Source organism: Arcticibacter sp. (assembly GCF_045629565.1).
Classification (GTDB): domain Bacteria; phylum Bacteroidota; class Bacteroidia; order Sphingobacteriales; family Sphingobacteriaceae; genus Arcticibacter.
The window spans coordinates 1-47,923 of the sequence record NZ_JAZQRL010000039.1; the positions used below are offsets into that span (position 1 = coordinate 1).

General features: G+C 44.6%; 32 protein-coding genes. 14 read left to right on the plus strand and 18 right to left on the minus strand.

Annotated elements, in window-relative coordinates:
* The first annotated feature begins 323 nt into the window (after positions 1 to 323).
* The 8 genes from ACKI5J_RS05150 (at position 324) to ACKI5J_RS05185 (ending at position 19,049) form a co-directional block, all read left to right on the plus strand.
* Positions 324 to 4,439, plus strand: a complete 4,116-nt coding sequence (locus tag ACKI5J_RS05150) for a two-component regulator propeller domain-containing protein (protein WP_407427189.1) — start codon at positions 324 to 326, stop codon at positions 4,437 to 4,439.
* 132 nt (positions 4,440 to 4,571) lie between these two features.
* On the plus strand, positions 4,572 to 7,418 hold the full coding sequence (locus ACKI5J_RS05155; RefSeq protein WP_407427191.1) for a TIM-barrel domain-containing protein: 2,847 nt from the start codon (positions 4,572 to 4,574) through the stop codon (positions 7,416 to 7,418).
* 30 nt (positions 7,419 to 7,448) lie between these two features.
* Positions 7,449 to 10,598 carry a SusC/RagA family TonB-linked outer membrane protein gene (locus tag ACKI5J_RS05160; RefSeq protein ID WP_407427193.1) on the plus strand — a complete coding sequence of 1,050 codons (3,150 nt, stop codon included), beginning with the start codon at positions 7,449 to 7,451 and terminating at the stop codon, positions 10,596 to 10,598.
* A 17-nt stretch (positions 10,599 to 10,615) separates the two neighbouring features.
* Entirely contained in the window at positions 10,616 to 12,202 is a 1,587-nt protein-coding gene (locus ACKI5J_RS05165) for a RagB/SusD family nutrient uptake outer membrane protein (protein WP_407427195.1), read from the plus strand.
* A gap of 33 nt (positions 12,203 to 12,235) precedes the next feature.
* Complete coding sequence (locus ACKI5J_RS05170) at positions 12,236 to 13,603, plus strand: hypothetical protein (RefSeq protein ID WP_407427197.1); 1,368 nt, start codon at positions 12,236 to 12,238, stop codon at positions 13,601 to 13,603.
* A gap of 66 nt (positions 13,604 to 13,669) precedes the next feature.
* On the plus strand, positions 13,670 to 16,099 hold the full coding sequence (gene galB, locus ACKI5J_RS05175) for a beta-galactosidase GalB (RefSeq protein WP_407427199.1): 2,430 nt from the start codon (positions 13,670 to 13,672) through the stop codon (positions 16,097 to 16,099).
* A 96-nt stretch (positions 16,100 to 16,195) separates the two neighbouring features.
* On the plus strand, positions 16,196 to 17,116 hold the full coding sequence (locus ACKI5J_RS05180; RefSeq protein ID WP_407427201.1) for a glycoside hydrolase family 43 protein: 921 nt from the start codon (positions 16,196 to 16,198) through the stop codon (positions 17,114 to 17,116).
* Between the two features lie 253 nt (positions 17,117 to 17,369).
* Positions 17,370 to 19,049: a sodium/sugar symporter gene (locus tag ACKI5J_RS05185; RefSeq protein ID WP_407427203.1), complete on the plus strand. Its 1,680-nt coding sequence runs from the start codon at positions 17,370 to 17,372 to the stop codon at positions 19,047 to 19,049.
* Between the two features lie 237 nt (positions 19,050 to 19,286).
* On the opposite strand, the gene ACKI5J_RS05190 is transcribed toward ACKI5J_RS05185, so the two are convergent.
* From ACKI5J_RS05190 to dcd, 7 genes are all read right to left on the minus strand, one after another.
* Positions 19,287 to 20,300, minus strand: coding sequence for a zinc-binding alcohol dehydrogenase family protein (locus ACKI5J_RS05190; RefSeq protein WP_407427205.1), 1,014 nt, complete (start codon positions 20,298 to 20,300; stop codon positions 19,287 to 19,289).
* A 32-nt stretch (positions 20,301 to 20,332) separates the two neighbouring features.
* Positions 20,333 to 21,166 (minus strand): amidohydrolase family protein, encoded by an 834-nt coding sequence (locus tag ACKI5J_RS05195; protein WP_407427207.1) that lies wholly within the window; start codon positions 21,164 to 21,166, stop codon positions 20,333 to 20,335.
* 2 nt (positions 21,167 to 21,168) lie between these two features.
* On the minus strand, positions 21,169 to 22,431 hold the full coding sequence (gene fucP, locus ACKI5J_RS05200) for an L-fucose:H+ symporter permease (protein WP_407427209.1): 1,263 nt from the start codon (positions 22,429 to 22,431) through the stop codon (positions 21,169 to 21,171).
* A gap of 58 nt (positions 22,432 to 22,489) precedes the next feature.
* Positions 22,490 to 24,955, minus strand: a complete 2,466-nt coding sequence (locus tag ACKI5J_RS05205) for a TonB-dependent receptor domain-containing protein (RefSeq protein ID WP_407427211.1) — start codon at positions 24,953 to 24,955, stop codon at positions 22,490 to 22,492.
* Positions 24,956 to 25,031: 76 nt separating this feature from the next.
* Positions 25,032 to 25,328, minus strand: coding sequence for an ATP-dependent Clp protease adaptor ClpS (locus tag ACKI5J_RS05210; RefSeq protein ID WP_407427213.1), 297 nt, complete (start codon positions 25,326 to 25,328; stop codon positions 25,032 to 25,034).
* A gap of 74 nt (positions 25,329 to 25,402) precedes the next feature.
* Positions 25,403 to 28,099: a TonB-dependent receptor plug domain-containing protein gene (locus tag ACKI5J_RS05215; protein ID WP_407427215.1), complete on the minus strand. Its 2,697-nt coding sequence runs from the start codon at positions 28,097 to 28,099 to the stop codon at positions 25,403 to 25,405.
* Positions 28,100 to 28,164: 65 nt separating this feature from the next.
* Positions 28,165 to 28,701 carry a dCTP deaminase gene (gene dcd, locus ACKI5J_RS05220; protein ID WP_407427217.1) on the minus strand — a complete coding sequence of 179 codons (537 nt, stop codon included), beginning with the start codon at positions 28,699 to 28,701 and terminating at the stop codon, positions 28,165 to 28,167.
* Positions 28,702 to 28,907: 206 nt separating this feature from the next.
* Here dcd and ACKI5J_RS05225 point away from each other — a divergent pair, with 206 nt between their 5' ends.
* Both ACKI5J_RS05225 and lipB read left to right on the plus strand, forming a co-directional pair.
* Positions 28,908 to 29,612, plus strand: coding sequence for a 4'-phosphopantetheinyl transferase family protein (locus tag ACKI5J_RS05225; protein WP_407427219.1), 705 nt, complete (start codon positions 28,908 to 28,910; stop codon positions 29,610 to 29,612).
* Positions 29,602 to 30,321 carry a lipoyl(octanoyl) transferase LipB gene (lipB, locus tag ACKI5J_RS05230; RefSeq protein WP_407427221.1) on the plus strand — a complete coding sequence of 240 codons (720 nt, stop codon included), beginning with the start codon at positions 29,602 to 29,604 and terminating at the stop codon, positions 30,319 to 30,321. The genes ACKI5J_RS05225 and lipB overlap by 11 nt, the downstream gene beginning before the upstream one ends.
* Here lipB and ACKI5J_RS05235 read toward each other — a convergent pair.
* Entirely contained in the window at positions 30,318 to 31,463 is a 1,146-nt protein-coding gene (locus tag ACKI5J_RS05235) for a methionine aminotransferase (protein WP_407427223.1), read from the minus strand. The two genes, lipB and ACKI5J_RS05235, sit on opposite strands and share 4 nt — an antisense overlap.
* Positions 31,464 to 31,630: 167 nt before the next feature.
* Here ACKI5J_RS05235 and ACKI5J_RS05240 point away from each other — a divergent pair, with 167 nt between their 5' ends.
* Positions 31,631 to 32,803 carry an aldose epimerase family protein gene (locus tag ACKI5J_RS05240; protein WP_407427225.1) on the plus strand — a complete coding sequence of 391 codons (1,173 nt, stop codon included), beginning with the start codon at positions 31,631 to 31,633 and terminating at the stop codon, positions 32,801 to 32,803.
* Positions 32,804 to 32,896: 93 nt separating this feature from the next.
* Here ACKI5J_RS05240 and groL read toward each other — a convergent pair whose 3' ends face one another.
* The 7 genes from groL to miaB form a co-directional block, all read right to left on the minus strand.
* Positions 32,897 to 34,534 carry a chaperonin GroEL gene (gene groL, locus ACKI5J_RS05245; protein WP_407427227.1) on the minus strand — a complete coding sequence of 546 codons (1,638 nt, stop codon included), beginning with the start codon at positions 34,532 to 34,534 and terminating at the stop codon, positions 32,897 to 32,899.
* A gap of 35 nt (positions 34,535 to 34,569) precedes the next feature.
* Positions 34,570 to 34,845 carry a co-chaperone GroES gene (groES, locus tag ACKI5J_RS05250; RefSeq protein WP_407427229.1) on the minus strand — a complete coding sequence of 92 codons (276 nt, stop codon included), beginning with the start codon at positions 34,843 to 34,845 and terminating at the stop codon, positions 34,570 to 34,572.
* A gap of 164 nt (positions 34,846 to 35,009) precedes the next feature.
* Positions 35,010 to 35,351 (minus strand): preprotein translocase subunit SecG, encoded by a 342-nt coding sequence (secG, locus tag ACKI5J_RS05255; RefSeq protein WP_407427231.1) that lies wholly within the window; start codon positions 35,349 to 35,351, stop codon positions 35,010 to 35,012.
* Positions 35,352 to 35,360: 9 nt separating this feature from the next.
* Positions 35,361 to 36,740 (minus strand): hypothetical protein, encoded by a 1,380-nt coding sequence (locus ACKI5J_RS05260; protein WP_407427233.1) that lies wholly within the window; start codon positions 36,738 to 36,740, stop codon positions 35,361 to 35,363.
* Between the two features lie 29 nt (positions 36,741 to 36,769).
* Entirely contained in the window at positions 36,770 to 37,279 is a 510-nt protein-coding gene (locus ACKI5J_RS05265) for an LptE family protein (protein ID WP_407427235.1), read from the minus strand.
* 8 nt (positions 37,280 to 37,287) lie between these two features.
* Positions 37,288 to 38,523, minus strand: coding sequence for a sigma-54 interaction domain-containing protein (locus ACKI5J_RS05270; RefSeq protein WP_407427237.1), 1,236 nt, complete (start codon positions 38,521 to 38,523; stop codon positions 37,288 to 37,290).
* Positions 38,524 to 38,536: 13 nt separating this feature from the next.
* Positions 38,537 to 39,958, minus strand: a complete 1,422-nt coding sequence (gene miaB / locus ACKI5J_RS05275; protein ID WP_407427239.1) for a tRNA (N6-isopentenyl adenosine(37)-C2)-methylthiotransferase MiaB — start codon at positions 39,956 to 39,958, stop codon at positions 38,537 to 38,539.
* 139 nt (positions 39,959 to 40,097) lie between these two features.
* Between miaB and ACKI5J_RS05280 the strand changes: the two genes are divergently transcribed.
* The gene (locus ACKI5J_RS05280) at positions 40,098 to 42,008 is read left to right on the plus strand and encodes a hypothetical protein (RefSeq protein ID WP_407427241.1); all 1,911 of its coding nucleotides are present in this window, start codon (positions 40,098 to 40,100) and stop codon (positions 42,006 to 42,008) included.
* 239 nt (positions 42,009 to 42,247) lie between these two features.
* Here ACKI5J_RS05280 and ACKI5J_RS05285 read toward each other — a convergent pair whose 3' ends face one another.
* From ACKI5J_RS05285 to ACKI5J_RS05295, 3 genes are all read right to left on the minus strand, one after another.
* The gene (locus ACKI5J_RS05285; RefSeq protein ID WP_407427243.1) at positions 42,248 to 43,315 is read right to left on the minus strand and encodes a branched-chain amino acid aminotransferase; all 1,068 of its coding nucleotides are present in this window, start codon (positions 43,313 to 43,315) and stop codon (positions 42,248 to 42,250) included.
* Between the two features lie 98 nt (positions 43,316 to 43,413).
* Positions 43,414 to 44,706 (minus strand): HAD-IB family phosphatase, encoded by a 1,293-nt coding sequence (locus tag ACKI5J_RS05290; protein WP_407427245.1) that lies wholly within the window; start codon positions 44,704 to 44,706, stop codon positions 43,414 to 43,416.
* 47 nt (positions 44,707 to 44,753) lie between these two features.
* Positions 44,754 to 45,755: an NAD-dependent epimerase/dehydratase family protein gene (locus ACKI5J_RS05295; RefSeq protein ID WP_407427247.1), complete on the minus strand. Its 1,002-nt coding sequence runs from the start codon at positions 45,753 to 45,755 to the stop codon at positions 44,754 to 44,756.
* Positions 45,756 to 45,815: 60 nt separating this feature from the next.
* On the opposite strand from ACKI5J_RS05295, the gene ACKI5J_RS05300 reads away from it, so the two are divergent.
* Positions 45,816 to 47,000, plus strand: a complete 1,185-nt coding sequence (locus tag ACKI5J_RS05300; protein WP_407427249.1) for a formimidoylglutamase — start codon at positions 45,816 to 45,818, stop codon at positions 46,998 to 47,000.
* Positions 47,001 to 47,558: 558 nt separating this feature from the next.
* On the plus strand, positions 47,559 to 47,923 hold a 365-nt coding region (locus ACKI5J_RS05305; protein ID WP_407427251.1), incomplete at its 3' end, for an RrF2 family transcriptional regulator.

The following is a 47,923-nucleotide window of genomic DNA, read 5'->3' on the forward strand; positions in this document are numbered from 1 at the left end:
GCCTCTTGTTGTATCTAATGCTCGCTATATATAATCATGTGCTTGTCCGACGAGCGTAGTACAGATGGATTAAAAGAGTATTCTAAGCCTCTTCTCACCAAAAAATATTGATAGCCGACGTTGTGTCGGCTGCTGCTCGGTCGTTCTTCTCCACCCGCATTTGTTGGTCTATATTTTCTGACTATACTATTGACACGAAGAATATTGAGTCCTTATCTTTCCTACGCCCAATCACATCATAATTGTCTCTAACCACATGTAAATGGCACAATTAATACTTATCTTCGAATGAAAGAAGGACTCTTTTAACTAACCAAATTTGCATGTTCGCGAGAACCGTTACACTTATTTCCATCCTGCTTTTCTGGGGAACGGTTTGGGCACAACCTAATAAGTACCAGTTTTCGCAATTGCATATCTCCTCAGGTCTTTCACATAATCAGATCAACAGTATCGCCCAAGATAGTCAAGGTTTCATGTGGTTTGGCACATTGTCTGGCCTGAACAGATACGACGGGTACAAGTTTAAGGTATTCAAACATATAGCAAACGACTCAACTACCATCAACGATGATAATATTCTGAACATACAATCAGGACCTCACGATAAACTGTGGGTAAATACACGAGAGGGTTATGTTATATACGATCCTCAAATGGAAACGTTTGAAAGAAAGCCGCAAAAGTATCTGGATTCCAAAGGTATAAAAGGCTCGTTGACGGACATTCGAGGTAATGGGAAGGGCCTTTTTTATGTTATCACTTCAACTGGTTTGTACAAGTTTGACGAGAGTAACACTAAATCAGCGCTAATAGCCAAAACCGGTTTATCTCCGATTACCTCTGTTGCCATAGCCAGCAGCGGCTGCGTCTGGACAGTAGATGCTTCGGGGAAAGTCGAACGTTATATCTCCGGAACGCATTCCAAAGTTTACAGCAAGCGTATCACCGAACCAGCTAACTATAAAATTTTCATAGATCGGGATGATGATGTATGGATCTATTCAGCAGATAAGCCGAAAGGTGTTTATCTGATAAACTACAAAGATGAATCTATAAAGCACTATTCAACTGTTAGTTATCCCAGTCTAAACACCAACAATATTTACAGTGTCAGTCAAGATGAGAAAGGCATAATATGGCTAGGAACAGACCATGGCGGTATTAATCTTCTAGATAAGAAGAGAAATTCTTTGAGTTTCCTTGTCAATCGAGAAGCTGATGAAAAAAGTGTGGCTCAAAACAGTACGCCTGTGATCTACAGGGATGATACCGGTATTATGTGGGTGGGCACGTTTAAGAAGGGACTGAGTTATTACCATGAAAGCATAATCAAGTTTGCTCATTACCGGCATAGGCCGGAAGAAGTTAACAGCCTCCCTTATGATGATGTGAACCGTTTTGTCGAAGACAAGCACGGCAACTTGTGGATAGGAACCAACGGTGGCGGACTAATATATTTTGACAGAAGGAAAAATACGTTTAAAAGATACAAACATCGTCCGGGTGATAATAATACTCTCAGTAATAACGTGGTGGTTAGTTTATGGATTGATCATGATGAAAAGCTCTGGATAGGTACCTACTTTGGCGGACTTGACTGCTTTGACGGCAAGAAATTCAGTAATTACAGGCACAGCGAGACCGACGCTTCCAGCCTTTCAGATGACCGTGTTTGGGAAATAATGGAAGACTCGCAGCGTAATCTCTGGGTGGGTACTTTACATGGAGGCCTCGATTTGTTTGACCGGAAAACTAAAACATTTAAACACTTTCGTTCTGGTAAACAGAATTCAGTAAGGTCTGATTATATCAATGCGTTGCTGGAAGATAGGGCAGGCAACATCTGGGTTGGAACTGATGCAGGAGTAGATATCCTGCAGAAAAAGGCAGGTCGTTTTAAGCATTATTCTGTATCCCAACAACGGAGCGCCGGGCTGAGCAATACTAATGTACTCTCTCTGATCGAAGATAGCAGAGGCCTAATATGGATAGGAACGCAAGAAGGCGTAAACCTGTATGATCCGTCAAATGGCAGGTTTCACGTTTTAAAGGTCGACAATGGGTTGCCCGACAATACAATACTTACCCTTCTTGAGGATAGAAGCGGACATATTTGGCTGGGCACGACTAAAGGTATTTCTGAACTTACATTAATAAAAAGAGATGGCGACTTCGATATTCGTTTTAAAAATTACGATGATCTTGATGGCTTGCAAGGCATGGAATTTAACGAGAATGCTGCACTTAGAACGAGCCGTGGAGAGCTCATCTTTGGTGGGGCAAACGGTTTCAATCTATTTAATCCGCAGATTATCAAAGAAAATACAAAATATCCCGTAGTGGTTTTTACTGATTTTCAGCTGTTTAATGCTAGTGTAAGGCCCGGCCAGCTGATTGAACGTAATACTATATTAGACAGATCAATAACACTAACTCATGATATTCGGCTAAATTATGACCAGAGCTTCTTCTCCATAGAATTTGCGGCGCTTAATTTTGCGAACGCAGCGAAGAACAAATATGCTTACATGCTTGAAGGTTTCAACGACAGGTGGTTTACCACCGATAGTAAGGATCGCAAAGCTACTTTTACCAACCTCGATCCGGGAGAGTACACATTTAAGGTTAGAGCTGCTAATGAAAATGGATTATGGAGTCGTGAAGGAGCTTACCTGAAAATAAAGATTCTACCGCCCTTTTGGAAAACTACCCCTGCATATATCCTATACGTTTTGGCCACTGCAGGATTTTTGTACTACCTCAGACAGCGGGGTATACGGAAGTTAAAAGCGCAATTCGCACTGGAGCAGGAGCGCAAGTCGGCCCAACAGATGCACGAACTGGACATGGTGAAAATCAAGTTTTTCACCAATGTAAGCCATGAATTTCGTACGCCATTGGCATTGATCCTGGCACCTTTAGATAAGCTTCTTAAGGAGAATCGGGAGGAGAATGCTAAGATACATCTAACACATATCCAGCGAAATGCCCGCCGTCTCCTCCATCTCGTAAATCAGCTGATGGACTTTAGAAAGATGGAAGTTAAAGAGTTGAAGTTACAGCCTCTGGAAGACGATATCATCAGGTTTGCGTATGAAAGCTTTCAGTCGTTTACAGATCTGGCAGAGAAGAAGAATATTAGGTATATTTTCCGGTCAAACCTGAGTTCATTTGTAACAAACTTCGATCACGACAAGCTGGAGCGTATTTTTTTCAACCTTTTGTCTAATGCTTTCAAGTTCACTTCTGAAGGCGGGCAAATAAGCATGGCCGTGAACTGCGAGCCGGTGGAAGATCAGAATTCAAATGTTGAAGTCAAGATTGAGGATACCGGAATTGGAATTGCGGCTGATAAGCAGGAAAAGATCTTCGAGCGGTTCTTTCAAAACGATGTTCCGGGGTCAATGGTCAATCAGGGAAGCGGTATCGGCCTTTCTATAACAAAAGAGTTCGTTCATCTACATAATGGAAACATATATGTAGAGAGTGAACCTGGCAAGGGCAGCTGTTTCATTGTGAAACTCCCGCTGGTGGCTACTTCCGTCAACAGCAATGAACATTTCTATATTGAACCGGTCATAGTGCCAAAGTTGGTATCGCATCTGGAAAATCACCAGGAGGAACTGAAGTTGAATCGGAAAAAGCCCACAATTTTATTGATTGAAGATAACGATGACTTCCGTTTTTACCTGAAAGACAACCTTAAGCAGTTTTATAACGTTTTAGAGTCGTCAAACGGCAGGACTGGTTGGAATAAGGCTTTGGCAATGCATCCGGACTTGATCGTGTCGGATGTCAGCATGCCGGAGTTGAATGGACTCGACCTATGTGCTAAACTGAGGGGTGATAACCGCACCAGCCATATTCCGATTATTCTGTTGACAGCTCTAATGGGAGAAGAGCAGGTTCTACGGGGAATTGAAACAGGTGCTAATGACTACATGACTAAACCGTTCAATTTTGAAATTCTATTGTCGAAGATTAAGAACCTGCTCATCCGGCAGGAGTCTATGCGGAAAACCTATCAGAAGCAAGTCGAAGTAAAGCCAAGTGAAATAGACGTACAGTCCGCTGACGAACGTTTTATTCAGCAAGCCTTGCGAATCATTGAAAAGAACATTTCCAATTCTGATTTTTCTGTTGAGGAATTTGCCAAAGACATGTTCATGAGCAGGGTTGCGCTGTACAAAAAGCTTTTACAACTCACAAGGCAAACTCCCATTGAGTTTATCCGGAGTATGCGTCTTAAAAGAGCGGCCAGGCTGCTTGAGAAGTCACAGCTTAGCGTGGCTGAAATTGCCTATGAAGCAGGCTTTAATAATCCGAAGACTTTCGCCAAGTACTTCAGGGCAGAGTTCGGCGTACTTCCCTCATCTTATCTCAAAGCTCACGGCGTTTCGAGCAGTTCGACGGAAGTCGAGGAGGCAGGCAAATAGCCGTTTTTTCGCAATGCCACGGCCCGTTAACATTATTGTACCCAAATATTAACATTTCCATACCCTGTTCGAGAAGAGCATCGTATAGCTTTACCTCTCAATGTTAACCAGTTTAAACCCTAACCAATTGCTATGCACAGGAATATCTTCGTCGCTATCTTATTCTGTCTGTCATCTTCTGTATTTGTATCAGGTCAAAATGTTGATGTAAATAAATTACGCGACGGCATCGCCATCACACTGAATGGTAAAACGGCTGTTGTCGGTCAAACCATCACACTCAAAGTTATCTCAGACAATATCATCCGGATAACTTCAGCTCCCTTAGGAGCTCCGGTTGCGAGCAAGAGTCTGATGGTGCCTGATGTGCTGCCTAAAGAAAGTGCAACCTGGGATTTTATCCAGAGTCCGAGTCATATAACTCTTAAAACACGTTTTATGCAGGCCGTTGTCGAGCTACAAAGCGGCAAGGTGAGTTTTGCAGATGCTGCCGGTAAGCCAATCGTAGCCGAGCTGGAAAGGGATGCTTCGACATTTGTTGCAGATTCTCATTCAGGCGATAAGTTTTACAAAATCAGGCAGGGTTTTGAGGTAGGAGACACTGAAGGTTTCTACGGATTGGGTCAGCATCAAAACGGGGTGATGAACTACCGCGGGCATCAAGTTGACTTATTGCAGTATAATACCGACGTGGCCATTCCTTTTGTTGTTTCAACTAACAATTATGGAATACTGTGGGATAATTATTCCATCACCAAAGTAGGCGACATCCGTAGGTTTCGACCGTTGACAGGCTTGAAATTGTATTCAAAATCCGGAGAGGTTGGTTGGTTAACAGCTACGTATTCGGATCTGAAAAATAGCCGTGAGGCGATAGTTCGCGCTGAGTCGGATATTGACTATTCGTATTTACAAGACCTGAAAAATTTCCCCGACAGCTTTAAGCTCATCAACGGGAAGGTGCGCTGGGAGGGTGCTATCGAATCTCCCTATTCAGGTGTGCATAGCTTTTTATTCAAATATGCCGGTTATATCAAAATATGGATAGACGGGAAACTGCAAGCCGACAGATGGCGTCAGCCTTGGAACGCCGGGGCGATCGAGTTGCAGATTTCTCTGCAGGAGAAGCGTAAATATCCAATGGTAATTGAATGGATACCTGACGGCGGAGAATCATACCTGTCGCTCAAATGGCAAAGTCCCATCTCTGAGAAAGAGAAGAATCACTTCTCTTTCTCATCAGAGGCTGGAGATCACATTGACTACTACGTTGTGGCAGGAAAAGATCTGGATGAAGTAATCGCAGGCTACCGCTTACTTACAGGTAGGGCATCTATTGTACCCAAGTGGGCTATGGGGTTCTGGCAAAGCCGTGAGCGATATAAGACGCAAGAGGAGATTCTGAATACTGTTAAGACGTTTCGCGATAAGAAGATTCCTTTAGATAATATTGTGCTGGACTGGTCTTACTGGAAGGAGGATCAATGGGGAAGTCAGGAGTTTGATGAGCGGCGTTTTCCTTCGGCTGAGAAGATGATCTCTGATCTGCACAACAAGTACAATGCCAGGCTCATGATCTCTGTATGGCCGAAATTTTACCAAGGTACCGATGCGTATAACGATTTCGCAAAGAAAGGATGGCTATATACACGTAACGTTGAAGACGGAAGGAGGGACTGGATAGGAAAGGGTTATAAATCAACTTTCTATGATCCTTTCAATCCGGAAGCGAGGGTGGGCTTTTGGAACCTTCTTAACGATAAGTTATACAAGAAAGGTATTGACGCCTGGTGGCTTGACGCTACCGAACCGGATATTCATTCTAACCTGTCTGTAGAAACGCGGAAGACCATCTTTACGCCCTCTCTTGGTTCAGGCGCACGATACTTCAATGCTTTCCCGTTGCTAAATGCGAAAGGCATCTATGAGGGTCAGCGTAAGGAAAATCCTGAAGACAGAGTTTTCATCCTCACTCGTTCCGCCTATGGTGGCACGCAGCGTTACGCTACCGTTACCTGGAGCGGCGATATCTCATCCCGCTGGCACGATATGCGAGACCAGATCTCAGCAGGTGTCAACTTCTCTATGTCGGGACTGCCATACTGGACTATGGATATTGGCGGCTTTTCCGTTGAGCGCCGTTTTGAGAATGCAAAAGGAGAAGATTTGAACGAGTGGCGTGAGATGAATGCGCGCTGGTATCAGTTTGGTGCCTTTACCCCGATTTTCCGGGTGCATGGGCAGTTCCCGTTCAGAGAGATCTATAACATTGCGCCTGAGGGGCATCCTGCCTATAACAGTATGTTATATTATAATAGGTTGCGTTACCGGCTTATGCCTTACATCTATTCTCTGGCAGGCCATGCATACCATCAGCATTATACCATGATGCGTGGTTTAGTGATGGATTTCTCTCAGGACGATGCGGTTAAAAATATCGACAATCAGTATATGTTTGGTCCTTCATTACTGATCAACCCGGTATCTGAATATAAGGCGAAGAGCAGAGAAGTATACTTGCCGAAAGGGAATGGATGGTACGATCTATACTCAGGAAATTATCTGAAGGGCGGGCAAAGGATCGTGGCAGACGCCCCTTATGAGAGAATGCCTCTTTTTGTAAAAGAAGGTTCTATTCTGCCTTTTGGTCCGGAGCTTCAATATGCCTCTGAAAAACCTGCTGATCCTATCAGGCTGTATGTATATACTGGAAGAGATGCTTCTTTCACTCTTTATGAGGATGAAGGAACAAATTACAATTACGAGAAGAATGCTTTTTCCAATATTCCTATTACCTATAATGAAAAAGACAAAACGCTTACCATTGGACAACGCGAGGGTAGCTTCAAAGGAATGCTTCAGCACCGGACGTTTGAAGTTTTCGTGGTGACTCCCCGTGCTAAACGCAGTTTGTCTTTTGATTCAGCACCAAAACAAAAGCTAAGCTATAACGGACAAAAAGTGAGCGTAAGGATTTGAACGAATTAACTACTAACCTATAGAATCGCGATGGAACCAACAATTACAAAAAAAGAAAGGAAAGTTCTCTTATGGGCTTTCATATCCTTAATGCTGTGCAGCATCCAGGGATATGCGCAGCTCCGTCCCATTACCGGCAAAGTGACCGGCGTATCAGACGGGCAAGCTGTGCCGTCAGCAGCGGTAAAAGTGAAGGGTAAACAAGGAGGTACAAGCACTAATTTACAAGGTACATTTAGTATTAGTGCCAGCACTGGCGATGTGCTGGAAATCACCTCAGTTGGTTACCAGCGTAAAGAAGTGCGGGTAGGTATAGGCAATGTCATCAATGTGCAATTGGACGATGATGTTAAGGCCCTCGAAGAAGTGGTTGTTGTGGGTTACGGTGTTCAGAAAAAGAAGCTGGTGACAGGAGCAACAGCTCAGGTAAGAGGAGAGGATCTTCAGAAGCAGAGCACCACGAATGCCTTACAGGCTTTGCAGGGGCAGGCTCCCGGGATTCAGATTGCGTCTACGTCTGGACAGCCTGGCGAGAGCATGAGGGTCATCATCAGGGGGGTTGGCACAATCGGCAACTCCGGTCCGCTGTACATAGTCGACGGAGTGCAGACACCAAATATCAATTACCTGAACCCCTCAGACATTGAGTCGATCGACGTATTGAAGGATGCTGCCTCAGCTGCTATTTACGGATCGCAGGCGGCTAACGGCGTTGTGTTGGTGACAACCAGAAGTGGTAAAAGGGGGCAATCAGCGTCTGTCACTATTGATTCTTATACCGGCTTGCAGGACGTTGCACGTAAGGCTAAAATGTTAAACTCACAACAATATGCTTCGATTATGAACGAAGCAGCTGTCAATGCAGGAAAGGTCCCTCGTTTCAGCCCTCAACAGATCGCTGAAATGGGCACAGGTACTAATTGGATAGATGAAATGTTTGTGAATGATGCGATAACCCAGAACTATGTTGTTGGCGCTCAGGGTGGTGGCGAGTCGTCGACTTTCTCAACGTCTTTATCTTACACCGGCCAGGAGGGCATTGTAGGAGGTAAGGACCTATCTAATTATGACCGCTACAATTTTCGGATAAATTCAGAGCATAATCTCTATAATGATATACTGAAAGTGGGTCAGCATCTGACATTTAATTACATTACCAGCAACGGTATTGGCGTTGGCAACCAATATAGCAACTCACTAAGAGGGGCGTTCAATACCAGCCCGTTTGTGCCGATGTATGATGAAGCTGGTAACTTTTTTAACAACAAAAATTCGACTTGGTATAATGGGGAGTCTAACCCTTATGCTGCGATGGTGTACGGGAATCAGAACGACAGAAATAATCAGCGGTTGATCGGCGATCTGTATCTTGAAGTAGAGCCGGTCAAAAATCTGAAGTTCCGTACGAGCCTCGGTATCGACTATTTTGCAGAAGAGAGCCGGTCTTTTACTCCTGTTTACGAGCTATCTATCTATTCTTTCAGTGATTTGACGCGAGTAGACCAATCCATGGGAAAAGGAAAGACCCTGCTGTTTGACAATTTACTAAGCTATAATTTCCATGTAAACACAGATCACCATATTGAGTTGCTTGCCGGATCTTCAACTTTTCATTCTGATCGTTCGGTTATTTGGGGTGTAAATACAGATCTTATCTTCAATGACCTCCAACATGCATGGTTGTCTAACGCGCTGAATACCAATGGGGCGACGATCTCTGTTGGAGGCGGGCCAACCAACCGTCCGGGTAATCAGGGCCCGACAGTGTTCGAAGAAAAGCGACTTTCGTACTTCGGACGGCTGAATTATAATTACAAGGAAAAATACCTTCTGAATATGACTTTCCGTGCAGACGGGTCATCGAAATTCTCCAAAGAGAACCGATGGGGCTATTTTCCGTCTGTATCAGCCGGTTGGGTGTTGACTAATGAATCTTTCCTGGCTCCCGCAAAAAACTGGCTGAGTTTCCTGAAGTTGAGAGCAAGCTGGGGGCAGGTGGGTAATCAAAACATTATCGCTTTCCAATACCTTGCACCAGTTATGTTTTCCAATACAAATTACAGTTTCGGCAATACGGAGGGAGAGCTTACTCCAGGGGCCTATCCGAGCAGACTTGGTAACCCCGATCTGAAATGGGAGACATCTGAACAGTTTAATCTGGGATTCGACTCCCGCCTGCTTGCAGACAAGATTAATCTGACGTTCGACTGGTATAATAAGACGACTAAAGACTGGTTGATTGCCGCTCCAATCCTGGCAACAGCAGGTGCAGACGCGCCTTACATCAATGGCGGTAATGTAGAAAATAGAGGTATAGAACTTGGTGTCTCGTATGACGGTGCTGCAGGTGACTTCAGGTATACCATCGGAGTAAACGGAGCATACAACAAGAATAAAGTTACGCAAATTCCGACCTCTGATGGTATTATTCATGGTGCTACCAACCAGCTTTTTGATAATTCAGGAGAGTTTTACCGTGCCCAGACGGGGTTTCCGATAGGCTACTTCTGGGCCCTGACCACAGCCGGGATATTCCAGTCTGAAGAAGACGTAAACGCTCACCGTTCAACAGGAAATCAGCTCATTCAGCCATCGGCTCAGCCTGGTGACGTACGTTACGTGGATGCTAATGACGACGGGGTTATCAATGACCTCGACCGTGGTATGATCGGGAATCCAAATCCTGACTACACTTACGGAATCAACTTGTCTGTCAGCCATAAAGCCTTCGACTTCTCAGTCCTCGCCTCTGGCGTAATGGGTAACGAAATCGTACAGTCTTACCGTAACCAGGCTAATCAATATGCTAATTATACTACGTCAATTTTAGGTCGCTGGCATGGCCCGGGCTCATCGAACACCATGCCAAGGGTTACAGAGAATTCGAGTAACTGGATCAATTTCTCGGATCTGTATGTACACAAGGGCGACTATCTGCGCATTAACAACATTACGTTGGGTTATGATTTCGGAAAAGTGATTAAGAAAGGTTATTTACGTCAGGTAAGAATCTACGCATCAGCCCAGAACCTCTACACCTTCACTAAGTACACCGGCATGGATCCTGAGATCGGATATGGAATTGACAATGGAGAGAGGGACAGATTTTCGTCTGGTATAGACCTCGGTTATTACCCCCGTCCAAGAACCTTCCTTGTAGGTGCTAACATTCGTTTCTAACCATAAACCTGAAAAAAATGAAAACATTAAAGATATATGTGCTTGCTTTGGCTCTTTTATCGGTGGAAGGTTGTAAAAACTTCCTTGATGTCGAACCGATCACATCAGTAACTGAAACCAATTACTATAAAACTCCCCAGGATGCATATAAAGCTTTAGTAGGGTGCTACGATGGGTTGCAATCTGTGTGGGGAGAAGGAATGAGCTTTCCGGTTGCTTCTGAAATCATGTCTGATAATTGCTTCGGCGGCGGGGGAGCTTCAGACAGTTACAATTATCAGATGATTGATGAGTTTGACAAGCTGCGTTCACCTTCCGATCAGAATAATTTCGGTCCTAACTGGACTGCATATTATAAGGCTATCTATCGTTGTAACGTATTGATCAGTAAGATGGATCAAATAGAATGGGGATCAGACGCGACACTAAGGAGCACCTATGAGTCAGAGGCTCGGTTCTTAAGAGCTTACCTGTACTTTGATTTGGTGAGGCTTTTCGGCAATATTCCACTTCTAACGACTCCTTCGGCCGAGAATCTGTCGCAATCTGCGCCCGACGAGGTATATAAGGTAATAGCGACCGATCTGAGGTTTGCCGCCGAGAATCTGCCTGCTACAGCTTATAGCTCACAACCAATTGCTACTCATGGAAGGGTAACCAAGTTTGCTGCCGAGGCATTGTTGGGTCGGGTGTTTCTTTATTATACAGGCTATTATGCAAAACCTGACCTCGTTGGCGTTGTTGGCAAAGCAGAAGCTCTAGCCTATCTGGAGAATGTCATTTCGGCTGGTGGATATAGTCTCGTGAGCAACTTTGCTAATCTCTGGCCTTCTTCTCTTGCCGCTTATGAAGGCGAAGACAATAAGGAGACTGTGTTTGCTATTAAATACACCTATACCAGCGATTACGATGGAAATACAGATGGAAACCATTGGATGGTGATGTTTGGAATGCGTGAGCAGTTTGTGTTTCCATATGGAAACGGATGGGGTTTTGGTACGGTAAATCCGAAGCTCTATAATGCTTATACCGCTAACGATACCCGCAGGGCACCTTCCATAATCGCAATAGCTGCTGAGAACGTTGGGTTTACTAATCAAAGTAAGCAAAGAGAATATTCCGGATTCTACGTCGAGAAATATTCGCCCTTAGTAGACGAAGCTGGTAATAGTGTTGCGGTAAGCAGAGGAGCAGTTAACTTCATGATCGGTCAATTTCAGGATTATGTTTCTATACGTTATTCAGACGTCTTACTGATGGCTGCTGAGCTGGGAAGTGCAAACGGGCAGGATTATTTTGACGATGTGCGAAGGCGTGCATATCAGGATGCGTTTACTCCGCTCGCTGTTACACAGGATAACATTATGAAAGAACGCAGACTGGAGTTTGCTTTCGAGGGAATCCGGTATTGGGATCTTCTGCGCCGCGGAGTTAGTGTCGCGGCACAGGAGATTGCAGAAAACACAACCTTGTTAAGTGCGGGTCTAAGTGCTCCAAAGATAATAACTGCCTCCAAGATTGTGGAAACCGGAGGGTTGCAGCAAATCCCCTACACTCAGATTACGTTGTCTGATGGTGTTTTAAAACAGAACCCAGGTTGGTAAGTGAAAAACAGGATGGATATAAAAAATATAGATATGATACGCTTCAGTAAAATATTCGTTGTTCTCTTCTTGCCGCTCGTCGTCATGATCTCATGCCAGAAGGAGAGTTATAACCTGGAACCGACAATTGATAAGTCGAACGTGAAATTTACAGTGGTTCAGGATCTGGCGGCGGATCCCGGAGGTAATACGGTAGTCCTTACAAATGAGACCCAAGGCGTTCTGCCAATATGGGATTACGGTACCGGACGATCTACTAGAATGAGAGACACCGTTAGGTTTGCATTCAAAGGCAATTATATGGTCAAGTTCTCGGTGCTTTCTGGTGGAAGTGAGGTTAAACTTGATTCTGTTCCCCTGGTGGTTTCTGCCGATAACCTGAGTTATGTGCAAGACAAGGAGTGGATTGACCTGACTGGCGGACCTGGAAATGAGAAAGTCTGGTTATTGGATACAGAGGGTAAAATGGGGGCAGGGCCGATTACGTTCCTTAACCCGGCTAATTTCAGCGAGGTGTGGTGGTGGCCCGCACCAGCGGACGTTTATCCTGGTGTTATGGAGCAGGGAGATTATGGGTCGATGACTTTCAGTCTTAAGGGAGGACCTTTCTTCAGGAATGAAAAGCTGATAGAAGGAGGATTGAAAGAAAATGGAACTTTCTCTCTGAGTATTGCAACAAAAACGCTTACGCTGAATGGCGCAACTATCCTGCGTTCATACAAGCCTTCGAAAAACGGGATTACAGGTGTGAGCAACTGGTCGAAATACGAGATAATCGAGATAAGTGAAAATAGTCTTCGCCTGGGCGTGTTGCGTGATAAGGACGTTGACGGAGAGGGCCCTGCTATGTTGGTCTACAACTTCATCTCGAAAGAATATTCAGATAACTGGGTTCCCGTAGAAACCGGTCCCGATGAAGGCTTTAACCCGACTTTCAAACGGGGAGAATTACTAAATATGCTGGCGGGCAGCAGTGCTTCCGGACGAATGTGGCTCCTGGACGGTAGCGGGAATGCTGTTGACTGGATCGGAAAGGGTAAGGGTTGGACGAAGTCATCAAATGATTCAAGAGACTGGGGCTGGAACAACTCTTGGGATGCTGTAGCCAGTAGTTCCTGGATTTTATTTGATCGTCTCGGCGGCCAAAATTATACCCGTAATCAGAACGGTATTTACACCACAGGGCAGTTCACCATTAATGAAGAAACGAACGAAGTGACTTTAATTGGTAACACGTTGATTCAGAATCCTGAAAGCTGGATGAACCCGACCCAAAATGTGTTTAAGGTAGTTAAGGCATACCCAGGTAAGGAGGCCAATAAGGGCATATGGTTCGGTACTTCTTATACTGCAGAAAAAGATGAGTGGTTTGCTTTTCATTATGTGTTAGGTTCAAAATAATTGGTTTAGTTGGTTTGTAAAGATCCCTGTTCGATGCAGGGGTCTTTTTTATTTTTTCCATCCGATATGTTCAGATTGCTATTGTTACTGCTTTTTTCTATTCCTCATTTTCTGCGTGCTGAAGATAATCCGCGGCAGGTTGTTGACTTTACTAAATCCTGGAAGTTTCATCTGGGAGATGTTCCCGGTGCTGACAAAACCGCGTTTAAGGATGACGACTGGCGATCCTTGAATTTACCGCATGACTGGAGCATTGAAGGAGATTTTAGCAAAGATCATCCCGCTACACCGGGTGGCGGTGCTCTGCCGGGAGGAATCGGCTGGTATCGCAAAAGTTTTGAGGTTTCTGCATCAGATAAAGGACGTTTGATATACCTGGACTTCGACGGGGTGTATCACAATAGTGAAGTCTGGATTAACGGGCATTATCTGGGGAAACGCCCTAACGGGTATATTTCGTTCAGGTATGAATTGTCGGGATATCTGAGGTTAGGAAAGAAGAATGTGATATCAGTAAAAGTCGATAATTCCAGGCAACCTAATTCCAGATGGTATTCTGGATCAGGGATCTACAGAAAGGTTTCATTGATAAAGGTTGATGCTTTGCATATACCTCAATACGGCACCTTTGTGACTACTCCAGAAGTTCTTAAGGAACGGGCAATTGTATCGATGGAAACAACCGTTCTGAATGCTTCCAATGAAAAAACTTCAATAAGACTGAATACGGTTATCGAGAATGGCGAGGGCAAAAAGGTTGCATCTGTTTGGCATACTCAAGCTGCAGAGTCCGGGAAATCTGTGCTCTTTAATCAGCAAACGGAACTTTTAGATCCGCAGTTATGGTCGGTTGAGAAACCAGTGCTTTATAAAGCTGTGAGCTATGTATACATCGGTAAGAAGTTAACAGATAGATATGAAACGAAGTTTGGCATCCGGTCCTTTAAATTTGACAGTAAAAAAGGCTTTATATTGAATGGTGTACCGCTTAAAATCCAGGGAGTATGCAATCATCATGATCTTGGCGCACTCGGGTCGGCATTTAACTGGCGCGCTGCTGAAAGGCAGTTGGAGATTCTTAAGGAAATGGGATGTAACGGCCTGCGTACAGCGCATAATCCTCCTGCTCCGGAGCTTCTCGAGCTTTGTGATAAGATGGGGTTCATCGTGATGGATGAGACCTTCGACGTGTGGAAGAAGCAAAAGAATCCGTTTGATTATCATCTGAATTGGGACCAATGGCATCGCAGGGACCTGGAGGATATTATCCGACGTGACAGGAACCATCCCAGCGTTTTTATATGGAGCGTTGGGAATGAAATTCCGGAGCAATGGGGGGACGAGCTGAAAGGTGACACTACAGGACGGTTGATTGCGCGACAGCTGGTGGCAATCGTCAGGAGCCTGGACACTACCCGTGTCATTACAACGGCTAATAATGAGGTAAATACTTATAACAATCTAGTTAAATCCGGAGCCTTCGACTTGGTCGGTTATAACTATAATCATCGGCTTTGGGAGAAATTTCATGAGCACTGGCCGGGGAAGAAGTTGATTGTCACGGAAAGTACTTCGGCACTACAAACGAGAGGGCATTATGACCCGGTCCCCTTTGATTCTATTCGACGGTGGCCGGAGGCATGGGATAAGCCTATCAAAGGTGGAGGCAATTCTGACTTCACCGTCTCTGCATATGACCATGTGAGTACTCCGTGGGGCTCTACGCACGAGGAAAGCTTAAAAGCACTTCATGACCATCCGCATGTTTCAGGTATGTACGTATGGACAGGGTTCGACTATTTAGGTGAACCTACACCATATCCTTGGCCAGCCAGGAGCTCTTATTTTGGAATAATAGATCTCGCAGGTTTCCCCAAGGATGTATATTGGCTTTATAAGAGCGTGTGGACGGATAAGCCTGTACTTCATCTTTATCCACACTGGAGCTGGAAAGCAGGGGATACGATTGATGTCGTGGCGTACTATAGTCAGGCTGATGAGGTCGAGCTCTTTCTGAACGGAGAGTCGCTTGGCTTGAAACATAAAATAGGTGGTGATATGCATGTGAAGTGGCGTGTTCCCTTCAAGAGTGGGCATTTGCATGCTGTTTCCCGTAGGCAAGGGGTTGACGTTTTGACAAAGAATCTGCACACAGCCGGGAGGCCTGCTAAGATTGAGCTGACTGCTGACAGGAGTAACATTTCGGCAGATGGAAAGGATCTTTCTTTCGTTACGATGAAGGTGCTTGATGATAAGGGGCATATAGTCCCATCTGCGGACAATCTGGTACAATTTAAGGTGTCAGGAAAGGGCTTTCTGAATGCAGCGGATAATGGCAGCCCAACTAGTCACGAGCGGTTTAAAGCTGACAATCGGAAAGCGTTCAACGGGCTAGCTCTCGCTATCGTTCAATCATCTGGATCAAAAGGCGACATAAGGATTGAGGCTTCATCCTCAGGTCTGCAGACGGCGGAGCTTGTGATAAAGGCGAAGTAGTGAGTGCATGGATCTGGCCCGGGAATAAAAAGGTATGATTATTATTGAATTTCTAATATCTTGCCGTTTTAATTAACTGATCGATAAGCTACCGTTATGAAAGGATTTTGTTCTGTTTTGTTTTTGTTGTTAACCTATTCGGCTCTCGCCCAGAACGCAAACGTTTATATGTTTTCTTATTTTAAAGGCAATGGCGAAGATGGCTTACATCTCGCTTACTCCAGAAATGGTTATAAATGGGAGGCACTGAAAGACGACAAGTCATTTCTGACACCCCAGGTCGGAAAAGATAAACTGATGCGCGATCCGTGTATTATAAGAGGCGGAGATGGGAAGTTTCACATGGTTTGGACGGTTAGTTGGACAGATAAGGGTATTGGTTACGCCAATTCGGAAGATCTCGTCAACTGGTCTGAACAGAAGTTTATTCCCGTGATGCAGCATGAAGAAGGTGCCAGGAATACTTGGGCACCTGAAATTACCTACGACAGCAGGTCAAAGACATATATGATCTACTGGGCAACCACAATAACTGGACGGTTTCCGGAAACTCAGGTGGCTACAGATGATAGCTATAATCACCGTATGTATTATGCTACTACCAGCGATTTCGAGACTTTCAGCGACACGAAACTGCTCTATGATCCTGGATTCAATGTCATAGATGCGTCTATAGTTCAAGATGGCAACAGGTGGGTCATGTTTCTTAAAGATGAGACTCGCGAGCCGGCACAAAAGAATTTAAAAATGGCTTTTGCCAAAAGTCTCACAGGCCCTTATACAAGGGCAGGTGAGCCGATCACCGGCAATTACTGGGCAGAAGGCCCTACAGTACTTAGACAGGGCAAACAGTGGCTCCTTTTTTTCGATAAATACAGAGATCACAAGTATGGGGCTATCTCTTCGAAAGATTTGAAGGTTTGGAAGGACGTGTCAGATAGGATCAGTATGCCGGAAGGAATCCGTCATGGAACAATCTTTACGATAACAGAAGCGGAATTTGCCAGGATTAAGTAGTAGTCCGTCATCCGACATTCTGTCAAAAAAAACAATAAAGCTCTGATAATCGGGCGTAGACATAAATAATAAATAATTACGGATTAATTAGAGAAATATTCCTACTTTGAGGCGCAGAAATTTATGGTGTTTATTGGACACTTACTAGCAACCACACTTAAGGAATTGTCACAGATCAGTATTGAAAGGAATCATGATCTTAAAGGGCACAATGAGGGAATATTGTAAATAATTAAACAGATATATAAACCAGATGAATACGCTTGACACGAAGGATTACATTGTTTTTCTTATCTATTTTGTGATAGTAGCAGGTTATGGACTGTGGATCTATAATCGTAAAAAAGCCGCCAGCATGGGCTCAAAGGACTACTTCCTCGCAGAAGGATCTTTAACCTGGTGGGCAATTGGCGCCTCACTTATTGCCTCAAATATTTCTGCCGAGCAATTCGTGGGCATGAGCGGCTCTGGTTTCCAGATCGGATTAGCCATTTCTGCGTACGAGTGGATGGCTGCATTGACGCTGATCATCGTCGCCGTCTTTTTCATTCCGGTTTACTTGAAAAATAAAATTTTCACTATGCCGCAGTTCCTCCATCAGCGATACAATGGAACGGTAGCAATGGTTATGGCCATTTTCTGGCTATTGCTGTACGTGGTAGTAAACTTAACGTCAATCCTTTACTTGGGGGCTATCGCAGTGAGTGCAATCTCGGGTATCAGTCTGACAGTCTGTATGTATTTCCTGGCCTTCTTTGCGATCATTATCACTTTGGGAGGTATGAAAGTTATCGGTTATACAGACGTTATTCAGGTATTCTTCCTCATTTTAGGAGGTTTGGCTACTACTTATCTGGCACTTAACCTTGTTGCCGAACACTACGGCAGTTCTGGCGTCCTAAGTGGGTTTAGTCATATGATGGATAAGGCTCCTGAACACTTCGAAATGATTCTGGAGCAGGAGAACGAAAACTTCCTGGATCTTCCCGGTCTTACCGTATTACTTGGCGGTCTCTGGATTGTGAACCTGAATTATTGGGGATGTAACCAGTATATTGTTCAACGTGCTTTAGGTGCGGATCTTAAAACTGCCCGTGAGGGTATTTTATTTGCTGCATTCCTGAAATTACTTATGCCTGTTATCGTGGTTCTTCCTGGTATTGCAGCATATATCCTGTATAAAGAAGGTTCAGGAACATTCCCTACAGATATGACAATGAACGGTGAACTTAATCAGGACAGGGCTTATCCTGTGTTATTGAATTTACTTCCTCCAGGTCTTAAGGGTTTATCTTTTGCGGCCTTGACGGCTGCTGTTGTGGCATCGCTTGCGGGTAAGGCTAATAGTATTGCCACTATCTTCACGCTGGATATCTATCAAAAAGTATTCAATACCAAGGCGAGTGAGAAAAGATTGGTTAACGTTGGCAAGCTAAGTGTTATTGTTTCCATGATTCTTGGTGTTGTCATCGCACCTCACCTGGGGATCGATAAAAAAGGTGGTTTCCAATATATCCAGGAATATACAGGGTTTGTTTCCCCTGGTATCTTCGCCATGTTTATTCTAGGCTTTTTCTGGAAAAAAGCTACTTCCAGCGCTGCTTTATTTGCAACGGTTGGTGGTTTCTTATTCTCATTGGTGTTCAAGTTTATGCCTGAATGGGTTGATCTGAGCTTCCTGATTCCTTACGGATTCGCAGTTAAGAGTGCTGTTTCAGGTCTAGTAGAGATTCCTTTCTTAGATAGAATGGGATTCGTATTTGTAATCTGTATGGTAGGTATGTACCTCATCAGTATGTATGAAAGCAGAAATGGTGTTAAACCGGTTTCTCTTGAAGTAGACACCAAAATGTTCAGGTGCCACCCGGCGTTTATTGCAGGATCAGTCCTGGTAATTGGAATTCTTACAGCACTTTATACCATCTTCTGGTAAGTAGTGCTCAATACAAATTAAAAAAGAAGGCTATCTTGTTTAAACGAGATAGCCTTCTTTTTTAATCTCCCAAAGACGGAATCTGCGCGCAGAGAGATGAGAACGCTCAGATTAAAATAAAGCATGGGTGCTTCTTTACTACGTAGCCACCAGAAAATATTTTGATGTTGAGATAGGCAACATAAAAAAGCCGGGCCTTTTAAAGGCCCGGCTTTTTTATTTAATTTCTTTGAAAGATTACATTTCAATCATAGCTTTTATAACGCCGTTTTTGGGGTCTAACCAAGACTCAAACTGATCTTTGACTTCGTCAAACTTAACGCGGTGAGTAATGTAAGTAGCAGGGTTTACTAATCCCTCTTTCATGGATCGTATAACATGTTCAAAATCTTCACGGTGAGCATTTCTACTGCTCATTAAGGTTCCTTCACGTTTATGGAACTCAGGATGACTCACAATTAGTTCGCCCTTTTGCAGCCCCACCAATACATACCGCGCTCCGTGAGCCATATACATGAACCCGTTATTTATCGCTCGCTGGCTGCCGGTAGCATCAATTACTACAGTAGGATAGTCTCCATTTGTGATTTCTTTAAGCCTGGCATCAACATCATCGGTCATAGGATTGATAGTATAACCAACTCCCAGTTTCTCTTTGCAGAAGGATAGCCTGTTGTCGTTGATGTCCATCGATATTACTTTGCCGCCTGCAATCCGTGCAAACTCCATGATGCCCAGACCAATTGGTCCGGCTCCGATCACCAGTACAAATTCTCCTGGTTTTACATCTGCTCTGCTCACGCCATGTGCACCAATCGCCAGAGGTTCTACAAGAGCAAGTTCATCGTCACTAAGACCCTCCCCGTGAATAAGAGAGTAAGATGGGACCGACAGGTATTCGGCCATTCCACCGTCTATATGTACACCGCAAACTTTGATGCTGGTGCAACAGTTACCTTTGCCCGAGCGACATGCAATGCACTTACCACAATTAAAGTAAGGTATGAAAGTCACCTTCTCCCCAGGAGTGAACCCTTCAGCGTTATCGCCTTCAATGAACTCGGCAGCAAGCTCATGCCCTAAAACCCTCGGATATTCAAAAAATGGTTGTGAACCTTCAAATGCATGCAGATCAGTTCCACAGATTCCAATACGCTTAATCTTGAGAATAGAGTAATTCTCGCGTTGTGCAGGATATTCACCTTCCTGGTAGCTAAAGCTCCCAGGAGTCGTACAAACTAGTTTTTTCATTAACAAATATTGAGCAGCAAATCTAAAATAAATTAATCTATACCGTAAAAGCGGGCAGCATTACCACCCCAAAATAGTGCTCGCTGCTCTTCCGAAAACTGCGACAAATAGCCCTCGACTATTTCAGTCGCCGCAGAGTAGCCACCGGCTACATTGCAAACCGGCCAATCGGAACCAAACATAAGCCGTTCAATTCCAAAAGATTCAAATATGACATCGAGATAAGGGTAGAAGTCCTCATTCTTCCAGCTCGTCCAGTTTGCTTCGGTAACCATCCCTGAAACTTTACAGTAAACGTTAGCATTCTTTGCTAACGCTTTTATGCCCGGTATCCAGTCATTAATAGCCTGGTTCCTGATGTCTGGCTTGGCTATATGGTCTAGTACGAAGCTTTGCTCCGGAAAAGTAGAGCATAGCTCAGAGGCATAAAACAGTTGATCTCTGAAAATTAAAAGATCATAAGTATAACCAAACTGCTTCAAAAACCCTATACCCCGCTTAAATGCAGGTTCCAGCATCAATGCTCGATTACTTTCCCCCTGCAAAACGTGACGGTAGCCCCGCATAATTTTATACTGGCTATAGAATTGCAAGGTCTCCTCAATATTTTCCGCCTGAAGGTCAACCCATCCAACAACACCTTTGATGAAAGGGTGCATGGACGCGAGTTCTATGAGGAAAGCATTATCCGCTTCGGATTGATCGGATTGCACTGCAATACAGCCATTAATGGATTGCTTATCAAGCTCAAGCTGGAGATCTTCCGGGAGGAAGTCCCGTTGAATGACACGCATGTCATCACCAATCCATGCATCGCGCACCGGATCAAAACGCCAGAAATGCTGATGTGAATCTAATTTTAACATATCTATCTAGTTTCAGTTGATATTCTATGCCCTTTTATACCAAAATAAAGAATGAAAAGGAAGCATAGTATAGGTACGATATACGCGACTTGGATACTTCCTGTCTGGTCGGAAATATAACCCATGATTGTTGGGATGATAGCACCACCAATAATGGCCATCACGAGGAACGACGACGCTATCTTAGTCTCTTCACCTAACCCCTTGATACCCAATGCGAATATCGTGGGGAACATAATAGACATGAAGAAAGGCACCACAGCCAGCGCATAAAGAGCTACACTACCCTCAAAAGCCACTGAAACGATCAGAAGCAATATACTAATCACCGAATAAAGGCTCAATAACTTAGCCGCTTTGATATACCGCATCAGGAAAGTCCCAACGAAACGGCCAACCATAAAGCCCACCATGGCAATTGATCCCCATATAAATGCCGCGTCCTTTTCGTTAACATCTGCAACAAATTTGGCGTACCTTATAAAAAAGCTACCAATCCCAACCTGAGCACCTACATATAATAACTGAGCGAATACTGCCCACGAGAGATGCTTATGGCGCAATACTTTTACCGAGAAGCTTGATGGAGCGCCATGAAGTTCACTGTCATCTGCTTTCACTTCAGGCAGTTTAACAGCGAGGAACAGGAGGATCAGCAAAGCTACCACTCCTGCGATGATTAGGTAAGGTATTTTTACACTATCCGCCTCGTACTGAAGATATTGGTTCAGCTGAGTGGCAGTCATTGCACTGAGTTCCTCTGGGGTGTGTTCAATGCCTGATAAGATCACCTGACCGCCCACGATAGGTGCTAAAAATGCGCCTACGCCATTGAACGACTGAGCGAAGTTGAGTCGCTGCTCAGACGTGTCTTTATCTCCAAGAACGGAAATGTACGGGTTTGCAACAGTTTCCAGGAACGTAGCACCACTCGCAATAATAAAGAATGCAGTAAGGAAGAAAACGTAATCTCGGGATGAAGCTGCGGGAATAACCAGCAAAGCACCGATCACATATAATACTAATCCCGTAATGATACCTTTCTTATAACCGAACTTATGCATGAACAGTCCCGCCGGAATTGCGATGACAAAGTATGCAACGGCTACAGCAACATCAATATAAGATGACTGCGTGTCATTTAATTGGAGTGCTTTCCGCAAATGAGGAATTAATATGGGATTTATGTTGTGCAACAGAGCCCATAAAAAGAATAAGGAAGTGACAAGGATAATTGGAATAAGGTATTGATTTCTCTTAGCCATTTAACAATAATTGAATTTATAAGAAAGTTTGTGGCCCCAAATGTATGCAATAAACTGACTAAAATTCTTCACCTGGTGAATCAATTTGCTGTTCTTCTTGTTTCCTCTTCCTTAGCTGATTGTCCGAATTGCCAAAGCGGTAGCTAAAAGTCAGCGTGCTCATCCTGCCCATCATCCGCCTTCTGAATTCCCGGTTGAATTCCGCAGTCTCTGTGATGCCGCCCCATTTCCGGCTATTGAAGATATCCCTCATGTTGAACGACAGACTACCCTTTTTCTTCAACACGTCTAGCTTCAACGCTGCGTCCGTGCCGAATATCTCTCTTCCCCGTCCCTGAGCCATTACTCGCCTGGCCATATATTCCATGTTCACTTGCGCCGACAAGCTAGGCAAGATCTGCGCGTTGGCCATTAGTTTTGCGTTCCAGTTGAAGCCATCGTTACCAGCAATGTTAAACTCTTCGCTGCCTGAAAAGTTGTTGTAGAAAAAGTTTAGATTCCCGGTGACATTGAAGCCCTTAAAAAGGTCAGCTTTAGATATCAGTTCCAGCCCCGTAGCGCGATTTCTCGCCAGGTTCGCAAATTGAGTTAGGGTAGTTGTACTGTCTACACGCTGCTGTATTCCCTGAACAACGTCATTTACCTGTCTGAAGTAAAGAGAGGAAGTGAACGTTACCGCTTTCCAATATTTCATGTGACTAAATTCAAAGGAATGGATGTCCTCTGGCTTCAGATTGGGATTACCTACGCGAATATTGTTCGGATCTGCGATATCCCTGAATGGGTTGATCTGCCATCCTCTCGGGCGGTTAACTCGACGAGTGTAACTTAACTGGAGTTGGTTGTCGTTCTCTAGCTTTTGCGTTAAGAAAACACTGGGATATATACGGAAGTAATCCAGCTTCCCTTCAGCCATAACCGGTTCAAGAGATGTAGGATCCGAACTTCTGTAAACGGTGTTCAGATTAGCCTGCTCAGCCCGTAACCCGAACTGAAAGCCAAACTTCTCTGTGATCTGGTTTTGATAGTTTCCATATAGGGCATGTACCTGATCTTCCATGTCGAAGTCGTTGGTCAGAAAGTAATCACGCTCAAAGCTCTGTGTCAGGCGGTTAAACCTGTCAGAAACCTGAGACTCTGCATTCTTTCGCAAGCTGCCCCGGTAGCCAGCTTCCAGTTTCTGATTACTATTGAAAGGTAATATATAGTCAATCTGAAAATTGTAGTTGTCCCGGCTCTCCGCATTTGCAGTGGTTCTGCGATCCAGCGTATCCCTCATGATTCCGCCGAAGGTATAAAAGTCCTGATTGAAAAACTGATTCTCATCCTCGGTGCTTCGCCCATAGGATAGGTTAGCCGACAGCTCTTCGCCCTGACGTGTAAACTTTCTAATAAAATCGAGGCTAAGATCGTAACCTTTGTCTTTTTCCGTTTCATCCGCACTTCTTAAACTTGTGCCATCGAGATCGTTTGAATAATTCTGATAGAGGTAATTAATGTCCTCGGTGTCATCTCCGGAACGATAATTTACATTTCCAGAAATACCAATAGTGGTCTTGTCATTTATATAATAATCCAGGCCAAGCTTTGCCGTATTGCCTTCATTATGACGGTTAGATAAAGTCGTGTTATTCAAAATGCTATTGTTGTCCAGGAAAAAAGTATTGTTAAAACCCGAACCTTCTCTGTTTGAATAGCGATAGCTATGATTACCGTAAAGGTTGATCTTGCCATCACGGTAGCTGAGATTGGTATTTACATTGTAGTTATCAAGGGTTCCTGCAGAAACGGAAAAGCCACCATTGAAACCTACTCGCTGATTCTTCTTCAGGATAATGTTTATAATTCCGGTTTGCCCTTCAGCATCATATTTAGAGGACGGATTGGTGATCAGTTCAACTGTTTCGATTGAGCTCGCTGGTAGTGATTGCAGGAGGCTGGCAATATCTCCGCCTCCGATGGCAGAAGGGCGGCCATCAATGAGGATGCGCACATTGCTCGTTCCACGAAGACTGACATTGCCGTCAATGTCAACAGATAGGGTGGGGACATTTTCGAGAATATCAGTTGCTGATCCTCCGGCACTGACCAGGTTCTGCTCAACGCTGAATACCTTGCGATCAACACCAAGCTGTATGGTGCTTTTCTTTGCCTCAACCACCACTTCTTTCAGCACGCTGGCTTTACCCATTGCCAGTTTTATTGCACCGAGGTTAACTTCCGGTTTCTGCGCAGTCAATGAAATGCCTTCCCGGTCCAGGGGTTGATAGCCCAGGAATGAAACCTTAAGCGTGTACGTTCCCAACGGCAGCGCTCTGAAAGTAAAGCTTCCGTCGGCAGCAGACTGTCCTCCTTTTACCGTCTGTCCGCTTCCCGATTCCACAATGGCAAGTGATGCAAAATCAACCGGCTTGCCGGTAACCGCATCGGTAACTTTCCCACTAATTAATCCATTTGCTCCAGACTGTGCAAAAAGAAGGTTTGCAACAGAGAGTAAAAAAACAACAATACCTAATGATCTCATAAATAGCCTATTCATATCAAACGCAGGATGCAAAGAAAGGTGATTTGAATATGAATAGCTTCTGGTAACTATTTTATTACTCGACGCTTACGGTAAGGCCTTCCTGTTTAAGGATTTTTCTATAAACCTCTACTTCAGTAAAGGATCCCTCCAGAATGGCACACTTTCCATCATTATGTACAGTCCAGGCTATTCTCTCAGCCTGTTTGTCAGAGTAGTCCAGATATTTGATCAGACAGAAGATGACGTGCTCAAAAGTGTTGACTTCGTCATTCCAAAGTATCAACTTATGGCTGGACTTCAGCCCTGCTAATACTTCCTCCAGAGAAAAACTCTCCACTTCAGTCTCTGTTCCGGCAAAACGAATTTTCATAAGAGCCAAATTTAGTGAAATATGGCTGTTTTTGAAAACAGATTATAGCTAAAACGTTTGCCATTTAAAAACCTCTATTTCACCGTATACCTGAACGTTTTTCTGAATAAGCCACCTTTACTGTCGAGCCCTTCGGCTACAACCTTATAAACTCCTGGATTGTCGGACGTAAAGTAGCTGACCTGAGCCTTTCCTGATGAATCGGTTAAACCATTCGGCATCCACAATAGGGTAGTGCGAAGGTCCGGAAGTGGTCTTCTGATATTCGTTTTATCATATTTCGGAGAATAGAAGTCTCTCGCGATATGATAGCCGGCTGGATTGTATGTAATGATACCAGGGGTATAACTGTTGTAGGAATAGTTAGGCTCGCCACGCCTGGTGTTGACGATGAGTACTCCACCACCGCCGCGCATGCCATAAATGGCTGTATTTCCAATCGTTCTTAAAACTTCTACAGACTCGACATCAGTAGGATTAAGCATCGACAGATATTCTGGTTCCACATACATTCCATCAAGGATTATTTGCATAGGCGTATTCATACTTCTGGTGGAATAGGCAATGCCGTTCCGGAAAATAACCCCGACAACAAGCCCCTGCAGGCACTGTTCAATCGTCACACAATTCTGCAGTTTGTCTCCTGTAATAACTGCGTCGGCGTTCCCTGCCCCATTGAGATTACTTGAGTTCTTAACGGTCGGTTTCTTTTCTGACACCCTCACCTCATCAAGCATGATGTTCCGCCTTACCAGGCCAAGTTTCCGTAATTCTGCATATTCATCGCTTCTTCGACGCAGATAAGGAAGTATGGATGAATTAACGTTTAAAATAATATCGGGGCTATTTTTACTTTTTGTTACCAGTTGCGGGGGAACACGATCAAGTTCAATCTCGACATGCTTTTTATCTTTGGCGTTCCGCGCTTGAATAACAAAGCGCGTGCTGTCCGTAAACTTCAAATTGTCGAAGCTGAACCGTCCGTCCTGTCCGGTCACGGTATCGAGCAGAAGGCCACTGCCCTTAGACGCCAGGATCATCACCTTGCCGTTCGGTACAGGTTTACCTCCTGGTGTTTTAACAATTCCACTAATCGATATCCCGGTTTCAGGCTTGAAGACGACGCCTGGGAAGGTGCCGGCCAGCGTGTTTTTCCATGTAAACCTGCTCCACCCCTGTGTCATCATCAGGATATCCAGATGACGGTCTTTTGTCTCGCTTTCACTCGAAAAATAGTAGTTCGGCTTCTCAATGTAGCCCTTCAAATCTGAACTCAGGAGGAGGTTAGACAAAATCGTCGTCTCGTCATCCTCATCGGAGGGAATCTTGCTTTCGTTGATAACAGCGAGCGAAAAAGCACTGGCCACAGGAGCCTGTGCAGTATCCTGAACCAGGATAGACATATCCACTTTATCTCGAAGTCCGTACTCTGCCTTATTATTTGATATCGTCATTCCGATAGAGGGGGCGTGGCGGATAAATACCAGTCGCTCTGCCACTGGTTGAAAGCCCTCCGAAAATAGCGTCAGGCGAACTATGCCCGTGTGAAATCTGCTTTTTGGTATCGAGGCAGTCAGGTTTGCCTTGCTCAAGGTGTTTCGGCCAACAAACTTGACTGCTCCGTTTGACTCAGCGATCAAGGTTACCGGCGATGGACCTATCAGATCCCCGCTAGCAGAAATCATTACCTTCAAACTCACCTCGTCTTCATTGTTTACAAATAAGTTATATCCCGAAGCCTGAGCTTCCGGCAGCTTAAAGCTTTTTTCAGATCCATCTTCAAAAGCGACAGTGGCTGTATACGTTTTGCCGGGAGAGGGATGAAAAATAAAAGTACCCATTCCTGCATGTTCTGTTTTAAACTCCTTGATTACTGCCCCCGTGTTGTCCTTCAAAACACCTGAGACAGAACGGCCCAGTCCATCAGGGGCCACAGCTTTAAAAGCGACTCTTCCACGAGTGCCTTCAATCAATTGTCCTCCCTCCGGAAAAAACTGCACGTCAACTTCTGCATTCGTCGACTTGATGAGGAAAGATTTAGTCTGGAATACCTTATTTCCTGTTGCAATCTGTGTTGTGATTCTTCCAGACTTCAATAAAAACGACTGTTTGTTCGTAAACTCGATTGTTAGCTTGCCGTCCTGGTCCGTTACGCCTTTCCCTCTTGAAACTACCCGGTTATCCAGTTCAATACTGTAGTTCACCTCCCGCGAAGATACCGGATTGCCTTCATGGTCTGTGTACAAAATATCAGCCCTGACCCGCTCTTCTGAGCCCGACTTATTAAAAGCATAACTAACCGAAGCATCAATCTGGTTAGGCAATGACCTGCCGATTCTGATGATCTTGTCGAAGTAATACTCTTCGCCGAAGTTACGCATCCAGTTCGTATAAGCCCTCAGCCGGTAGTTGCCCTCGGTAAGGGAATCGGTCAAAATCATGTCCCCCCAGGCTAATCCCAAAACCGCAGGAATTCGGAGCGACTTTTTCACAGAATCCCGCTCGTTGATCAGGTCTACGTACAGAATCTTGCTCAGGTTTGACAGTTCGTTTTTCTCCGCATTTACAATGTAAGCTTTCAGCCAGAGGCTGTCACCTACAACGTAGTACGGCTTGTCGGTATGAATGTGGACTTTTTCCTGAGGATAATCACTTAAGATTTTTTCAAGCTTCCTAATCAGGCTATTGAGCGGGTCCTCCTGTGCAGCTAAATTTAAACCTAATGCAGAGCACAGAATAAGAGCACAAAAGAGGGGAAGGAAGCGCTTCATAACAGGGTTTATATCTGACCCCAATTTACTAATTTATACTTCCTTTTAAGCAATAAAAGAGGTACTTAAAAAGTATTTTTCCACATCATGCTTTCAACAGGCTTCGTTGTTTTTCTGCTGTACTTTGCGTTGTCCTTCGTGTTGTATAAGGTCTCAATTTCACCCTCCACAACGAAATAAATCAGCTGGCCGATCGGCATTCCCGGGTAGATTTTTACAGGCTGTGTTGCCGAGATCTCCAGCGTCCATGTATTACAGAACCCAACATCACCCTTACCTGCTGTAGCATGAATATCGATTCCCAATCTGCCTGTGCTCGACTTGCCTTCCAGAAAAGGAACATGACTGTGCGTCTCGGTATACTCCATAGTAACGCCCAGGTAAAGCGTATTCGGTTGCAGTACAAAACCGTCCTTTGGTATTTCAAAATGAACAATTTCGTTATGTTCTTTCGCGTCCAGAACCCTTTTTTGGTACGTCGCCAGATATTTTCCAAGGTGTACGTCATAGGAATTTGTCCCCAGGCACTCCCTTCTGAACGGCTCAATGATGATGCTTCCTTTTTCTATTTCTTCTAAAATGCGTTTGTCCGACAGGATCATATTTTGAAACTTTCGTCGAAATTAGCTAATATTTAGATTTTTTAGTTAAATATTATGGCTTGCGTTCAATATTGAAACCCTTTTGTCTTAATATTGTATATCCTCCATAGAGGTCGTCTCAAGACATCATGCAAATGCCTGGGGCAACGTGTTCAAATAGCAGTTGCTGCAATATGAAGTGCATCAAATGAAAATAAAATCATAGAATGGGACTAGCTTATCACAAGCAAATTGATTCTAAGACCAGCTTCGCAGTTTGGAAAATAGAGGAATCTGCCGAAGATTTATATTCACACCTGCAGTTAAACGACAGGGAAAACGCTTACCTCGGCAGTTTAAGTAACGGCAAACGAAACCTGCACTGGCTCAGTACACGCAATCTCCTTCGTAAGATGTTAAATACGAACCACTATATTGACTGCCGGGTCGATGATCACGGCAAGCCATATCTGGTTAATTTTCCGCACCATATATCATTCAGCCATTCCTTCGATTATGCAGCCGTCATGATAAGTGAGGACAAGCCAGTGGGAATTGACATCGAGCTCGTCAAAAGTAAGATAACAAGAGTAGCGAAAAAGTTCATGTCTCAGGAAGAATTAACCTTCATCGATCCTGAAAATACAATTCCACATCTTTACACCTGTTGGTGTGCCAAAGAAGCTATCTATAAGCTCCATGGTAAGCCGAACGTCTCATTTAAGGATCATATTCATCTTCGCCCTTTCCGCTATAAAGGAGAGGGATGTTTCGAAGCCAGCCTGACAGCTGAAAAAGAGATGAGGTTTGATGTGCACTACCAACGTTTTGCCGATTACATGATCGGCTATGTAGCAGGTTTCAGTCTGGTTAATGATGAGATGATGGCTTCATCGCCGTTCAAAACAAACAATATGCTTAATGAAAAATAATAAAGTAAACTTCCAGGATTGGGGACTCGTAGATTATCAGGAAGCGTGGGACAGGCAGGAGAGCATATTTTCCGGGATCGTTGCTTCAAAAACCGCTAACAGGGATAATCAAACCGCTATACCAACAGAGAACTACCTCATTTTTGTAGAACACCCACACGTTTATACACTTGGCAAGAGCGGCAAGCCTGAAAATCTGCTACTCGATGAGAAAGGCCTCGAAGAGAAGTCAGCCTCATACTATAAAATTAACCGGGGAGGAGATATCACCTATCATGGTCCTGGTCAGATAGTTGGATATCCTATTCTTGACCTGGACAATTTTTTCACCGACATCCATCTTTACCTGCGTACGCTGGAAGAAGCGATCATCCAGACCCTTGCCGTGTACGGGATTTCTGCAGGTCGTTACCCCGGATACACCGGCGTCTGGATCGATCCTGATAATGATAGGGCAAGAAAGATCTGCGCCATGGGTGTCAGATGCAGCAGATGGGTTACCATGCACGGCTTTGCTTTCAACGTCAACTCCGATCTTGACTATTTCAAAAATATAGTGCCTTGCGGTATTGACGATAAAGACGTAACGTCCATGGCACGTGAGCTGGGACGGCCCGTTGATGTGGAAGAAGTGAAAGTACACCTTAAAGAAAAGATTGTCAATTTGTTTAACATGGAAATACATAACCAGAAGGAGCGCGCACGCTAGACCTTTTGTAGCTTCTCCGCTGCTCTCTCCAATGTTTCATCTTGCTTCGCAAAGCAAAACCGGATAATTCCAAAATCTGTGCCCTTGGCATAAAAGGCAGAAACCGGAATAGCAGCAACTCCCACGTCTGTCGTTAGCCGTTTTGCGAACTCAGTATCCCTTTCGCCTGATATGCGATCGAATCGCGCAGTCTGGAAGTACGATCCCTCACAATCAAGCAACTTAAACCGGCTGCCTTGCATCAACCTGGCAAAGTAATCCCGCTTTGACTGATAGAATGCACTCAGTCCTTCATAATGCGATCTGTCTGCGAGATAGTCGGCAATAGCATGCTGCACCGGAGTATTTACACTGAAGACCTCAAACTGATGAACTTTTCTGAACTCCTCCATCAGCGTAGCCGGTCCCATGCAATATCCGGTTTTCCAACCTGTGTTATGAAACAGCTTGCCGAAGGACGCACAAATCAGGCTTCGTTCCCGCAACTCCGGGAACCTGGCCATACTCAGATGTTGCCGGCCGTCGTAAATCATATGCTCATAAACCTCATCGCTCAGTATTAATATATCGGTATTATTGGTAATGGAGATAAGTTCCCGAATATCTTCTTCTTTTAATGTCGTTGCCGTAGGATTCTGCGGAGTATTCAGAATGATCATGCGGGTGTGTGCAGAGATGAGCTTCCTTACCGCTTTCCAGTCAATCTTATAGTTGGGTGGACTCAATTCGTACGACTTTACAAAGCCTCCTACCAGTTTAACGGCAGGTGCATATGAGTCATACGACGGGTCAAAGATGATAACTTCATCGTTCGGATGAACCAGCGCAGCAATAGCCGTAAATATAGCCTGTGTCCCTCCTGCAGTGACCGTTACTTCGGTTTCCGGATGGTAGTCGGCACCATATAACCTATTTGCCTTTTCTGAAATGCGCTCGCGCAACAAACCTACACCCGTCATTGGTGCATACTGGTTATGCCCGGCTCTCATGTGTTTGTTTACCAGCACGATGAGTTCAGGGTCGCAGTCGAAATCAGGGTATCCCTGAGATAGATTGATCGCACCGCTTTCCTGTGCAAGCCGGGACATGACAGTAAATATGGTAGTACCTGAAGAAGGTAGCTTAGAGGTAAGATGTATCATCAAGGCTAAAATAGCAGTAAAAGGCCTTTTCTTCAAGTAATATTAGCACATACGATGGTTAAATTATGCACAATTTCACAGCCCATAAAATGACTAAACCTGCAAGTTAATATATTTAAAAAGTTAAATTTGATGCTGAACTACAAATTTAAATCACTTTATACGAAATGAAAATCCAACTGAAAACAACCTGGCTTTATGCAGCGTGCCTGCTTGCGCTTGGAGCGTGTACAAACTCCTCAAATCAAAACAAAACCACAGATATGACTGATAGTACAGAGGCGGCTATCCCCGCCAAAGAAGCTTTCCAATCGACGATAGACGGAAAGAAAACGGATCTCTTCATTCTAAAGAACAAAAATAATGTACAGGCTGCCATTACTAACTACGGGGGGCGGCTGGTCAGCCTGCTCATACCCGACAAGAACGGCAAGTTTCTGGATGTAGTAGCTGGCTTTGATAATGTGGATGATTATACCAAGGGTCCCGACACTTACTTCGGTGCAACCATCGGCCGGTTCGGTAACCGCATTGCGAAGGGCAAGTTCAGTATCGATGGCACTGAGTACACTCTGGCCACCAACAATGGAGTAAATCATCTTCACGGCGGACCGAAAGGCTTTTCAAGAGTGATATGGGATGCCAAGCAAATTGCCGATAACCAGCTTGAGTTAAACTATCTGTCAAAGGATGGCGAAGAAGGCTACCCCGGCAACCTCACCGTTAAAGTCACCTATACATTAACAGACGATAACGAAGTAAAGATTGACTATCTGGCAACTACAGACAAGAAAACAGTCGTGAACCTGACCAATCACTCTTTCTTCAACCTGAACGGAATTGCCAGTGGTTCGATCAACGAACACCTTCTTCAGATCAATGCTGAAGAGTTTACGCCAGTAGATTCAACGCTGATCCCTACAGGAAGGAACGAAAAAGTGGAAGGTACTCCCTTCGATTTCAGAAAACCTACCGCTATCGGTTCGAGGATTGATGCCGACCATATTCAGTTAAAATACGGTAACGGTTATGACCATAACTTTGTGCATGCAAACAAAAAGTCGGCTAACCTCGAAACCCTGGCTATAGCTACAGGCGACAAGTCAGGTATCGTAATGGAAGTGTTAAGCAACGAGCCGGGAGTGCAATTCTACGGAGGAAATTTCCTTGAAGGGGCAAATACGCTGAAGCAAGGTATCAAAGACGATTTCAGAACATCGTTCTGTCTGGAAACACAGCATTTCCCTGATTCGCCGAACCAGCCATCGTTTCCATCAACCCTCCTGAATCCCGGAGATACATACAAAACTACCACCATCTATAAGTTCACTGCTAAATAACAAACAGCCAGGACTGCAAAAAGAAAGCCCTGATGCGGTATCGCATCAGGGCTTTTATATAGTGTATCTTCAGATACAGACTGATGATGTAGATTACATCATGCCGCCCATACCGCCACCCATTGGAGGCATACCAGCACCGCCTTTTTCCTCTTCAGGATCATCAGCAAGTACAACCTCTGTAGTTAACAGCATAGCAGCGATAGAAGCAGCGTTCTCTAATGCAACACGACCAACCTTAGTAGGATCGATAACACCAGCACCGATCAGGTTTTCGTAAACATCAGTACGAGCATTGTAACCGAAGTCACCAGTTCCTTCTTTCACTTTCTGAACCACGATAGAACCTTCGATTCCAGCGTTTTCGCAGATCTGACGAAGAGGCTCTTCAATAGCACGACGGATGATCTGGATACCAGTATTCTCGTCTTCGTTAGAACCTTTAAGGTCAGCTAAAGCAGCAACCGCACGGATAAACGCAACGCCACCACCAGCAACGATACCTTCTTCAACCGCAGCACGGGTCGCATGTAAAGCATCATCAACACGGTCTTTCTTCTCTTTCATCTCTACTTCAGTAGCAGCACCAACGTAAAGAACAGCAACACCACCAGCTAATTTAGCCAAACGTTCCTGTAATTTCTCGCGGTCGTAGTCAGAAGTAGTAGCTTCAATCTGAGATTTGATCTGTGCAACACGAGCTTTGATATCATCAGAGCTACCAGCACCGTTGATCACAGTTGTATTGTCTTTGTCAATAACTACTTTCTCAGCCTGTCCTAAATAAGTAAGGTCAGCATTTTCAAGCTTGTAACCTCTCTCCTCAGAAATAACAGTACCACCAGTTAAGATAGCGATGTCTTCCAGCATGGCTTTACGACGGTCTCCGAATCCTGGAGCCTTAACAGCAGCAACTTTCAGAGATCCGCGGATCTTATTCACTACAAGCGTAGCAAGAGCTTCACCATCTAAATCTTCAGCAATGATCAATAGAGGCTTACCAGTCTGAACTTGTTTTTCCAATACCGGAAGCAATTCTTTCATGCTGCTGATCTTCTTGTCGTAGATCAGGATATAAGGGTTCTCCAGCTCAACTTCCATTTTGTCAGAGTTGGTTACGAAATAAGGAGAAAGGTAACCACGGTCAAACTGCATACCTTCTACAGTCTTCACCTCGGTTTCAGTACCCTTAGCTTCTTCAACAGTGATCACACCGTCTTTACCAACTTTAGCCATTGCTTCAGCAATCAAAGAACCGATAATCTCGTCATTGTTTGCAGAGATAGAAGCAACCTGTTTGATCTTATTATTGTCTTCTCCAACAGTCTGAGACTGCTCTTTCAGATTAGCAACAACAGCAGTAACAGCCTTGTCAATACCACGTTTTAAATCCATTGGATTTGCGCCCGCAGCAACGTTTTTAACACCTGCAGTAACGATAGCCTGAGCCAGTACAGTAGCAGTTGTAGTTCCGTCACCTGCGATATCAGCAGTTTTGGAAGCTACTTCCTTCACCATCTGAGCACCCATGTTTTCAAGGGGATCTTTCAGGTCAATTTCTTTTGCAACAGTTACACCGTCTTTTGTGATCGCAGGTGAACCGAATTTCTTATCAATGATTACGTTGCGGCCTTTTGGTCCCAATGTAACCTTTACTGCGTTTGCTAATGTGTCAACACCTTTTTTCAGGGCGTCGCGCGCTTCAACATTGTATTTAACTTGTTTTGCCATTTCTATTGAATATTTTTAATAAATAATTTAGGAGATTATAAAATCGCGTATATATCAGATTCACGCATAATCAAATATTCCTTACCTTCATAGGTAATCTCAGTACCGGCATATTTGCCATATAAAACCTCGTCTCCAACTTTAACAGTTAAAGGCTCGTCTACTTTGCCATCACCAACTGCAACTACAGTGCCTCTTTGAGGTTTTTCCTTCGCGGTATCCGGAATGTAGATACCAGATGCTGTTTTCTCTTCAGCAGGAGCAGCTTCAACTACTACTCTATCTGCGATTGGTTTAATATTTAATGCCATTTTTAATGAATATTAGTTTTGTCCTTAAGTAGTCAGATTCTGTGCCAAAGGTCTAAACGGTGTCATGCTGTCAGTGTTGGCAGCTAAGCACTGAAAAAATGTGCTTAAACGCAAAAAGGCTGCATCCTTGCGGTGCAGCCTTTTTGCGTATGGAATAATGCTTGTTATCTCTTTGAGGTGTCAGACAAGCCCGGAAGAGGGGCCGGTGCAGGTGCCGCAGGAGCGTTCGATCCTTTGTTGATCTGATTCTGAATCTCTTGTGCCTCTCTGCTCTGAGATGCTCCCTGCGGAACCACCACGTTAGCAAATAATACAAGTACCATCAGGCTGATCGTCAAGATCCAGGTTCCTTTTTCCAGGAAGTCTCCGGTTCTTTGCACACCCATAATATTGTTAGAACCAGCAAATCCGGAAGTCAATCCTCCGCCTTTTGGCTCCTGAATTAAAATAATCAATCCCAAAAGGATGCAAATGATAATGGCAACAATGATGATAACGTAAAACATATCTTATAATTAGCTGATTCTCTTTTCTAAATTTTCAATTTGGCTTGCAAAGTAAATACTTTTATCCGGATATTTCAAACTTAATTTCCTGTACGTCTCAATTGCCTTGTCAAAAAGCATCTGATCGGTATAAATTTTAGCTAAAGTTTCCGAAACCAGCTCCAGATTATCCTCCGAACTTTTCCTGGCCTTGTTCTCGGTATCGACTTTTGCGGTGCTTGGAGGCTTGATCTGAGGTTCTTCTTTAATGAATCGCTCAATAATGATGTCCTCTTTCCGCTTCAGCTCAAACTCAACCGTTGCATTCGCAGCAATCGTATTCAGCTCAGGCTGGATATGAAAAATGTTCTCTATGATTTGCTGGTTCAACAGCGGTGAAGCTGCAGGTGCGCTCGTTCTTATGGCGGGTGCTTTCGGCGCGTAAGGCTGATAAGTCTCCTCAAATTCCTTACGGGTCTTATGAAGCCACCATAAAAAAGTGTAAGGAAGCGAATCGTCGTCGTATCTGGATACTTCCTCCTTCTCAGCCACTGGCTCTGTTTTTGCAGCGCTTAACGCAGTCTTCAGCGGGTCAATCGCAGACTTGTTAAATGCGAAGTAGTCAGACGACGCAATGCTTTCCACAGCTACATGATTGGTTGGCGTTTCCTTTTCCGGAAATTCCGCCTCCGTTTCCTGACCGGGAAGTTCAGATTCAGGGATCACCGTCTCGATAAGTTCAACAGACTCCTGCCCAACTGGATTCTTCTCTGTGGGTTCTTCCTGAGCAGCTTCTTCAATGCCCCTTTCTTCAACCGATGGTGCTACAGGCAAATCCTCCTCGGCACCATGATCTTCCGACTCGTCTTCTTCCACATATTCTTCTATCAGCAGGGCGTCTGGCTGCTCTTCCAGGGTATATTCTGCCTCGTCCTTTTGCTCTTCAGTCGGCTCTTCCTGTCCGAATTCAACTGTCCTTTCCTCCTCAGCAAACTCTTCCAGATCAGATCCGTATCCCTCAATCACCGCCGCTTCTGTTTCCGGGGTAACCGTTTCTATATCATGATGGACTGTTTCTCTTGCAGGAACAGGTACTGAAAGTTCCGGCAGACTGATGTCTTCACCGTCGTCCGACAGATCAATCTCTGGCTGAAAATACTGTGGTTCGTTCATGAACCGGTAAAGGACATCCCTCCTCGGCGCATATACTGAAGCCTTTCTTAGGTAGCTCTCATAAGTCGCCTGATCCTCCGTACGCAGGGCAGAGGCATGTGCAAAATGCAGGGGCTGACAGTAAGGAAACTTTAAAACAAGGTATTTCAGAGCAGCCCTGTCCGCATCCGTCCACTTTTCAGAGGGCGACAAAAACTTTAAAAATTCCCTGTTTCCTGATGCCTGAAGTTTTTCCACGTTTTTTCTTTAATGAATGTATCCCTTGATTACCAGTTTGCAAAAGCTCTGTTGAAGATATCTTCAGTAAGCAATTGATTGATCTCACGTATGGCAGATTGTTCCTGCGCCTGCACGTTACTTCCCGGAAGCTCCTTAAAACGGGTGAACGATTGCTCAAAGCTATATTCATTATCCACAGCGTTGACAAACTTTACCTGCACCGTGATACTGATACGCGTTGCCTCGGCAATTTCGTTGCCTGTCACAGCAACCGGTCTGATGCTGTAATCCGTTATCCGGCCTTCAAAATTTCCGTCCGCATTGTCCCTGGTAATACTAAGGCTCGACTGGTTCCTGATTCTTTCCTTGAGTGCTTCAGTAAACTGCTGGCTGAGCCCAGGTACCACCAACGGAGCGCTGTTCTCGAAGAACTGAACAGACACCGTCTTCATATCTGCCGGTATGGACGCTCCCGTAAAGCTGTATATCCCGCATGACTGGAATAGAAATAACAAGGGAATAAAAAAGAGAAAAGTTCTTTTCAATAATACGTTCATGTACTTGCTTAATTCAGGTTCAACTCTTTAATCTTCCTGTAAAGGGTACGCTCAGAAATGCCAAGCTCATTGGCGGCCAGCTTACGCTTTCCCTTGTGCTTTTTCAGTGCCTTCTTAATCAGGTCAGACTCTTTCTCTACAAGTGAAAGCGATTCTTCCACCTCTTCCGAATGCGGAACATAGCTAAAGTCGTTCTTTTTCTCTACTTCAGGCTTATGCAATACAAATGGGACGGCCGGAGCAATAGCCGGAAATTCAACATCCTGATACAGCTGTTGTACGATGTGGTGATTTTCAGCAATCGAGGCAGAATTACCTCCGTTCTTTATAATCTCGGCAACCAGCTTTTTCAACTCCAGCATATCGCGCTTCATATCAAAAAGCACCTTATAAAGAATATCTCTCTCGGAAAAGTCCTCTTTCGCGTCCTGTTTAATCCGCATCGGCAGATTATTTGTTCCTGCTTCCTGTGGAATGTATTGAAGGATGCTTTGCCCTGTCAGGTTTCTGTCCTTCTCCAGAACAGCGATCTGTTCAGCCACATTTTTCAGCTGACGCACATTTCCCGGCCAGCTGTAATTGGTCAGGATATGTCTCGCTTCTGCATCGAGCTGAACCGACGGACTTCTGTATTTATGTGTAAAGTCAGCAATAAACTTGCGGAACAAAAGGTATATATCTTCCTTACGCTCCCTCAATGGCGGAATTTTCAAAGGCACTGTACTCAAACGGTAATAGAGGTCTTCCCTGAATTTGCCGTTTTTGACCGCATCGTAAACATCCACATTCGTTGCAGCAACCACACGCACATCTGTTTTCTGCACCTTGGATGAACCGACACGAAGGTATTCGCCCGATTCCAGGATACGGAGCAGACGAGCCTGCGTTCCGATCGGGAGTTCCGCCACCTCATCCAGGAAAATCGTTCCGCCGTTTACCACCTCAAAGTATCCCTTACGGGCTTCATGTGCGCCTGTAAAGGAACCTTTCTCATGCCCAAATAGCTCTGAGTCGATCGTTCCCTCGGGTATCGCACCACAGTTTACGGCAATAAACGGTCCGTGCTTACGCGCACTCATCTGATGGATGATGTGCGAAAACACCTCTTTTCCGCTACCGCTTTCACCTGTGATCAACACAGAAATATCGGTTGGGGCAACCTGACTTGCAATATCAATAGCACGGTTAAGCAATGGCGAATTGCCAATAATGCCAAACCGGTTTTTTATATCCTGCGTATCCATGTGTTAATTTAAACTATTCAACAATTCTGCCGATCAATGTGGCAGGAGTACAACGTTCAATCAGCACCTCGACGTACTGACCAGGCTTAAAACGTTCAACCACCGGGAACACAACGGTCGCGTTCTTGTCATTTCTTCCGGAGTAATCAAGAGCCGATTTCTTCGAAAAGTTCTCAATAAGGACTGTCTGCGTTTCTCCGATCTGCTCCAACAGGCGCTCATGCGAGTGCTTTTGCTGCAACTTGATGATCTCATTGAACCTCCGGTTCTTCACATCTTCCGGCACATCGTCCGTATAGCGTTTCGCTGCCAGTGTCCCGGGGCGCTCTGAGTACATAAACATATAGGCAAAGTCGTATTTTACAAACTCCATCATGCTCAGTGTATCCGCATGCTCCTCTTCTGTTTCAGTACAAAAGCCGGTGATCACGTCGGTAGATATCGCGCATCCGGGTAATATCCTCCTGATGGCCACAACACGTTCCATGTACCATTCACGATCGTATGTACGGTTCATAATATCCAATACGCGGGAATTGCCCGACTGTACCGGAAGGTGGATGTATTTGCAGATATTATCGTACTTCGCCATGGTGTGCAGCACCTCGTCTGTAATATCTTTAGGATGCGAAGTCGAGAAACGCACTCTAAGGTCAGGTCCCACCAAGGCTACCATCTCCAGCAGGCTGGCAAAGTTTACTTTCTCCAACTGATCTTCCGATGTCCATTTGTACGAATCGACATTCTGTCCAAGTAAAGTAACTTCTTTATAACCCTGAGCGTAAAGATCCTTAGCCTCCTGAATGATGGAATGAGCATCCCGGCTACGTTCTCTTCCTCTGGTGAACGGAACGACGCAGAACGAACACATGTTATCACAGCCTCTCATAATCGAGATAAAGGCAGTGATGCCATTGGTGTTCAGGCGCACAGGGCTAATGTCTGCATACGTCTCCTCCCTGGATAGCAACACGTTTACGGCACGGTTCCCCTCATCTACCTGGTCGATCAGGTTAGGCAAGTCACGGTAAGCATCAGGCCCTATTACTACGTCCACCAATTTTTCCTCTTCCAGAAACTTAGACTTCAAACGTTCGGCCATACAGCCCAGAACACCCACCATCATTCCCGGGTTCTTACTTTTAACGGCCTTGAATTCCTTCAGGCGATTTCTAACTCTTTGCTCTGCGTTTTCACGGATCGAGCAGGTATTTATAAATATTACGTCAGCTTCTTTATAGTCAGAGGTGGTCTTAAAGCCCATATCAGTCATGATGGAGGCTACAATCTCGCTGTCAGAAAAGTTCATAGCGCAGCCATAGCTTTCTATATACAGCTTCCTTCCATTGTTAAGCTCGGATGTTGCCTCCAGCAATAAGGCTTCACCTTGTCTCGCCTCGTCATGATCTTTCACGCCTATCTCCAAATTATGCATATCATTCTTATTCTAAGAACTGCAAAGGTAGTACAATTTAATTTATTGTGACATGTTGGCATGCCTTAATTGAATCTCTTCAATCTTAATTACAGGTCGTCTCAAACAAGCTGAGTACTAAGCAGGTTAATGCATGTATATGGCTGCTATCTGGCGTTTTTTTGTTTCATTTTGGAAGTGGATACTCATCATTCTACTCGTGGTGTTCATCCTTCTCGCCGGGGCCGCCTGGTATCTCAGCAGTCGGTGGAAACCCTTGCTCGATACGCAGCTTAAGCAGTTGGTGTTAAATTCTTCTGACAGCCTATACCGGGTGGAATACACCGATCTTAAAATTAATCTCATCAGCGGAAACGCATCGCTGAAAAATCTGAAGCTGATCCCTGATGAAAACCGGTACAAGGAGTTGGAGATACTGAAGCGAGCTCCCGACAATATGTACAACCTTCAGGTAGAAAGCTTTGATCTGGTCAATTTTCATCCCAGAAGATTATACGATACCAGGAAGCTCAATGTAGATAAGATTGTGATCGACCACCCGAAGATGATCATTACCAACAAGCGTCAGCCCTACAATAAAGAAGCAGATACCACTTCAAAAAAGTCGCTCTATCAAATGATCTCCAAGTCGCTCAAAGAGGTTCGGATAGCGGATATTCAATTAAAGGATATAGATTTCGTACTCATCAACAAAAGCACACCAAAAGAGAAAAAAACGGCTATCAAAAATCTGAATCTCATGGTCACAGATTTTCTGCTCGATTCATTGTCTGAAAAAGATAAGGATAGGTTCTATCACACCCGAAACGTAGACGTTGAGTTGAAGAACTATAAAATCGCTACAGCAGACAGCCTTTATTTCCTCCGGTTCAAATCCGTCAAGTTCTCTACCAGGGGTAAGAGTCTGGTGATGGACGAGGCCCGGATGCAACCCCGGTATGAAATACCGGCATTCTATCGCAAGGTGAAAATGTCCAAAGACCGGTTCGATATCCGGTTTAACCAGATCGTACTTAAAGGAATAGATCTGGAGAAGCTTAAACAGGAACAGCGGTTCTTTGTCAATAGAATGGTTCTCGCCGACGGTAAGGTAGGCATCTACAACACTAACGCATTGCCAAAGAAAGTGGAAAATAAAACAGGAAAATTTCCCCACCAGCAATTACAGAAACTTGCACTTGACCTCCGCATCGACACCCTGCAGCTTCGCAGGGTACAGATCGCCTATCAGGAATTTAACAAAAAGACAGGCAAGACCGGTACCGTCTCCTTCGCCAATACAAGAGGAGCGATCTACAACGTCACCAACGATCGTACGGCATTGGCCAAAAATAAATTCATGAGAGCGGAGTTGTCTACCCTTTTCATGGGCAAATCCAACCTGCATGTAACATTTAATTTCAATCTGACCGACAAGCACGGAGCATTTACCTCTGCCGGTACGCTAGGAGCGATGGACGGCAGGGCATTAAACCCGGTGACAAATCCTCTCGCAATGGTCACTGTACAGTCGCTCAACGTCCGCAAACTGCAGTTTAACATCAGAGCAAATGAAAAAGTTGCCCGCGGAACAGTAAAGTTTTACTACTCCGACCTCCATGTCCAGCTTTTAAAGATTGACGATGAAACCGGTCGTCTGAAGAAGCAAGGTTTAGTCTCGGGCATCGCGAACACCTTTGTGCTCAACGTAGGAAACCCTGATCCTAAGAACAACAACGTATTTACGGTTGGAAATATCTATTTCCCAAGGCCTGCATCATTTGCCTTCTTTAAATTTTACTGGAAAAGCTTACTTGAGGGAGTAAAGGAGAGCGTAGGGGTAAGCCGGGAGAAAGAGAACCGGATCAGGAATGTCGCCTCCAAGGTCGGCGAAGTAGTCAGCGGTGTAAAATCAGACTTTGAAGCACTGAAAGAAAAGATGAGGGAGAACAAGCTTGAGCGGGTGAAAAAGCGCGAGCTGAAAAAGAAGGAGAAGAAGGCGAAAAAAGCGCAGGAGGAAGAAAAAAAGGATCTTGAAGCGAAGAAAGATAGTGCCGCTTCCGGAAGTTGATTTGATGAGCTATATCATCGTATTATGTGTTAACTTATCACTCTCGATGGCAAAATATGATATACCTACGATGGTTAGGGGCTTAAAAAACCAATTTCTGAATTAATAAAAGAACCGTACGTTTGATTGTACATAAATGCTGCTCCTTAAGGACGGCATCTAAATGGATAGAAAGGTGCTTAAATAAAACCACTAAGCCTCAAGTCTCGTTAATGAGCCTCAAGGCCTAGTCGTATAATTTATCCTACTACATAATTCCATTCAAAAGTATCAGCCTGCAATCCATAACGAATCTCATCAAGCGTCTGTAGTGCCTTTAAAGAAAACGCTGCATTTGCAGGATCTGGCAGTTCATAGCGCTCGCCCTCCAGCGAAATCGCCGCGATAGGAGTAATTGTAGCAGCAGTACCGACACCGAAAGCTTCAGTCATACGACCTTCTCTCAATGCAGTAATAATTTCATCAACAGATACGCGGCGTTCCTCAACCGGGAGATCCCAATGGCGAGCCAGGGTCAGAATAGTATCTCTGGTGATACCTTCCAGGATTGTGTCACGCGTAGAAGGAGTCACTATCTTACCATCGATCAAAAACATCACATTGGCAGTTCCCAATTCCTCAATATAAGCGTGGTCTTTACCATCCGTCCAGATCAGCTGATCATAGCCCTCTTTCATTGCCTCCAGGGCAGGCAATAAAGATCCTGCATAGTTTCCGGCAGCCTTGGCAAATCCGAATCCACCTTCAGCCGAACGGGAAAACTTCGTTTCGATCTTAACATTCAGTGGTTTTGAATAATAAGCACCTACAGGGCAGGCCAGCACGATAAACTTATACGTTTTCGATGGCTGCACACCCAAGTAAGGGTCAGTGGAGAACATAAACGGACGGATATACAGCGAGTTGCCCTTGCCGTCAGGAATCCACCCACGGTCAAGCTCAACCAATGCGGCTATGCTCTGAACAAAAATATCTCTCGGCAATTCCGGCGCGCATAGCCTCAATGCAGATTTATTAAAACGATCGGCATTTTTATAAGGGCGGAAGATCACAGCGTTGCCATCCGCATGTTTGTAAGCCTTTAATCCTTCGAAAAACGCCTGGCCGTAATGCAGCACAGACATAGCCGGACTAAAAGACATATCACCATAAGGGACGATCTGAAAATTCTTCCATTCACCATCCTCATAATCCGCCACGAACATGTGGTCGGTAAATACCTTCCCAAATGGAAGATCTGTAAAATCTGTATCCTGTAAACGGGAAGCAGAAGTTTTGGTAATTTTTATATCTAACGTATCAGTCACGACAGTGTGTATTATGTTGTTGTATACAAAGTAACAGTTTTTTGAGGATTATTCACAGGCTCAAGGCCTTACGATCGTCAAAAAAACCATAGAGCATTTTAAAACAAAATTCTGAACTTAATTGTCTGGTCGATCTCCTTCAACTCTTTCAGAACCTGCTTATCATATCGGGCGCTCACATCCGTAATCGCATAACCGATCTGCTCGTTTGTCATCAGGAACTGTCCGGAAATGTTAATGTTATGGTTAGCGTAAACCTTGTTAATCTGCGCCATAATGCCCGGAATATTTTTATGAATATGGATCAGCCTGTGAGCGTTACCAACCTTCGGAAGCTGTAAGTTCGGGAAATTGGAACTCATATACGTGTCGCCCTTATTAATAAAATCAGCCATTCGTTTGGGGATAAACTTGGCGTTTCGGGGGTTCTGCTTCTGGTCATCGAAGATCACAATACCCATTTCCGTAGCGATATCGTGTGATATCTTATTCTTGCTATTACCCAAATAGCCGATTGTCTTCAGTTTGATGGCCTTCAAAAGCTTGGCGTCACTTATTTTTTCTCCGTCAGCCAGCAGAACCATCCCCACATCACCAACATATTTATCTTCGAAAGTTTCCTTATGGCGGATAGAAAAACCGTCTTTTTTCAGAACCTGTATGGCCTCTTCCGGAACATCCCCCACAATCAGGCATAGGATCCTGTTTTTGGGGTAGGAGATCGCTTGAGGCAATTTATTCACATAGAGGAACTCATCAAAGCTCGGCGTGATATGATCTGCTTTTTCCAAAATGCTTTGCCGCGCAATATTCTCCGTGAAGGCGTAGAATTTCTGGATCAATCCCGACTCCTTCAACTGGAAGTCTGAATATCCGTCTCCGATACCATAAATATTGCCTTCCAGCTGTAGCTGCTTTAGCAGCTTTACCTTGCCGCCTTCCTGCGACAGCGGGTTCTCCTGGTCGTAACCGGTTATATTGCCCTCTTCATCGAAGGTGAAAGTATTGGCATAAATATTCTCTATCTTGATATCAAACGGCAAAACTACCGGAGTAATAAACTCCTTAAATCCACCAGATACGATCAAAACCTCGTCGGCGTGTTGTTTAAAGAACTCCCTGTTACGTGAAAAAGATGCTGAAACTTTCTTCTTCAACCTGCTGACGAGCTGTTTAAGGTGTTCCTGGTTCGCATGCAGCAGCTGCACTCTCTGGGTCAGACTCTCCCGGAAAGACAATCTGCCTTCCATGGCTGCGTTGGTCAGGTCCTCGATCTTTTTGTAGATCTCCTCCCTGTCGGGATGATCACTTAATGAAATTCGTACGAGTTCATCTAATGCCTCTACCTGGGTAAAGGTGCTGTCAAAATCAATGATGTAAAAATTTTTCATTAAAATAGTTTGTATTAAAAACGCGGAAAACCGGATTCCTCTAAGCTTTATTCTTTTTGCAGGCGGTCTCGTGTATATGAATTCCTCAGATGTTCAGTAATTTCCCTGATAGACCGGGAAATAGGCTTGAAACTCATCTCAGGAAGATATTTTGAAAGTTTGGCCGACGAGTAGGAGGATCTTTTAAAAGCACTTTTAGCTGTATCCCTTGTCAGACTGTATTTTTTTCCCGTTAAAACGGAGGCGACTTTCGCTCCCAGCCAGCCCAGAAACATTTGTCCCTTACTCAACTCAGTTTTCGGAACGGGCAGATCGAAGCACTTTGCGGTCTCAGCGAAAAGTCGCTCATAGCTCATGTTCTCCCCGTTAACAATAAATCGTTCCCCAGCGATGTCACTGGCCATAAGCCGGATCATTACCTTCGCCACGTCCTCTACATCCACTACACCGAGTGAACCCGGTGTGTAATAGCGGAGTCCTTTACGAACCAGTTCAAATAATTTTCCGCTTCCCTTTGTGCCTGCATTTTTACCGATGATTACCGATGGATTAACAATTACCGCATTCAGCCCTTCCGCAATACCGCGCCAAACCTCCATTTCACTTTCGTATTTAGAGATGGAGTAGCCATGCTGAGTGCCATTGAATTCCCATTGATCCTTTTCAGTAACCTCTCCGCCGGTTTTTGGGTCACCCAGTGAAGCCACGGAGCTCACATGTACCAGCTTTTCTATGTTATAAAGCAGACAAAGATCGACCACATAGGCCGTGCCTTCCTTGTTTACACGAAGCATAGCCGCCTTATCAGCACTGTCAAAAGAGATCATCGCGCAGCAATGGTAAACATGCGTAACGCCCTCGAAGACCTTTTCCAGTGAGAAGTAATCAAGAATGTCGGCAGTGACCCATTCAATACGAGTTAGATCTTCAAGAATGGTTGGGATAGAAGAATTAAGACGCTTCAATGCCCTTACCGGCATGCCTCTGTCATGCAGCTGTTTAACTAATTCTGAACCTAAAAAGCCTGTAGCGCCAGTAACTAAGATCATCCGGCAAAAATTGAATTTGCTTTCAAAAGTAACTGAATTAAATGGATATTTGGAGCGAATATGTCTTTAGTTGATTTTTTCATGCCGGTCGATGACCGTAAATTTGGTGCAGAAGCAGGGTTCCATAGCAGTCAGATGGGTAGTCAGATGAGCGTTTTTACGCATCATTTCCCTGATCTGGAGGAGGGTACGGTAGATATCGTGCTGTTTGGGGTGTTAGATGATCGCCATGCGGTAAATAACGAAGGCTGCGCTCTTGGCCCTGACTATATCCGTGAGAAGCTCTACAGCTTACATGCCGGTGCTTTTAAACCAAGGATTGCCGATCTGGGAAATATCAAAGCCGGACATACCGTTGCTGATACCTATATCGCCGTGAAGACGGTCGTTACTACGCTTGTGAAAAACAACATGGTGCCGGTTATTATTGGTGGCGGACAAGATATCACTTATGCCCAGTACATGGCCTATGAGGATTTGGAGCAAAAGGTGGATCTGGTGGTGATCGATAACAAGTTTGATCTTGATGATATCGCCGATGATCCATCGATCGAGGCCTATTCCAACTCTTATCTCAACAAGATCTTCCTACACCAACCGAATTATCTTTTCAACTTCAGCAATATTGGTTATCAAACTTATTTTGTTAACCAGGATAGCTTGAGGGTTATGGAAAAACTGTTGTTTGACGTTAATCGCCTCGGCGATTTTTATAATAAAATATCCGTTGCCGAGCCTATTATTCGTAACGCCAGTGTACTCAGCTTTGATATTTCGGCTATACGTTCATCGGATGCAAAGGCAAATAGCAATGCAAGTCCAAACGGATTCTATGGCGAAGAAGCGTGTCAGTTATGCCGTTATGCGGGTATGAGCGATAAGCTGAGCTCTATTGGTTTCTACGAGTTCAACCCGGCATATGACAGCGAGGGCCAGAGTGCCATGCTGCTGGGCCAGATGATCTGGTATTTCATCGAAGGATTCTATCAGCGGAAGCGTGATTTCCCGCTACAGCCAAAATCCCAGTACCTGATCTACCGGGCGACACTCAAAGACGGATCCCACGAACTCGTGTTCGTGAAAAGCAAAAAAACTGATCGTTGGTGGATGCAGGTGCCATACCCAACCGGACACTCCGGAAATGAGCGTTTCCACCTCGTTCCATGTCAATATGACGACTATCAGAATGCGGTGGCAGGAGAAATGCCCGATCTATGGTGGAGAACCTATCAGAAGCTGATCTAAACACCATTCCATAATACAATACGTTTCGGATAAGATCTTATATTCAGGAATTACTTGTTTGCTTCAGCTGCCCACAAGCTAGTGGGCAGCTAGTGAGCAGCTGGTGGGCAGCTAGTGGGTGTAGCCACACTTTAGCCGCCGTGTAGCCACGTTGCAGCCACGTTTTGTAAGGAAAAGGTGGCTGTACCGTGGCTACACCCTGGCTGCATGGTGGCTGGACTCACCACCAGGCCCCTCGCAGGTCCCTACCAGACCAGAAGGAGGTCAGCGGCAGATACAAAGGTTATTTGAGCTTTTTTCATTGTATGATAAAATGGCTGCGTTTTCATCTTTCCACGTCTGGCACCAGGTTTTTTAACACATATTTAAAAGCGTATACAGCGTAATTTCGGGGATCCTGGATACAGGTCATATGTCTGTCTTTACCGGATGCGCCTATCGATTCAGGCATGTAAAGAAAGGTCTGTAAACCGGCACCGCGATTTATCATGACGAAATAGATGATACTGTTTGTTAAAGCGCAGTCTATATGTTTATTTTTTTACTTTTGATGGGTTTATGGCTATCTTCTCAAAAACATGTGAATATGCAATCCGGGCGGTGTTTTATATCGCGCAGAAATCTGGGGAAGGGAAGCGTGTAGGTATTAAGGAAATTGCATCCGGAATCGACTCGCCGGAACTGTATCTCGGAAAAATACTTCAGGACTTAAGCAGAAAGGGCTTAATCAGTTCCTTTAAAGGTCCGAACGGAGGGTTTTTTCTTGACGAGGCAGCTCTCCAAAGAGCTGTAAGTGATATTGTGGAGGCAATCGATGGCGACCGGCTTTTCTATGGCTGTGCATTAGGATTGAAGGAGTGTTCTGCAGATAACCCATGCCCGTTACACCATCAATTTCTATCGATCAGGACCGAGATTCATGC

Bases quoted from the DNA above. Each gene is read 5' to 3' on its own strand.
- ACKI5J_RS05150 (WP_407427189.1), top strand. From the start codon at position 324: ATGTTCGCGAGAACCGTTACACTTATTTCCATCCTGCTTTTCTGGGGA.
- ACKI5J_RS05155 (WP_407427191.1), top strand. From the start codon at position 4,572: ATGCACAGGAATATCTTCGTCGCTATCTTATTCTGTCTGTCATCTTCT.
- ACKI5J_RS05160 (WP_407427193.1), top strand. From the start codon at position 7,449: ATGGAACCAACAATTACAAAAAAAGAAAGGAAAGTTCTCTTATGGGCT.
- ACKI5J_RS05165 (WP_407427195.1), top strand. From the start codon at position 10,616: ATGAAAACATTAAAGATATATGTGCTTGCTTTGGCTCTTTTATCGGTG.
- ACKI5J_RS05170 (WP_407427197.1), top strand. From the start codon at position 12,236: ATGATACGCTTCAGTAAAATATTCGTTGTTCTCTTCTTGCCGCTCGTC.
- galB (WP_407427199.1), top strand. From the start codon at position 13,670: ATGTTCAGATTGCTATTGTTACTGCTTTTTTCTATTCCTCATTTTCTG.
- ACKI5J_RS05180 (WP_407427201.1), top strand. From the start codon at position 16,196: ATGAAAGGATTTTGTTCTGTTTTGTTTTTGTTGTTAACCTATTCGGCT.
- ACKI5J_RS05185 (WP_407427203.1), top strand. From the start codon at position 17,370: ATGAATACGCTTGACACGAAGGATTACATTGTTTTTCTTATCTATTTT.
- ACKI5J_RS05190 (WP_407427205.1), bottom strand. From the start codon at position 20,300: ATGAAAAAACTAGTTTGTACGACTCCTGGGAGCTTTAGCTACCAGGAA.
- ACKI5J_RS05195 (WP_407427207.1), bottom strand. From the start codon at position 21,166: ATGTTAAAATTAGATTCACATCAGCATTTCTGGCGTTTTGATCCGGTG.
- fucP (WP_407427209.1), bottom strand. From the start codon at position 22,431: ATGGCTAAGAGAAATCAATACCTTATTCCAATTATCCTTGTCACTTCC.
- ACKI5J_RS05205 (WP_407427211.1), bottom strand. From the start codon at position 24,955: ATGAGATCATTAGGTATTGTTGTTTTTTTACTCTCTGTTGCAAACCTT.
- ACKI5J_RS05210 (WP_407427213.1), bottom strand. From the start codon at position 25,328: ATGAAAATTCGTTTTGCCGGAACAGAGACTGAAGTGGAGAGTTTTTCT.
- ACKI5J_RS05215 (WP_407427215.1), bottom strand. From the start codon at position 28,099: ATGAAGCGCTTCCTTCCCCTCTTTTGTGCTCTTATTCTGTGCTCTGCA.
- dcd (WP_407427217.1), bottom strand. From the start codon at position 28,701: ATGATCCTGTCGGACAAACGCATTTTAGAAGAAATAGAAAAAGGAAGC.
- ACKI5J_RS05225 (WP_407427219.1), top strand. From the start codon at position 28,908: ATGGGACTAGCTTATCACAAGCAAATTGATTCTAAGACCAGCTTCGCA.
- lipB (WP_407427221.1), top strand. From the start codon at position 29,602: ATGAAAAATAATAAAGTAAACTTCCAGGATTGGGGACTCGTAGATTAT.
- ACKI5J_RS05235 (WP_407427223.1), bottom strand. From the start codon at position 31,463: ATGATACATCTTACCTCTAAGCTACCTTCTTCAGGTACTACCATATTT.
- ACKI5J_RS05240 (WP_407427225.1), top strand. From the start codon at position 31,631: ATGAAAATCCAACTGAAAACAACCTGGCTTTATGCAGCGTGCCTGCTT.
- groL (WP_407427227.1), bottom strand. From the start codon at position 34,534: ATGGCAAAACAAGTTAAATACAATGTTGAAGCGCGCGACGCCCTGAAA.
- groES (WP_407427229.1), bottom strand. From the start codon at position 34,845: ATGGCATTAAATATTAAACCAATCGCAGATAGAGTAGTAGTTGAAGCT.
- secG (WP_407427231.1), bottom strand. From the start codon at position 35,351: ATGTTTTACGTTATCATCATTGTTGCCATTATCATTTGCATCCTTTTG.
- ACKI5J_RS05265 (WP_407427235.1), bottom strand. From the start codon at position 37,279: ATGAACGTATTATTGAAAAGAACTTTTCTCTTTTTTATTCCCTTGTTA.
- ACKI5J_RS05270 (WP_407427237.1), bottom strand. From the start codon at position 38,523: ATGGATACGCAGGATATAAAAAACCGGTTTGGCATTATTGGCAATTCG.
- miaB (WP_407427239.1), bottom strand. From the start codon at position 39,958: ATGCATAATTTGGAGATAGGCGTGAAAGATCATGACGAGGCGAGACAA.
- ACKI5J_RS05280 (WP_407427241.1), top strand. From the start codon at position 40,098: ATGGCTGCTATCTGGCGTTTTTTTGTTTCATTTTGGAAGTGGATACTC.
- ACKI5J_RS05290 (WP_407427245.1), bottom strand. From the start codon at position 44,706: ATGAAAAATTTTTACATCATTGATTTTGACAGCACCTTTACCCAGGTA.
- ACKI5J_RS05295 (WP_407427247.1), bottom strand. From the start codon at position 45,755: ATGATCTTAGTTACTGGCGCTACAGGCTTTTTAGGTTCAGAATTAGTT.
- ACKI5J_RS05300 (WP_407427249.1), top strand. From the start codon at position 45,816: ATGTCTTTAGTTGATTTTTTCATGCCGGTCGATGACCGTAAATTTGGT.